This is a genomic window from Sphingobacterium sp. lm-10, from assembly GCF_023554555.1.
Lineage (GTDB): Bacteria > Bacteroidota > Bacteroidia > Sphingobacteriales > Sphingobacteriaceae > Sphingobacterium.
The window spans coordinates 2,364,530-2,422,200 of sequence record NZ_JAMJWC010000001.1 but is presented as its reverse complement, the minus strand read 5'-3'; the positions used below and the strand labels follow the sequence as shown (position 1 = coordinate 2,422,200).

The 57,671-nt window shown below is 43.9% G+C and carries 44 protein-coding genes (1 of these 44 cut by a window edge); 22 read left to right on the top strand and 22 right to left on the bottom strand.

Annotation, left to right across the window (positions count from 1 at the left end; translation table 11 throughout):
- Positions 1-99: 99 nt before the first annotated feature.
- Both M8998_RS09800 and M8998_RS09795 read left to right on the top strand, forming a co-directional pair.
- Positions 100-510 carry a BrxA/BrxB family bacilliredoxin gene (locus M8998_RS09800; protein ID WP_249992403.1) on the top strand — a complete coding sequence of 137 codons (411 nt, stop codon included), beginning with the start codon at positions 100-102 and terminating at the stop codon, positions 508-510.
- Between the two features lie 135 nt (positions 511-645).
- The gene (locus M8998_RS09795; protein WP_249992402.1) at positions 646-2,286 is read left to right on the top strand and encodes an amidohydrolase; all 1,641 of its coding nucleotides are present in this window, start codon (positions 646-648) and stop codon (positions 2,284-2,286) included.
- A gap of 7 nt (positions 2,287-2,293) precedes the next feature.
- Here M8998_RS09795 and M8998_RS09790 read toward each other — a convergent pair whose 3' ends face one another.
- Positions 2,294-3,226: a hypothetical protein gene (locus M8998_RS09790; RefSeq protein ID WP_249992401.1), complete on the bottom strand. Its 933-nt coding sequence runs from the start codon at positions 3,224-3,226 to the stop codon at positions 2,294-2,296.
- A 44-nt stretch (positions 3,227-3,270) separates the two neighbouring features.
- Positions 3,271-4,152: a lipoyl synthase gene (lipA, locus tag M8998_RS09785; protein WP_249992400.1), complete on the bottom strand. Its 882-nt coding sequence runs from the start codon at positions 4,150-4,152 to the stop codon at positions 3,271-3,273.
- Positions 4,153-4,356: 204 nt separating this feature from the next.
- Here lipA and M8998_RS09780 point away from each other — a divergent pair, with 204 nt between their 5' ends.
- Together M8998_RS09780 and carB are read left to right on the top strand one after the other, a co-directional pair.
- Positions 4,357-6,615, top strand: coding sequence for a glycoside hydrolase family 20 protein (locus tag M8998_RS09780; protein ID WP_249992399.1), 2,259 nt, complete (start codon positions 4,357-4,359; stop codon positions 6,613-6,615).
- A 168-nt stretch (positions 6,616-6,783) separates the two neighbouring features.
- The gene (gene carB, locus M8998_RS09775) at positions 6,784-9,603 is read left to right on the top strand and encodes a carbamoyl-phosphate synthase large subunit (RefSeq protein ID WP_249992398.1); all 2,820 of its coding nucleotides are present in this window, start codon (positions 6,784-6,786) and stop codon (positions 9,601-9,603) included.
- Positions 9,604-10,176: 573 nt separating this feature from the next.
- Here carB and hemB read toward each other — a convergent pair.
- The 7 genes from hemB to M8998_RS09740 form a co-directional block, all read right to left on the bottom strand.
- The gene (hemB, locus tag M8998_RS09770; RefSeq protein WP_249992397.1) at positions 10,177-11,154 is read right to left on the bottom strand and encodes a porphobilinogen synthase; all 978 of its coding nucleotides are present in this window, start codon (positions 11,152-11,154) and stop codon (positions 10,177-10,179) included.
- 5 nt (positions 11,155-11,159) lie between these two features.
- Positions 11,160-12,746, bottom strand: a complete 1,587-nt coding sequence (hemC, locus tag M8998_RS09765) for a hydroxymethylbilane synthase (RefSeq protein WP_249992396.1) — start codon at positions 12,744-12,746, stop codon at positions 11,160-11,162.
- A 97-nt stretch (positions 12,747-12,843) separates the two neighbouring features.
- Positions 12,844-14,085, bottom strand: a complete 1,242-nt coding sequence (hemA, locus tag M8998_RS09760) for a glutamyl-tRNA reductase (protein ID WP_249992395.1) — start codon at positions 14,083-14,085, stop codon at positions 12,844-12,846.
- Between the two features lie 194 nt (positions 14,086-14,279).
- Positions 14,280-14,900, bottom strand: coding sequence for a DUF8465 domain-containing protein (locus tag M8998_RS09755; protein WP_249992394.1), 621 nt, complete (start codon positions 14,898-14,900; stop codon positions 14,280-14,282).
- 30 nt (positions 14,901-14,930) lie between these two features.
- Positions 14,931-15,623: a leucyl/phenylalanyl-tRNA--protein transferase gene (gene aat, locus M8998_RS09750; protein ID WP_249992393.1), complete on the bottom strand. Its 693-nt coding sequence runs from the start codon at positions 15,621-15,623 to the stop codon at positions 14,931-14,933.
- Between the two features lie 16 nt (positions 15,624-15,639).
- The gene (rbfA, locus tag M8998_RS09745) at positions 15,640-16,017 is read right to left on the bottom strand and encodes a 30S ribosome-binding factor RbfA (RefSeq protein ID WP_249992391.1); all 378 of its coding nucleotides are present in this window, start codon (positions 16,015-16,017) and stop codon (positions 15,640-15,642) included.
- Between the two features lie 454 nt (positions 16,018-16,471).
- Entirely contained in the window at positions 16,472-19,312 is a 2,841-nt protein-coding gene (locus tag M8998_RS09740) for an alpha/beta hydrolase family protein (RefSeq protein ID WP_249992387.1), read from the bottom strand.
- Positions 19,313-19,528: 216 nt separating this feature from the next.
- Here M8998_RS09740 and argH point away from each other — a divergent pair, with 216 nt between their 5' ends.
- A complete protein-coding gene (argH, locus tag M8998_RS09735; protein ID WP_249992386.1) occupies positions 19,529-20,863 on the top strand; it encodes an argininosuccinate lyase in 1,335 nt (444 codons plus the stop codon).
- A gap of 108 nt (positions 20,864-20,971) precedes the next feature.
- Here the strand turns inward: argH and M8998_RS09730 are convergent, their stop codons facing one another.
- Complete coding sequence (locus tag M8998_RS09730) at positions 20,972-22,486, bottom strand: redoxin family protein (protein ID WP_249992385.1); 1,515 nt, start codon at positions 22,484-22,486, stop codon at positions 20,972-20,974.
- Positions 22,487-22,601: 115 nt separating this feature from the next.
- On the bottom strand, positions 22,602-23,663 hold the full coding sequence (locus M8998_RS09725) for an aldose epimerase family protein (protein ID WP_249992383.1): 1,062 nt from the start codon (positions 23,661-23,663) through the stop codon (positions 22,602-22,604).
- A 146-nt stretch (positions 23,664-23,809) separates the two neighbouring features.
- On the opposite strand from M8998_RS09725, the gene M8998_RS09720 reads away from it, so the two are divergent.
- Complete coding sequence (locus M8998_RS09720) at positions 23,810-25,156, top strand: deoxyguanosinetriphosphate triphosphohydrolase (protein ID WP_249992382.1); 1,347 nt, start codon at positions 23,810-23,812, stop codon at positions 25,154-25,156.
- Between the two features lie 31 nt (positions 25,157-25,187).
- Positions 25,188-27,305: a type IA DNA topoisomerase gene (locus M8998_RS09715; protein WP_249992380.1), complete on the top strand. Its 2,118-nt coding sequence runs from the start codon at positions 25,188-25,190 to the stop codon at positions 27,303-27,305.
- Positions 27,306-27,310: 5 nt separating this feature from the next.
- Here M8998_RS09715 and M8998_RS09710 read toward each other — a convergent pair whose 3' ends face one another.
- A complete protein-coding gene (locus tag M8998_RS09710; RefSeq protein ID WP_249992379.1) occupies positions 27,311-28,435 on the bottom strand; it encodes an acyloxyacyl hydrolase in 1,125 nt (374 codons plus the stop codon).
- Positions 28,436-28,585: 150 nt separating this feature from the next.
- Between M8998_RS09710 and M8998_RS09705 the strand changes: the two genes are divergently transcribed.
- Together M8998_RS09705 and M8998_RS09700 are read left to right on the top strand one after the other, a co-directional pair.
- A complete protein-coding gene (locus tag M8998_RS09705) occupies positions 28,586-29,569 on the top strand; it encodes a hypothetical protein (protein WP_249992378.1) in 984 nt (327 codons plus the stop codon).
- Positions 29,570-29,655: 86 nt separating this feature from the next.
- Complete coding sequence (locus M8998_RS09700; RefSeq protein WP_249992375.1) at positions 29,656-30,114, top strand: energy transducer TonB; 459 nt, start codon at positions 29,656-29,658, stop codon at positions 30,112-30,114.
- On the opposite strand, the gene uvrA is transcribed toward M8998_RS09700, so the two are convergent.
- From uvrA to M8998_RS09670, 6 genes are all read right to left on the bottom strand, one after another.
- Entirely contained in the window at positions 30,111-32,972 is a 2,862-nt protein-coding gene (gene uvrA / locus M8998_RS09695) for an excinuclease ABC subunit UvrA (RefSeq protein WP_249992373.1), read from the bottom strand. The genes M8998_RS09700 and uvrA overlap by 4 nt on opposite strands.
- A 77-nt stretch (positions 32,973-33,049) precedes the next feature.
- Entirely contained in the window at positions 33,050-34,117 is a 1,068-nt protein-coding gene (locus tag M8998_RS09690; protein ID WP_249992372.1) for a DUF4097 family beta strand repeat-containing protein, read from the bottom strand.
- 11 nt (positions 34,118-34,128) lie between these two features.
- Positions 34,129-34,974, bottom strand: a complete 846-nt coding sequence (locus M8998_RS09685) for a hypothetical protein (protein WP_249992371.1) — start codon at positions 34,972-34,974, stop codon at positions 34,129-34,131.
- Positions 34,964-35,518: an RNA polymerase sigma factor gene (locus M8998_RS09680; RefSeq protein WP_249992370.1), complete on the bottom strand. Its 555-nt coding sequence runs from the start codon at positions 35,516-35,518 to the stop codon at positions 34,964-34,966. Before M8998_RS09680 ends, M8998_RS09685 begins: the two co-directional genes overlap by 11 nt.
- 173 nt (positions 35,519-35,691) lie before the next feature.
- Entirely contained in the window at positions 35,692-36,939 is a 1,248-nt protein-coding gene (locus M8998_RS09675; protein ID WP_249992368.1) for a DUF4374 domain-containing protein, read from the bottom strand.
- The gene (locus M8998_RS09670; protein WP_249992367.1) at positions 36,929-39,331 is read right to left on the bottom strand and encodes a TonB-dependent receptor domain-containing protein; all 2,403 of its coding nucleotides are present in this window, start codon (positions 39,329-39,331) and stop codon (positions 36,929-36,931) included. The genes M8998_RS09675 and M8998_RS09670 overlap by 11 nt, the downstream gene beginning before the upstream one ends.
- 201 nt (positions 39,332-39,532) lie before the next feature.
- Here M8998_RS09670 and M8998_RS09665 point away from each other — a divergent pair, with 201 nt between their 5' ends.
- Genes M8998_RS09665 through M8998_RS09630 form a run of 8 tightly spaced genes read left to right on the top strand, consistent with a single transcriptional unit; the run spans position 39,533 to position 46,922 of the window.
- The gene (locus tag M8998_RS09665) at positions 39,533-40,696 is read left to right on the top strand and encodes an alpha/beta hydrolase (protein WP_249992366.1); all 1,164 of its coding nucleotides are present in this window, start codon (positions 39,533-39,535) and stop codon (positions 40,694-40,696) included.
- 27 nt (positions 40,697-40,723) lie between these two features.
- Positions 40,724-41,770, top strand: coding sequence for a YncE family protein (locus M8998_RS09660; RefSeq protein ID WP_249992365.1), 1,047 nt, complete (start codon positions 40,724-40,726; stop codon positions 41,768-41,770).
- Positions 41,771-41,810: 40 nt separating this feature from the next.
- Positions 41,811-42,785 (top strand): ABC transporter permease, encoded by a 975-nt coding sequence (locus tag M8998_RS09655; protein WP_249992364.1) that lies wholly within the window; start codon positions 41,811-41,813, stop codon positions 42,783-42,785.
- The gene (locus M8998_RS09650; protein ID WP_249992363.1) at positions 42,782-43,732 is read left to right on the top strand and encodes an iron chelate uptake ABC transporter family permease subunit; all 951 of its coding nucleotides are present in this window, start codon (positions 42,782-42,784) and stop codon (positions 43,730-43,732) included. Before M8998_RS09655 ends, M8998_RS09650 begins: the two co-directional genes overlap by 4 nt.
- Entirely contained in the window at positions 43,729-44,490 is a 762-nt protein-coding gene (locus M8998_RS09645) for an iron ABC transporter ATP-binding protein (RefSeq protein ID WP_249992361.1), read from the top strand. The genes M8998_RS09650 and M8998_RS09645 overlap by 4 nt, the downstream gene beginning before the upstream one ends.
- 2 nt (positions 44,491-44,492) lie before the next feature.
- Positions 44,493-45,434, top strand: a complete 942-nt coding sequence (locus M8998_RS09640; protein ID WP_249992360.1) for a siderophore ABC transporter substrate-binding protein — start codon at positions 44,493-44,495, stop codon at positions 45,432-45,434.
- 2 nt (positions 45,435-45,436) lie between these two features.
- A complete protein-coding gene (locus M8998_RS09635; protein WP_249992359.1) occupies positions 45,437-46,246 on the top strand; it encodes a siderophore-interacting protein in 810 nt (269 codons plus the stop codon).
- Between the two features lie 16 nt (positions 46,247-46,262).
- Positions 46,263-46,922: a class I SAM-dependent methyltransferase gene (locus M8998_RS09630; RefSeq protein WP_249992355.1), complete on the top strand. Its 660-nt coding sequence runs from the start codon at positions 46,263-46,265 to the stop codon at positions 46,920-46,922.
- A 41-nt stretch (positions 46,923-46,963) separates the two neighbouring features.
- Here the strand turns inward: M8998_RS09630 and M8998_RS09625 are convergent, their stop codons facing one another.
- Positions 46,964-47,962, bottom strand: coding sequence for a helix-turn-helix transcriptional regulator (locus M8998_RS09625; RefSeq protein ID WP_249992354.1), 999 nt, complete (start codon positions 47,960-47,962; stop codon positions 46,964-46,966).
- 135 nt (positions 47,963-48,097) lie between these two features.
- Here M8998_RS09625 and M8998_RS09620 point away from each other — a divergent pair, with 135 nt between their 5' ends.
- The 4 genes from M8998_RS09620 to M8998_RS09605 all read left to right on the top strand — a co-directional run bounded on the left by M8998_RS09620 (position 48,098) and on the right by M8998_RS09605 (position 53,198).
- Positions 48,098-50,503: a TonB-dependent receptor domain-containing protein gene (locus M8998_RS09620; protein WP_249992353.1), complete on the top strand. Its 2,406-nt coding sequence runs from the start codon at positions 48,098-48,100 to the stop codon at positions 50,501-50,503.
- A gap of 26 nt (positions 50,504-50,529) precedes the next feature.
- The gene (locus M8998_RS09615; RefSeq protein ID WP_249992352.1) at positions 50,530-51,783 is read left to right on the top strand and encodes a DUF4374 domain-containing protein; all 1,254 of its coding nucleotides are present in this window, start codon (positions 50,530-50,532) and stop codon (positions 51,781-51,783) included.
- A gap of 16 nt (positions 51,784-51,799) precedes the next feature.
- Entirely contained in the window at positions 51,800-52,732 is a 933-nt protein-coding gene (locus tag M8998_RS09610; RefSeq protein ID WP_249992351.1) for a siderophore ABC transporter substrate-binding protein, read from the top strand.
- Positions 52,733-52,874: 142 nt separating this feature from the next.
- Positions 52,875-53,198, top strand: coding sequence for a transcriptional repressor (locus tag M8998_RS09605; RefSeq protein WP_249992439.1), 324 nt, complete (start codon positions 52,875-52,877; stop codon positions 53,196-53,198).
- A gap of 7 nt (positions 53,199-53,205) precedes the next feature.
- Here the strand turns inward: M8998_RS09605 and M8998_RS09600 are convergent, their stop codons facing one another.
- Entirely contained in the window at positions 53,206-54,078 is an 873-nt protein-coding gene (locus tag M8998_RS09600; protein WP_249992350.1) for a UbiA prenyltransferase family protein, read from the bottom strand.
- Positions 54,079-54,247: 169 nt separating this feature from the next.
- On the opposite strand from M8998_RS09600, the gene acs reads away from it, so the two are divergent.
- Positions 54,248-56,164 (top strand): acetate--CoA ligase, encoded by a 1,917-nt coding sequence (gene acs, locus M8998_RS09595; protein WP_249992349.1) that lies wholly within the window; start codon positions 54,248-54,250, stop codon positions 56,162-56,164.
- A 64-nt stretch (positions 56,165-56,228) separates the two neighbouring features.
- Here the strand turns inward: acs and M8998_RS09590 are convergent, their stop codons facing one another.
- Together M8998_RS09590 and M8998_RS09585 are read right to left on the bottom strand one after the other, a co-directional pair.
- Positions 56,229-57,002 carry a hypothetical protein gene (locus M8998_RS09590; RefSeq protein WP_249992348.1) on the bottom strand — a complete coding sequence of 258 codons (774 nt, stop codon included), beginning with the start codon at positions 57,000-57,002 and terminating at the stop codon, positions 56,229-56,231.
- A 73-nt stretch (positions 57,003-57,075) separates the two neighbouring features.
- Positions 57,076-57,671, bottom strand: the 3' portion of a protein-coding gene (locus M8998_RS09585; RefSeq protein WP_249992347.1) for an NAD(P)-dependent oxidoreductase. Its footprint extends 337 nt past the window's final position; only the last 596 of its 933 coding nucleotides appear in the window; its start codon lies off the right edge, out of view; its stop codon occupies positions 57,076-57,078.

Sequence of the window (57,671 nt, the reverse complement as noted above, 5' to 3'; positions counted from 1 at the left end):
TAATTGGCATAACCTATAAAACTTACATTCTTCTGATTCCTGGCTCTTGTCCTGCTCTCTGTTTCCTATTATCTTTGTAAGAATCAAAATCGAGAAGATATGTATCCAGAATATTTAGTAACCCCTATGCGTCAGGAACTAGTAGACGCGGGATTTGAAGAACTAAAGTCTGCAGAAGCAGTGGAGAGCGCTATTCCAGCAGAAGGCACCGTATTCGTTGTTGTCAATTCAGTATGTGGATGTGCTGCTGCCAATGCGCGCCCTGCGGCCAAGGCAGCGGTTAAAAACGAGAAACACCCAGACAAATTAGTCACTGTTTTCGCTGGTATGGAAAAAGATGCTGTTGATAGAGCACGTCAATACATGTTGCCCTATCCTCCATCATCACCAGCTATGGCTTTGTTCAAAGATGGCCAGTTGGTACACATGATCGAGCGTCATATGATTGAAGGCCGTCCAGCACAAATGATTGCAGACAATTTAGTGGCAGCATTCGACGAATACTGCTAGTATTCTAATTTTGTTTTTTTGAATAAAGAAAGGCTTTTCGTGCATACGAAAAGCTTTTTCATTTTTATCTGTTGCACAATTTCATCTATAATCTCCGTTAATTCTTTCGTAAATTAGCACAAAGCACACTAACACATGAAATCGATACTTGCCATCTTTGGTTTACTCATTTTCTTTGGCTCCTGCACCACCAACCATGAGGTAGATCTGATTGTGTATAATGCGCGGGTGTATACCGTAGATTCCTCTTTTACTATTGCAGAGGCTTTTGCAATAAGGGGTGGTGTATTCATTGAGATCGGAAGTTCTGATCGCTTGCTTCAACGTTATGAAGCTAAGGAAACCATCGATGCGCATGGCGCAGCGATCTATCCTGGATTCTACGATTCTCACACACATTTTTTGGACTTTGCATCCTCTCTGGATATGACCAATCTGTACGGTGCACAGTCTTTCGATGATGTTTTAAAGCGATTACAAGTGCATCAAAAAACCTATCCAGACCGCCCTTGGTTAGTAGGCGCAGGATGGGATCAAGAACGGTGGGGCGATGAGCCTTTCGCAGTAAAGGATTCTTTGGACAAATATTTTCCAGATATTCCGGTTTATCTTTCTCGTGTCGATTACCAAGCAGCTTCCGTGAATTCCAAAGCATTAGCAGTCGCTGGTATAGATTCTGCATTTTACGTGGAGGGGGGATTGATTCTGACAGATTCGGTGGGCAACTTGAGTGGTGTATTAATGGATAATGCCATGGCATTAGTAAAGGAGCATATTCCTGAGGTAGACGATGCACAGGAGTTGCAAGCCTTAACTAAAGGCGAGCAACTGTTGTTTTCTGTAGGGTTAACCAGCATCGTAGATGCCGGTCTAAATGAAAGGGATTTGGAGTTTTTAAGGAATCTTTACACGAGCAAAAAACTGAAAATACGGAATTACGCCATGATTGAAGATAATCTGCGGACTGTGAAGCGCATGATTCGTAGCGGATATTATGATGATGGTCGCCTGAGTATACGTAGTGTAAAGCTGACTGCAGATGGCTTACTAAGAACCCGCAGCGCCAGCTTATTAGCTCCCTACTCAGACGATAGTACATCCTGCGGTTTTTTGTTGCAGACACCGCAAGAATTAGAGCAGGTCATCAAAGAGCTTGCGGCGACAAACTTTCAGCTCAGCACGCGCGCCGTAGGCGATTCCGCCACTCGGTTCATACTTGATCTTTATGGGAAATATATTGGTCAAAATAATGACAGGCGATGGCGTATTGAACATGCTCAGGTAGTCAACGAAGCTGATTTTGAAAAGTTTGATCGCTTCCGAGTTTTTCCATCGCTACAACCGGCACATGCTACATCCGATATGCACTGGGTAAGAAATAGGATCGGTGAAGACCGCTTACGCAATGCTTATGCGTTGAAACGATTGGTAGATAACTACGGAATGGTTGCCATTGGGAGTGGTTTTCCAGGAGAAAACTTCAATCCACTAAACAGCTTCCATGCTGCAGTAGCACGTGTTGATGCAAACGGACTTCCAGCGGGAGGTTTTGAAATGAAAAATGCACTTACGCGTCGTGAAGCACTGATGGGGATGACGATATGGGCCGCACAGGCATGTTTTCAAGAATCTAAACGCGGAAATATTCAACGCGGCAAAGATGCTGATTTCGTAATCTTATCGCAAGACATCATGACGATTCCGAATGAAGAACTTCGGAGCGTGGCAGTATTGCGCACGGTAATTGGTGGAGAAACGGTATATCAGCGCAAATAACGACCAGCTAGATTCGTCCATTGGATTCTCTTACAGGCAGGTCATCGTCTGGAACTCGCACTAAGTAGCGAGCCGTCAACCAGTAGATAGGCAAAATGATAAAAATAAAGCTCAACACCGTGTATACAAAGAAACGGAAAGAAATCCAGTCTCGATCTACAGAATTCCCTTGGTAAATCGCACTGTAGGAGCTCTCAAAATAAGAATGATTGCGTGCCAATTGCGTCAGCACTTGTTTTTCTTCTCCCGGATCGTACAACTCAAAAGACAGAAATCCACCTACGTTGATCTTCTTGAAGTGACCGAGTGATTGTTCGAAATAAGACTGTCCCTTATCTCTGGCGAAGTCTTTCTTAGAAATGGTATTTTCATATTTAAAGGCGAGCCAAGCTTTAGCGGAGCTTCTATAAGCAGTTTTTTGAGAGAATATGGGCAGCAAGAACAAGGATTTTAAGTACACCTTATTGCGATTCCATAGTTTTCCATTTTCATAGGTATGGATGGGCACAACGCGTAGGCGATCCACATGCCATTCACCAAGAGAAAGAAAAGTAGGCTGCTCGTGCGGAGGCATTTCTTCGATGCTTTGCAAATGCAAAACCTTGCCTACGTTATAGCGAACACTGCTGGAGAGAGGTTGGAATAAGCCGACTGAGGAACAAATCAGAATCACAATAATGACGAAACGATGTGCTGCTTGTCGCTCCATGGGCAAAATAAGAAGATGGAAATTTGTTTTTCCGTAAAGGTACGTTACGAATGGACTACTGATCGCAGCACCAATAAAGAGCGGTAATAAAATTCGGGTGATAAAAAGGGGGAGGCTATCATCTTGGGTATGAATGTACCAACCATACAGCAAGCTGCTAATCAATAATATAAAAAGCAATGCCATTAGCATTGCTCCAATAAAATGTCTTCTATGTTTTGGCTGCCTCATGTTCTCTAATCTAACTAAAAACAGCCTTATTATCAAGCGATTGCTTATTGCATATCGAAGAGATGCTTCTCTGCATGGTACGATGATCTTACCAATGGGCCAGATTCAACGTATTTGAACCCCATCTCTAAGCCGATTTCCTGATAGCGTTGGAATTGAGCAGGAGTAATCCATTCAATTACCGGATGGTGTGCTTTGCTCGGTTGCAAGTATTGACCAATGGTCAGAATATCTACCCCCACTTCGTATAAGTCGCGCATAGCTTCTACTACGTCTTCTTCTGTTTCACCGAAGCCCAGCATGATGCCAGATTTAGTACGCAATCCTGCTTCTGCGATACGACGTAAACATTCTAATGAACGGTCGTATTTTGCTTGTATGCGTACTTCACGTGTAAGTCGACGTACGGTTTCCAGATTATGAGATACGACCTCAGGCCGCACTGCTAATACGCGATCCAGATTATCCCATTGTCCTTTAAAGTCAGGTATCAATGTTTCCAATGTCGTTTCCGGACTTTCTCTGCGAATCGCATTTACGGTTTCAGCCCAGATCGTAGATCCACCATCTTTTAGGTCATCACGATCTACCGAAGTGATCACGCAGTGTTTTACCTCCATCAGTTTGACCGATTGCGCCACACGATTTGGTTCATCCATATCTACCGCGAGTGGTCTGCCGGTTGCTACTGCACAGAAGGAACACGAGCGCGTACAGATATTGCCCAGAATCATGAAAGTAGCCGTGCCGGCACCCCAGCATTCGCCCATATTAGGACAGTTACCACTCTCACAGATCGTGTGCAATTTATGCTCATCAACCAGTCCGCGCACATGGCGATATTCCTTGCCTACAGGCAATTTTACACGTAGCCAATCAGGTTTTCGCTGTGTTTGTTGTGCGGGAATAACGGGTAATTCAATCATATAACAAAGTTACACATTATTTCATTTTTTTAGCAAGCCATTTGTCGAGCGAGTTTCATATGTTTACTATTTTATCGATCATATGTAATACTTGTGCGCGTTGGCGTTTGAAGAATAGGCGTATTTCATAAAAGTTTTACAATGTGCTCGTTGGCGGTTCCCACTTTATTTAGGATCTTTGAGAACAAACTTGATCCCTTTCCTATGAAATTTTCGCGACTCACACTACTTGGTTGTTTTCTAGTAATCACTTGGTGCAGCAGCTCGGCACAAGAGCTACATGCGGATCTTATCCCCAAGCCAAACAAAGTTGTGATTAATGAGGGTGCGCTTAGTTTGGATCAATCTTTTCCCGTGTATTACAGTGAGCGTTTCATGGAATTAAGCCAATTGGCGACAGATATTCCGGGCATGCGCATCTCTTCGTTTGAATTGTTCAAACGCGTGAAAAAGCAACAACCCACCAGTATATGGATCTTAGAATCCCAAGCATCGGACAACCTGCGCGCAAGTGAATATACGCTTATAATCAACCCACGAGGAATCGTGATCAAGTCACCAGATGTTGCGGGCGCTATGGCGGGGATGCAGAGTTTGCATCAATTGCGTATGCTGCAGGATTCGAATGCATTACCTTTTGTAGAAATACAGGATAAACCCCGTTTTGGGTATCGGGGTTTGCACTTAGATGTTTCTCGCCACTTTATGCCTTTCGATTTTCTGAAAAAATACATCGATGTGATGGCGCTGTATAAGTTCAACCAGTTTCACTGGCACTTAACTGACGGCGCCGGCTGGCGGCTCGCTATTAATCGTTATCCAGAGCTAACCAGTAAAGCGGCTTGGCGCCCACAGGCCCATTTTCAAGATTGGGAACAATATGGGAAGCGTTATGTAGCGCAGGGCACGCCAAATGCACATGGCGGATTTTACACCCAAGAGCAAGCGCGGGAGCTGGTGGCTTACGCTGCAAGAAAAGGAATTAACATTATTCCAGAAATAGAGATGCCCGGTCATTCCGAAGAAGTATTGGCCGTATATCCAGAGCTTTCTTGTACCGGTTTACCCTACACACAAAATGAGTTTTGTGTGGGTAATGAGCAGACATTCACCTTTCTGAAAAATGTATTGGATGAAGTGTTGGACATTTTTCCTTCGGAATACATCCATATCGGGGGGGACGAGGCCGACAAATCACACTGGAAAACCTGTCCTAAATGCCAAGCATTAAAAGAAAAGCTACAATTGCAGACGGAAGAAGAGTTGCAGAGTTATGCCGTCCAACAAATGGATGAATACTTGCAAGCTAAAGGGCGGAAGATGATCGGCTGGGATGAAATTCTGGAAGGCGGGCTGACGGATGGAGCCACCGTGATGAGCTGGCGCGGCGAAGAAGGAGGAATCGAAGCAGCTAACAAAGGGCACGATGTAATCATGACACCACAGAGCCATCTTTATTTCGACTTCTATCAATTTGATCCGCGAACGCAGCCCAAAGCATTTGGAGGGTATTTGCCTTTGGAACGCGTGTACAGCTACAATCCGGTATCTACTCAAATCGACGCCGACAAAGCCAAACATATTTTGGGTGCACAAGCGAACTTGTGGACAGAATACATGCCTAATCCGCAGCAAGTAGAGTACATGGCTTTCCCACGCGCCTTAGCATTAGCAGAGGTCAACTGGACCGAACAGGAGCAGCGTGATTTCCCTGAATTTAGACGACGATTACAAAAGCATTATGCGCTATTGCAAGATTTGCAGGTAAATTATTACCGTCCAAGTTTCGATGTACAGTACGACGTAGTGTACGATTCTGCGAAAAGATCGAACCGGATTACTTTATCTTCCGAGCAGTTTGATCCCACGATACGGTACACTACAGATGGGACTGATCCAGACAACCAATCCCCGCTCTACATAGCGCCAATAGACCTGGCGGTAAGTGCAACGCTCAAGACGGCTTCATTTTTGGATTCTGCGCGCATGAGTCCCATTACTAATGTAGAGTTGGATATACATAAAGCCATTGGCAAGTCGGTACAGTACAATACCAAATGGAATGAGCGTTATCCTGCGCAGGGCGAGCGTACTTTGGTCGATGGACGTAAAGGGGGCGTTACGTATCAAGATGGCAAATGGCAAGGCTTTACTTCGGATATCGAATTAGTGATTGATTTGGATCGCCGCGAGGAATTACGTCGTGTGGCGGCGCGCTTTATGCAGATGCCAGGGCCAGGTGTATTCTTTCCGGGTTCGATAAAAGTGTGGATTTCTGACAATGGGAAAAGCTATCGTGAAGCCGGTTCGCTTGTGCCACATGTAGATGCAAACCCTGGGGTACTGGATATACAATCCTTTGAGGTTAAATTCGATAAGCCAGTAATGGCTAAATTCATCAAGTTTGAAGCAAAGAATACGAAGAATGCATTTTTATTCATCGATGAGCTGGTTGTAGACTAGTAAATTGCCTATTTTTTTATTATTCGTATAAGTTTGTACCTATTTATAAAAAATTACTGTAATTTTGCACTCCGACAAAGCAGTCGGAATTCCGCACTCTACAATGCACATCCCGTTGCGCTGTCCCACAATTAACAATTTGTATTTTAACATTTTGAACAAAAAGAAATGCCTAGAAACACTTCCATCAACTCGGTTTTAATTATCGGATCGGGGCCTATTGTCATCGGACAGGCCTGCGAATTTGATTATTCGGGCTCACAAGCCGCCTTATCTCTTAAAGAAGAAGGTATCCGAGTTTCGATTATCAATTCTAATCCAGCAACTATTATGACAGATAATATTGTTGCGGATCATGTGTATCTATTGCCACTTACTTGCGAGAGTATTGAGCAAATATTGGAAGAACAGCAAATTGATGCCGTATTGCCTACCATGGGCGGGCAGACCGCATTAAACTTATGTATCGAAGCATCCAACAGAGGCATATGGGATAAATACAACGTCAAAGTAATTGGAGTTGATGTCGCCGCAATCGAAAAAACAGAAAACCGGGAAGAGTTCCGTCAACTGATGATTGATATCGGTATCGGCATTGCAAACTCTAAAATCGCTAATTCGTTTTTGGAAGGTAAAGAAGCAGCGCAATTGATCGGCTTTCCGCTGGTTATTCGCCCGTCGTATACGCTTGCTGGAACCGGCGGTGGCTTTGTGCATAAGAAAGAAGATTTTGATGCCGCACTGAATCGCGGTTTGCATGCTTCTCCTACTCACGAGGTGTTGGTAGAGCAGGCAGTGTTGGGGTGGAAAGAATTTGAGTTGGAACTGCTTCGCGATACAAATGATAATGTCATCATTATCTGTACCATCGAGAATTTCGATCCAATGGGTATTCACACCGGAGATTCCATTACGGTAGCACCAGGTATGACGCTGTCTGATAAATGTTATCAAGACATGCGTAACCAAGCGATCCTAATGATGCGCTCTATCGGTACCTTCGCAGGAGGTTGTAACGTACAATTCTCTGTAAATCCAGAGAATGAAGAGATCATCGCGATCGAGATCAACCCACGGGTATCTCGTTCATCCGCTTTAGCTTCTAAAGCAACAGGATATCCAATTGCGAAGATTGCTGCGAAACTAGCAATCGGTTACAATCTAGATGAGTTGCAAAATCAGATCACTAAAACTACTTCCGCTTACTTTGAGCCAACGTTGGATTATGTGATCGTAAAAGTACCTCGCTTTAACTTTGATAAATTTAAAGGTGCTAATAAAGAATTAGGATTGCAGATGAAAGCCGTAGGGGAAGTGATGGCTATCGGACGTACCTTCATAGAAGCGTTGCAGAAAGCGGCGCAATCGCTGGAGACAGGTCGCGCCGGCTTAGGGGCCGACGGACGCCAGTCGCGCGATCTGGAAGAGATCATGTACTCTCTGGAGCACCCAAGTGCAGATCGTCTTTTCCATGTGAAAGATGCCTTTGAAATGGGAGTTCCTTTAGAGTCTATCCGTAAGGTTACGCATATCGACAAATGGTTTTTGGTACAAATCCAAGAATTGGTACAGTTAGAAACAGAATTACGTCGTTATCAACTCAACAATATACCGCGTGATTTCTTCCTTACCTTGAAACAAAAAGGATATTCTGACGTACAAATTTCTTGGTTGTTGGGTAATGTAACAGAAGACCAAGTCTACGACCGTCGTACAGAACTAGGCATCCGCCGCGTGTACAAAATGGTAGATACCTGTGCGGCTGAATTTCCGGCACAAACGCCCTACTATTACTCCACATTTGAGGAGGAAAACGAATCAAAAGCATCTGACCGTAAGAAAATCGTGGTATTGGGCTCTGGGCCTAACCGTATCGGTCAAGGTATCGAGTTTGATTACTCCTGTGTACATGGCTTATTAGCGGCTAAGGAATGTGGCTACGAAGCGATCATGATCAATTGTAATCCAGAGACGGTATCCACCGACTTCAACATGGCCGATAAGCTTTATTTCGAGCCCGTATTCTGGGAGCATGTACGTGAGATCATTGAGCTGGAAAAACCAGAAGGTGTGATTGTACAGTTAGGTGGTCAGACCGCGCTGAAGATGGCGAAGCAATTAGAAGATTTAGGGGTGAAGATCATCGGAACATCTTTCGCCAATATGGATTTAGCCGAAGATCGCGGTAGTTTCTCTGATTTACTAAAAGAATTGGAGATTCCTTATCCAAAATACGGCGTAGCCACTTCTGCAGAAGAAGCTATTGTGGTAGCGAATCAAGTCGGTTATCCCGTGTTGGTAAGACCTTCCTACGTGTTGGGTGGACAAGGTATGAGCATCGTGATCAACGACGAAGACCTGGAAAAAGCAGTAGTGAAATTACTACGCACACTTCCAGGAAACCAGATCTTGATCGACCATTTCCTAGATCGTGCGGAAGAAGCGGAGTCAGACTCGATCTGCGACGGCGAAGATGTACACATCATTGGTATGATGGAGCACATTGAGCCTGCTGGTATTCACTCGGGCGATTCGTCGGCCGTGTTGCCACCGTTTAGCTTGTCTGAAGCAGTGCAGGGTAAGATGGAAGAGTATTCCCGTAAATTGGCCAAAGCATTAAATGTCCGTGGATTGCTGAACATACAATTCGCCATCAAAGATGAGCAAGTATATGTGATCGAAGCCAACCCACGCGCATCCCGTACCGTACCATTCATTGCTAAAGCATACGATGTACCCTATATTAATATAGCCACTAAAGTAATGTTGGGAGAGAAGAAGTTAAGTGATTTCACGATCGTACGTAAGCTGAAAGGATACGCCATTAAAGAGCCTGTGTTCTCTTTCTCTAAATTCCCGGAGGTAGATAAGCAGTTGGGGCCTGAGATGAAGTCTACAGGTGAAGCCATTCGCTTTATCAAAGACTTGAATGACCCTCACTTCCGTGAGTTATACAGCCAAAAATCGATGTTCCTGAATGCACAGTAGGTTTTTTTAGATGTGGGTATTTAGATGTGAGTACTTAAATTTGAGTATTGAGATCTGAGTATTGCGATAAGAGAACGGTGGTTATCCAAAAGGGTAGCCACCGTTTTTTTTTGCTAGCAGGTGTATCGTCCTTGCGAAGCCGAAGTATGACGCTGTGGCAACCTTCTAACTATAGATATTTGTTTTTAGATCGCTTCGTGCCCTCGCGATGACGACAGAACAGATGAGGTTGAGTGTTTAAAAAAATTCGTCATTACGAAGTCAAGGTACGCGGGTGACCGCCAAGGCAGCTCCGAAGGAAACTAATCTAAAACGGAAAGAATCCCATTCGGTCAACCGAATGGGATTCTTTAAATCACGTCCTTGCGAAGCCGAAGTATGACGCTGTGGCAATCTTTGAATTACAAATGTTTTTGTTGTTGAGATCGCTTCGTGCCCTCGCGATGACGCTGCTTTTGGTGACTTATCAAGAAGAGGATCGCCGTAGGAAATCAATCTGAAGATAGTTTATATCAGTCTATTAACCTTCTGAACCCTATTAACTTTATCAACTCTTCTATTAACCCTTTTAACTTATCTCGTCAACCAGCCATTGGCCAACACTTCTTTGGCATGATAAGTTAGGATAGCGGAGGCGCCTGCGCGGCGGAAACTTAATAAAGTTTCCATGGTAGCACGCTCTGCATCTAGCCAGCCGTTTTGTGCAGCCGCTTTCAACATTGCATACTCACCGCTTACATTATACACCGCGATCGGTAAGTCAAAATTATCGTGCAATAGCTTCACCACATCGAGGTAGGGAAGCCCTGGCTTCACCATTAGAAAATCTGCTCCTTCCTCGGTATCTAATTGTGCTTCTATGAGCGCTTCGCGCACATTAGCAGGATTCATTTGATATGTCTTTTTATCACCTAACTTCGGTGCAGAGTTTAAGGCATCACGGAAAGGGCCGTAGAATGCAGATGCATACTTCGCCGTGTACGACATCAACGATACGTTTGTAAATCCGTTCTTATCCAATATTTGTCGAATGTAGCCAATGCGGCCATCCATCATGTCGGAAGGCGCAATTATGTCGGCACCAGATTCTGCGTGTGCCAAAGCCATCTTACCCAAAACCTCCAAAGTTTCGTCGTTCAGAATTTCGCCATTTTCCACAATACCATCATGCCCGTCTGAGCTGTAGGGATCCATCGCGACATCCGTCACCACACAGGCTTCTGGGAAGTTCTTTTTGACGGCTTCGATAGCGCGAAGATACAAGCTGCCCTTCCGATAGCTAACTGTTGCGTGTTTGTCTTTGAGTGAATCCTCAATATTTGGAAATAAATCAAAGGATTTTAGTCCAAGATTCATACAGCTTTCTACTTCACGAAGTAGATTATCTATACTGTACCGGAAGATGCCCGGCATCGACTTTACTTCAGTCTTTTGATTTTCTCCGTCGACAATAAATAAGGGGAAAATCAAGTTGCTCGCCTGCAATTGCGTCTCCTGAACCATATCACGAATTACGGCCGATTTTCTATTTCTACGTGGTCGAATCATCATCTTATTTATAGTTCTAGTCCAAATACTGCTTCTGCCAATCCTACCTCATCTGCCGAAAATGGTATCACGTACGGAATACCCATTTCGTCAAACTTCTTGCCGGTCGACGTACCAATAGAGATTACTTTTTGTCCTGGATCCAATAAGTGCTCTCGGAAGTAAGCCTCTACATTGCTCGGAGAGGTAAAGATCAATACCTCTGCATTGCTTTTGTCTACGTCTTCCAGCTGTACCGTCTCATAGATCGGAATACTAATTACTTCGGTATCGGCGCTCAACGCGTTGCGTACCGTATTCATACTTTCTTTAGCACATGGAATGACGACTTTCGTGCCATTCGCTATCTTCGCAAATTCTACTGCAAATTCCTCTACGGTCACCCCAATCTGGTCGCCCGAAAAGTCGGCCACACGATCGTATTTACGTAAAGCTTGTTCTGATCCTTGACCCAATACAGCGATCTTTGTCTTTTTCATGAGGAAAGGCTCCAATCTGAAGAAATGGTCTATGGCGTTTTTACTGCCGAAAAACAGCCAATCCACATGTTTCAGGATAAAAGAATCCAAGTGTTTTATGATCGGGAATATTTTGATCAACGATCTGCCTTCCACCTCGATCTCATGTTTCTTCAGAAAACGAGAGAGGTAAGCGTCATTATCTAGGTCACGAGTAATAAAAACAGATTTCGTTAGCTCACGTTCCTTCTTGAATTTATCAAATATGCTTTGTGCTAATCCTTCGGTGCTTTCCGCACGTACAAACAGGCGGTCTGGAAATTCTTCATTATCCTCTGCAACAGAAGTCCATACCTCATATTGTCCGGCATGCTTGCGACAATAGCAGCCTAAGGGTGCATGACAGCCAGCATCAAATAGATTGAGCACTTTGCGTTCTACAGCGATAGTCTCCTGAACGGCTGTATCATTGATTGGCTGCAAAATTTGAAACAGCTCCTGGTCGCTATCGCGAATCTGAATAGCCAATACGCCTTGCGCTGGGGCAGGAATAATTTTTATTGGCGGAATAGCTTCTACATGAAATTCAGATAGATCCATCTCTACGCGCTCAATACCCGCCTTGGCTAGCATGATGGCGTCATATTTTTCGTCACGAAGCTTCTGCACCCGCGTCTGTATATTTCCGCGCAGGTCGTCAAAATTCAGATCTGCTCGGAAAGAAAGTAATTGCGCTTTTCTCCGGTTGGAGGAGGTGCCTACTTTTGCTTTACTTTTTAGGGATATCCGTTGGGAAATGTCGACTGCTTCCTTGCGGATGATTAATAGCTCAGCAGGATCTTCTCGTTCTGAAACTGCTGCTATAGTTAATCCTGGAGGATTAACAGTCGGTAAATCTTTGTGAGAATGTACGGCCAAATCAATTTGTCCGGAAAGTAATTCTTCCTCTAATTCTTTTGTAAAAAATCCTTTTCCTTCTAACTTATCCAGCCGGAGATGCTGCACGATGTCTCCCTGAGTTTTAATGATCTTTAGCTCAGATGCTACACCAATAGCCTGTAATCTGTCTTTGATATAGTTAGCCTGCCATAATGCCAAAGCACTTCCTCTCGTGCCGATTGTAAGTTTTCTATTCACAGCGAAATAATAATGGTTAAAGATGTGGGGCTATAATTACCCGAAATGATGCTAATATGCAGGAGAAAAAAACGAGAAAAGGAGTGAAAGAGTTCAATTAATTTTGAGCGGCGTCGGAAGACTGTACTAAAATCTCTTTGGCCATCACCATAGGAACTTTGATGTATTTCTTTTCCATATAATTGATGACTTTCTCGAGGACCTCCAATGCTTGTGGATCCAGCCCATTAAGCTCACGTGCAAATACCTCATTCATAGCGGTAGCGCGTATTTCCTTAATCTTATCCGGAACCTGACGCATAGCAACCTCCACACGTCTTTGTTTGATCATCGGAAGAAATTCTTCGATGTTTTGATGTATGATTTTCTCCGCATGATGTAGCTCATCATAGCGTTCTTTAATATTTTTCTGTGCGATGGCCTGTAAGCTGCTCACCTCAATGTAATGGATTGGGTTTTGCGCAATTACAGCAGCGTCAATATCATTCGGGATCGCCAAATCCACGACTACTTTTTTGTCTACTTCACCATTACATAGTGAGGTGTACAACGCTTGATCCACGATCGGTTCGGATGAGCCTGTACAGGTAATCATCACATCAAAACCGTGTTTGTAGTTCGCCAATTCAGTCAAAGGGAATGCGGCAGCATGAAGCTCTGCTGCTAAAGCGTATGCCTTTTCTACCGTTCTATTGAAGATGACAAAGTTTTTGTATTTATGCTTTTTAAGGTACTTCGCTAAGTTTTGGTTCGTTTCACCAGCTCCAATAATCAGGATGCGTGGGTTTTCGACCAATTTTACTTCTCTCAGCTTACGATAGGCTAAAGAAACAACCGAAATCGGATTGCGAGAGATATTAGTATGTGTGTAAACTTCTTTAGCTGTTTTTACCAGACGATCCATCATCATGCGCATGAAATCACCGGTGAATCCGGCATCGCGACAACGCTCATAAGCGCGGCGAACCTGCGCTAGAATTTCTTTCTCGCCAACAACCAAGCTCTCAATAGAGCAAGACATACGAAGCAAATGATTAAGGGCTTCCATGCCTGAGTATTTGTTCACTTGGCCTAGATAGCATTGCAGGCGCTCAGAAGGAACACAAAAATTCATGCTGTGCATGAACTTCGCGATAAACTCATCAGTAAGCTCATGCGCACCATAAAATACAAACTCTACGCGATTACAAGTGCCAATGTAAAAGATTTCAGGGATATCCAAGCTGTTCTTGAGATTGATCAATCTGTGGTTCAACTCTTCGTTGCAGATTACCAAATTTCCCAAGTCTTTCAACTCGACATGTTTGTGTGTAAACGCTATTACTTTTAAATTTTCCAAAGTCTGCTGCTCGCGCTATGATTCGTCCTGCAAATGTAGACCAAAAGCGATTTGTTTATGTCAAGAATCTGTCAAAGCAACAAATTTAGAACGATTTTAAATAGTGCTTCTTTTTATTTAATCGTCTGTTTTTCAGATAATTAATAATTATCTTTATTCATCTTGACGACAGCTGTTCGTAATTTTAGATAGGCCTATTTGCCAAAATCTTTTAAACGCTGAATTCCAATGTCTTTTTTCTCTATATCCAATTGAATTACCCATGCTTTTTCCGCCAACAGATCGAGTCTTGTTTTCGGGTCGCTCAAGGAAATTGGCTTTATGCGTACCTCTTCTTCCAGTATGGGTTGGCTGGTATGCAGGGTGTTAGCATGTCTGATAATACGAATAGAAAAGGTCGGCCATTTACCTACAGCAGAAAAATTAGCCTTGTGGAATTCTACTGTTTTACTTGGACTAAGGAGAGCCGCAAAATGCCCCTTTTGCTTGCCGCTCTGCGTTTCTCCAATGGATATCAATAATTGAAAGGAAGTTTCGTTTACCAACCAGAATTTCGCTAACCCATCTTTCGGTTCTCCGGTGACAGCCAGATAAATTCCTTTTTCAACAAATTCGCCCACCACCGGTGCTGGAGAGTCTTCATCGTCTTGACGCTTCATATCCCCATGTACAGCTGTTATTTTGTTAACCGATACTGGGATCTCAAATCCAGATTCGTCCGTGACGCCGATAATGTCGTCGTTTAGAAAAGAAGTGATATGGCCTTCAATAGCCTCATCCACAAATCGTACAAAGTCACCTATTTTGAAGTTCATAATATATCACCTAATTATTATTGTCTAAATCTATTTATTGTTCTGAGGACCGGGGATCAATAGATCCAATCCGTTTTTAGTATATTCTTGCTGATCCAGAAGCTGCATGTAGCTGTCCTGAGAAATCATATTGGCACCAAGGCTTTCCAAGTGTTCTGAATGTACTTGGCAGTCAATTAGCTTCAAGTTAGCGTGCTTTGCCAATTGAATTAACGCATACTTAGAGCTGTTACTCACCAAAGAAAACATGCTTTCACCACTAAAGACCTGGCCAATAAGCACCCCGTAAAGCCCACCGACCAATTCATTTTCCGTATTCCATACTTCGATAGAGTGTGCGAAGCCCAATTCATGCAATTGAATATAAGCATTTCGCATATCTGTCCCGATCCACGTACCATCCTGATCTTTACGAGTTGCCTTTGCACAGCAATCAATCACAGCAGAAAATGCCTGATTGTACGTCCATCGGAAGCGATCGGATCGAAGTGTCTGGCGCATGCTTTTGCTAATGCGGATATTTTTTGGATCTAACACGAAACGCTCATGTGGCGCATACCACAATATGGGTGTATCATCACCATACCAAGGAAAAATTCCGTTTTGGTAGGCGTGCAACAGTCGGGAAGGAGATAGGTCGCCACCTACAGCTAGCAAACCATCAGCCTCGGCCAAAGCCGGATCAGGGATTTGAGCCGGATCTGCGTTTAGTTGAAAGATCATGAGCTAGATTAGCAGATCAATCTTCGTCTGGTTGACGAGGCTCTTTGCTGATCTGGTCAAATATTTTGTCCATGTGTTCCACGTACTCGTTCGTGTCGTCTAAGAAAAATTCTAGATGTGGTACAATACGTGCATTATTCTTAATGCGTGTACCCAATTTGTACCGGATTTCACTGGATTTCGATTTGATCTTCTCCAAATCCTTTTTAGCGGTATTCGTATTGATGAAGCTAAGGTAAACCCGTGCTATTGCTAGATCGGGTGTGACCCGCACTCTAGTAACGGTTATAAATGCATTCGGCGCCCACTGATGTGCTTCCCGTTGAAATATCTCTGCTAAATCTTGCTGGATTACTCCAGCAAATCTTTGTTGTCTTTTGCTCTCAGTTGCCATGATAATATGAGGTTATAAGTTAACGCTATATTAAGCTACAAATATAAACAAAATAGATCATATGGATTTTGAAGTCAGAAGTCAGAAGTCAGAAGTCAGAAGGAAGAAGGAAAGGACGCGAATAAAATACTGATAAAAGGAAAAAGCTTGTCTTAGGATTAGACAAGCTTTTCATCAAAAACTAGTTTATAATTGGATAGCATGAATTTCGTGTAAGTTTTAAGACTTTTTAGGTCTATCAAGTTTAAAGTTTACTCTGGTAGTGGAATGAGTAAGGGTAAGCTTACTCAGATTTTTTTTTCATCTCCCTTTACATCACAAACATAGGGTTTTGAATTAGACCTCACAAACTAAAACTCAAAAAAAAGTAAGTGGTTACTTTTGCTTATATCTATGCTTTATACTAAATCTTAGCTAAATCGAATAAAGCGCCTTAAACCGCTTACTTTCCTATTTAATTAAAGCTACGTTCTTCCAAGTGCTTATCCATGTCTAAATAGTCAATACCTTTTTCCCACCAGTCGGGAGAAGTCGCCCCTTTAAGATAGTAGTCAAAAAATTCCATCATGCGTACCGCATAGTCTTTTCTGTTAACCTCTTTTACTAAGCCGTGGTTTTCCCCATTGTATGTCAGCATCGCTACCGGCTTCTGTAATCGACGTAACCCATTGAAATACTCAATCCCCTGCGTGTAGTCGACTGCACCATCTTTGTCATTATGAAGAATGACCAGCGGCGTATTTACATTCTTGATATGGTATATCGGAGAATTGCGCGTGTAGGCATCCCAATTGTCCCAATAACCAGTTGTTAATCTTCCTTGAGAAGATTCAAAGATACTTTGGTTGGTCGTTCCTGAGTTCCAATAAATCAAGCTATACATACTAATCATATTGGTCAGTGGTGCTCCTGCCACAGCGGCTTTGAAGATATCGGTCTGCGTGATGAGAAATGAAGTCTGGTATCCTCCCCAGGAGTGTCCGTGAATGCCAACGCGCTCTGCATCTACGATGCCTGTCGCTACAGCTGCTTTCACAGCGGGTACCACACATGCAACAGCAGACATTCCTGGATCATTTAGTTTATACGCGATATCCGGCATCAACACGGCATATCCGTTGCTCGTGTACACTGCCCGATTAAATCCTCCGCCCGGAAACGCAGGATTTGAATAACTATTCGTGCCATCCGTCAATCGTTCGTAGATGTACGTAATCGTTGGGTACGATTTTCCTTCTACATAATCTGCAGGTAGGAAAAGGGTGGCTTGCAAGGTGTCGCCAAAGTCGTTTACATAGCTGATTAATTTTGACCCGCTGGATAATGCGTAATCATTTTTATTCGGCGTATTCTCCGTTAGCTTTCTTGTATTTTTAAATGTTGCGTTCTCGGTGACATACAATTCGGGCGATGTAGTATTGTTCTCTTTTACAAAAAACAGCTCATTCGCCTGTTTTGGTTTGCTGATATACGAATACAGATCGTCAGAATGCTGGCGTATTTCGAGCTTGTTGCTTCCGGCCTTCCATACGGCAATTCCTGACTGCTTGTCGCCATCATTAAATACGGTAAAGTATTGGTCCTTCTTTAAATCCGTAAAATCATCGTCTGGGTATAGGTTAGATAAAAGACGAGATACTGCCCATTGTTGATCTTTCCAACGGTCTGTTATTGCGATTGCCGACTTGCCATCCACAGAAACTTTCCACAGGTCAAAGTTATCTCTTAAAAGCACATGCTTGCTATCAGCAGTCCAGCCAAAGTTTGGCGTGCCGGGCTTTTCTACGTTGTTATCTACTTTTTCTGCTATAAAGCTTGCAGAGATCTTCTCCGTCAGATTGGTAGAGGCCAAGCTACTCGTATTCAAGTTGTGGTAATGGCCATCTTGGTAGTACAAAAGGTATTTCCCATCTGGAGAGAAAGATATATTTCTCAATGCGTTGAGGTATAGTTTTTCAATCGCTTTACGACTGTGTCCGGTCGCGATATTCACAAGATACAGGTCGGCAAACTGCTGCCCATCCAGGCTGGAAGCCATCTCATACGGTGTGTAATCGAGCGCGTAACCCAAATCCTGATTGGAGGCTAGTAAAATGCTTTTGCGCGTGCTATCAGCCAGCGATACGAATTGTTTGGTTTTTATATGGTAAGCAGATTGCACCGTGTAGTTTTTATCTCGGTTAGATTGCGTGCGCTGGGCGGACTGTAAGCGTTTATCTTGCCAGTTCCAGATAATCATATCTGGTTTCTCCGCATCTTTATCGGCTTTAACGGTAGGTTTTTTCTCGGCAATTTTTGTAGAATCCTGAACCGTGCTGTCTGCTACGGCCTTTTCTGTTTTTTCCAGTTTGGCGATGCCAAAGAATAACGTGTTAAGATCCTTAGACCAAAAAGGACTACTATTTTCACTGATGCCGAATCCGGCGCTAATTTCTTGCTCATCCAACCCCGTATAGCTGATGATGTTGGAAGCATCGCCACGGATATCTTTTACGCCGATCATCGTATATACTGGCGTTTTGTACTTCTTGTCCGTCTTAGCTTTTAACAGCGCCAGCGCGTTACCTTCTTTGTTCCAAGTGATTTTGCTATACGCTGCTTTTTCATTGTCGAGCGCGTATGTAGTGCCTGTCTGCATGTCGCGTAGAAATACGCCATTTCCATTTTTGCCATTCGCATCAATCGTGTAAGCCAAGTATTGCCCCGATTTGTTAAACTGAAATTCGTTGACATTACCGATGTTGAAGCTGTGTTTGTTTTGTAAGTTGTATAGCAACAGGTCGCTTCCTTTGGGAGCGTCGGCACCTTTAGGGCCTTCGCCCGGTGATTCAAAACGTACTGCCAGCCAGTTTCCGCCTTCGTTTGAAAATTCAAATGATTTTGCTCGCTCAAATAGGACGCTGCTAGTGTCCTTCACAGTCACCAAACGCAAGCTCTTAAAATTGGGCTTCTTCGCTTTTTCGTTTGCCTTGATGGTTTTGTATGGAGCAGCTTCAAAGAACGCAACATGGCTAGCCGACTCATTGAAGCGTATGGCTCCCGCTTCTCCGCCAATTTTGTACGTATAGTTTGTCGTGTCGAAAGCACTTTTTAATAGTAGGTTAAGATCCCCTTGTGTGGGGCCTTCTGCGTAAGCATACCATTTTGCATTGTTGGAGATCGCCAGAACGTTCATGCGTACATATTGCCATTTCGGAATGTCTTTCCATGTGATGGGTGGTTTACTTTCCTGCGCTTGTCCCAATAAAGCGGCCGATAAAAGTGTACTGATTAGTATAAGGTGTTTCAAATTCATAGTAAGTTATTCGTTGCTCGTTAATTTGGATTTTCGAATATATTGAATTTTAATTCTTTTTTCGGTAGGTATCAGCAAGGTTACCGTCTCGAAACAATTGATTTAACGGTATGCAATTGGTACTTTTGGAGGATTTAAATTCGATCCTTCGGAATGGAAGTAGGCGATGGCCACAAATTCTCCTCACCCGAGGGCGAAAGCATGATTTTATAGGATATGAAGATTTGGCAAAAAAATATAGACGTTGATACTTTCGTAGAAAACTTTACGGTTGGTAATGACCGAGCAATGGACCTCCAGCTAGCCGGAGCAGATGTATTGGGATCGCTGGCACATACGAGGATGTTGCATAGCATCGGACTGATGACGGCAGATGATCTCGCTGCAGTACAAGCCGAGCTTAAGCAAATTTATCAGGATATACTTGCCGGAAATTTCGAAATCGAAGACGTGGTAGAAGACGTGCATTCGCAGATCGAAATGTTGCTGACACAACGTGTCGGCGAAGCCGGGAAGAAAATACACTCCGGCCGTTCGCGCAACGATCAGGTGTTGGTAGATCTAAAGTTGTATTTCCGTACAGAGATCGAAAGTATGGTAAAACACACCGAAGGTTTATTTAGCCAATTGATTGAGCTAAGCAATACGCACCGCGATGTGCTGATGCCAGGTTATACCCATTTGCAAATTGCTATGCCTTCCTCTTTCGGGTTATGGTTCGGTGCTTATGCGGAAAGCTTGGTGGATGACCTGCACTTGATGAAAGCAGCTTGGCAGGTGTGTAACAAAAACCCATTGGGCTCGGCTGCCGGTTACGGTTCCTCATTTCCGTTAGATCGCACGATGACCACCCGATTGTTGGGTTTTGAAGATCTAAACTATAATGTGGTATATGCTCAAATGGGCCGTGGTAAAACAGAACGTATTTTAGCACAAGCCATGAGTTCGATTGCGGCTACATTGGCCAAATTTGCGATGGATGTTTGTTTATTTATCAATCAAAATTTTGGATTTATCTCCTTTCCAGCGCATCTGACAACCGGTTCCAGCATTATGCCTCATAAGAAAAATCCGGATGTATTTGAGTTGATTCGCTCGCGCTGTAATAAGATACAGGCGCTGCCGAATGAAATTGCCTTGATGACTACCAATCTGCCTGTAGGGTACCACCGCGATTTGCAGCTGTTGAAGGAAAATTTGTTTCCTGCGTTTCAGTCGTTAAAAGATTGCTTGGAAATTGCCACCTTCATGCTGCAGCATATCGATATCAAGAATGATATTTTGGAAGACCCAAAATACGATTACCTGTTTAGTGTGGAGGTAGTCAATAACGAGGTCTTGCAAGGAATCCCATTCCGCGAGGCGTATAAGAATATTGGCCTGTCTATTGAAGAGGGAACTTTTAGTCCGGAAAAATCAGTGAATCATACGCACGAAGGCAGTATTGGTAACTTATGTAATGATCAGGTCGTTCGCTTGTTCGAAGAAGCGAAATCTTCTTTTGGCTTTGAGCAAGTAGAAAAATCCTTGGCAGCGCTTCTGGCAGATTAAACAAATCTATCAATCCGTAAAAAAACAGGTCTGGAATAGCTATTCCAGACCTGTTTTTTTATGAAAACCTAGTTTGCAGATTATAAGAATCTAGTTGAGCAAACTAAACTATCCGCGTTTAGCCAAAGTAATCTTGGTGTCTAATTCTTTGACCAACTTATCCACATTGCTTTCCGATCCAGAGTTTTGGAAACGAATAAAGCCTTCTTTGTCGATAATGACTTTGGCTGGAATACCTTGAATGCCATAAGCGGTTACGGTCGCTTTCGAACGATCTTTCATTTCGTCGAATAATACGTGGAAGCTGTAGTTGTTTTTAGCGATAAATTCATCTACTAGCTCTTTGTAGTTTTCTTCCCGTTGCCACGTGTCGATAAATAAAAATTCCACTTCGTCGTCGTTAGCATATTTGGTCACTGCAGCTTGCATCCCTGGAAACGAAACGATACACGGGCCACACCAGGTTGCCCAGAAGTCTAATACCACGACTTTACCTTTGAAATCAGATAGAGAAACTTCCTTACCGTCACGATTCACTAGTGTAAATGCAGGCGCTTCCTCTTTCTTCATTTCCTTTTCATATTTCGCAAAGTATGCCTCTGTCATTTGCTTATCTAAGTCCGCTAGGTGTGCTTGAAAGTCAGCCTTGTCACCATGTACATCTTTGTACAATACCTGAGCCTGCGCCACGATAGTAGAATCTTTACCATTAGCTGCGATAAACTTTTCGTAGGTTTCCAATGCTTTTTCTTTCTCACCTTTTTGAGCATACGCATTGCCTAATACTTTTGCATTCTTCAAGGCGTAATAACCACCAAAGTGTGATTCTTCCAACGAAGACTGTGTGATCTCGATGGCTTCATCATAGTTTTTTTCTTCCGTTAGCGCCGCTGCATATATCGGAGCTACCGCAGCATAATAATTAGCATTGTTGCTCTGCTTTTGTTTTGGGTCTTCAGACTCGGAAGCAGCCTTTCCCACCGTGTAAGCATCCTTCAAAAGGGGAGCAAATGCAGCATAATCCTTGTCTGCGTCAGTCAGCTTATCGAAAGTAGTAGCTACCGCAGGAACATAAAAATCAGTACCTTTTAGTTGGCTTAATATTTCTCTGGTTTTGGGCATATTCGACTCTTTCACATAGCGATTTACTAAGTTAAAAAGTGCGGAATGATAAATGCTATGGTCTTTTTCAGCGTAATTAGCGGCAGGATATTGCTTTGTCCAAGCAACATATCGCTGCTCGAAATCTGCTGCAGAGATATCTTCTCCAGCTTCTTTTAGCATTTCAGAATACGATTTGTTGCGTACGGTTTTACCTTGAGGATATTGTGATTCAATAGCTGCACGAATTGCCGTCGCTTTCTCGGTATCATCCAACGCTCGCTCATATATAGAGGCCGCTAAAGTCAACTGGTCTTCATCTTTTTTTAGAGCGAGTGCCTCTGCCTCTTGCTTCAAAAGGGCTTTGTCTTCCTCTGTGCCACTTGACGCTAATTTATTGATCTGCGCTACAATTTCTTCGTAGCTCGCGCTGTCTTTAGCGGAAACAACCTCCTGCGCATTGGCCTGTTGGAAGTATAATACAGCGCTGCAGGCTAGCGCGATCCATTTTATATTTTTCATATTGTTATAACTTACTTTTTAACGCCTTGTAAATACTCCAGAACATTCGTATCCTTCGAAAAGGAGCATTTAATCTGTTTTTTAGTGAATGATATGAGTGTTAAATTTAGTGTTTTTATTTATGCAAAGAAAATTTATATATTGTCTTAGACTTATACTCCTGCCCTTTGTCAAGTACTACGGATGGAAAATCTGGTAGGTTCGGTGAATTTGGAAAATGCTGTGTTTCAAAACAGAGGCCTGTATACGGATTATATGTACGGCCCGCTTTTCCTTTATCATTGCCAAGCAAATGATTTCCGGTGTAAAAATGAACAGATGGCTCGCTGCTAAATACGTCGAGCTGAATACCGGAGGAAGCCGAGCGAGCAGTAGCAACATGTTGCGAATCGCTTGGCGAAACCACATAACTATGGTCAAAGCCCTTCGCCACTGCGAGCTGTGGATGATTCAAATCTAAGTTTTCGGAAATCTGTGTTTCTACTCGAAAATCAAAAGGAGTATTGGCTACCGATTCACCCGTGTTTAGCGGAATTTGATCTTCATTAGTCGGAATAAACTGGCTGGATGGAATGTGCACATAATGGTCTAGGATCTCTCCCTGGCCTTCGCCGTGCAGATTGAAATAAGCATGATTTGTCAAATTAAGAACCGTTTTCTGGTCGGTAACCGCCCGATACGCAATTTTCAATTCATTATCATCCGTTAACTCGTACGACACATGTACATTTAAGTTGCCTGGAAAGCCGCCTTCGCCGTCATTTGCCGTATAATAGAAGTCCACCTTATGCTCCAAACTGGTTTGCCTATCCCACACTTGATCGTGGAAACCATCGCTGCCTCCATGCAGGCAGTTGTTGCCGTTGTTTTTCTCCAGCTGATACTCCTGTCCGTCCAACTCAAAGCGCGCATTGGCGATACGGTTGGCATATCGACCAACTGTGGTTCCTAAAAATTTGGCTTCGGCGTTCAGATAATCCGCTATATTATCAAAGCCCAACGCGACATCGGTAGGTTCGCCTTGTTGATTGGGTACGATAATGCTCACGATGCGCGCGCCATAATCGGTCAAAGCCACCTGCATGCCAGCCTGATTTTGCAATACAATAAGATGCGTATTCTTGTTGCGGTATTTAGCCTTGAACTGTGCAGGATCAGGAAGTCGGTATGTGGTCATGTAAGTTAGTTCTGTTTATTCGGTGACTAAAGATAACGAATATTTTCAATCCCGACAAATGGCGAATAAGGCCTCAAAAGTGAGGAGTTGAGCGTTCCCCTTCTCCCGATTAAACCGTATATTTGGCCTTCAAAACACCATATTACATGCAGTGGAAACAACTATTATCGGCAAAGCGATGGGGATACGAAGCCCGGGAACTGAATGATCAGATCGACGCGCGCTCTGAGTTTCAGCGCGATTATGACCGCTTGATTTTTTCCTCGCCATTTCGCAGATTGCAGAATAAAACACAGGTGTTTCCATTGCCCGGATCCGTGTTTGTACACAATCGGCTTACCCACAGCTTAGAGGTGGCCAGCGTCGGAAGGTCGCTTGGCCGATTGTTTTATATGATGACCAAAAAGAAGAATCCAAACGTCGATATAGATATCCCTTTTCTGCAGGAGGTTGGCAACATTGTTTCTGCGGCATGCCTGTCGCATGACTTGGGTAATCCTGCGTTCGGACATTCTGGAGAGGCTGCCATTTCATCTTACTTTATACATGGAGATGGCAATCGATATGAAAGTTTGGTGACGAAAGAACAATGGCAAGATTTGATTCATTTCGAAGGAAATGCTAACGCACTGCGCATCTTAACACATCCTTTTAATGGGAAAGATGATAAAGGTTTTGCATTAACATATACTAGTTTGGCGGCTATTGTAAAATATCCTTGCCGAGCTATCGACGGACATGTAAAAGGGAATCATCACAGAAAAAAATATGGTTTTTTTGAAGGGGAAAAACCGGTGTTTGATAAGATCGCGATAGAACTCGGCTTGCAGGTGGATCCGGCAAATCCGGAAGGATACCTCAGGCACCCATTGGTTTACCTGGTGGAAGCAGCGGATGATATTTGTTATAACATCATTGATTTAGAAGATGCACATCACCTACGTATTCTGTCCTATCAGGAAGTAGAAGATTTGCTGATGCCATTGTGTATGGATGATAATTTGCGCGACCGTCTGGATGGCTTGAAAGATACCGGAAGTAAGGTCTCTTTGTTACGTGCGAAAGCCATCAATACCCTTATTCATGGTTGTGCAACAGTATTTACGGGCAAGCAGGATGAATTATTGGCAGGTACTTTCCAATCTTCCCTGATTGATGCGTTGGATCCGGCTTTGGTGGATCATATGAAACGTATTGAAAAGTTATCGATTGAAAGGATTTATAATGCGCCCAATGTGGTGCAGATCGAGATCGCAGGTTTCAAGGTGCTCAATGCACTGTTAAGTGAATTTCTTCCTGCCTACCTCAAAACAAACAAGACCATTTTTGACAAAAAGATAGTGGCGATGATTCCTGAACAGTTTCATACCTCGTCTGACGATGTGTATAGTAAAATTCGTTCGGTACTAGACTTTGTGTCTGGAATGACCGATGTATACGCGGTAGATTTGTACCGCAAGATACAGGGAATAACTATTCCTTCACTGGACTAAACACGATCCTAACGTTTCGATAAAATAAAGCATGAAAGTAGTAATTGCGGAGAAGCCATCTGTCGCTCGAGATTTGGCACGGGTGATGGGGGCTAAAAATATCAGAGATGGCTATATTGAAGGCAATGGTTATGCCTTTACGTATGCCTTTGGGCATTTGGTGCAACTGTGTACACCGCAGGCGTATGGATATCATAGTTGGTCGGCCACTAATCTTCCGATCATTCCAGCCTCATTTGCACTAGAAGTGAAGAAAGTACGTAAAGATGGCCGTCAGGTGGATGATGGTGGCGCTGCCAAACAGCTGAACACCATCAAATCGTTACTAGATCAAGCCGAGGAAATCATTGTGGCAACGGATGCTGGGCGTGAAGGCGAGCTGATTTTTCGAAACATTTATTATTACCTAAAGTCTGAAGTGCCATTCCGGCGTTTATGGATTTCTTCTCAAACGGATAAAGCCATTAAAGCGGGATTTGCCGCTTTGAAAGCCGGTACGGAATACGACAGCTTGTACATGTCGGCGAGATCCCGTTCGGAATCGGACTGGCTAATCGGTATCAATGCCACGCAGGCAATTACCTTAGCTGCTGGAAACAAAGGTTTATTATCATTAGGTCGTGTGCAGACGCCAACCTTGGCCATGATCTGCGGACGCTATCTCGAAAATCTCGACTTTAAGCCTCAGGCATTTTTTAAAATTCAGGCGGGCTTTGAAAAAGATGGTATCTCATTTACCGCAACATCCAACAAATTCGACAAAAAAAAAGATGCTGATGCTCAATTCACACAAATAAAAGTGGGAGATAGTGCAGAGGTAATTCAGGTCGAGGCTAAAGAAACGAAGGAACAGCCGCCCTTGCTGTACGATTTGACCACACTACAGCAGGATGCTAATAAGAAATATGGCTACTCTGCCGATCAAACGCTGAGCATTGCGCAAACGCTCTATGAGAAAAAAGTGATTACCTATCCCCGTACCGGATCTCGCTACATAGGGGAAGATGTTTTTGAAACCATCGATAGCTTATTCCAACACCTAGCAGCAAACGCGCCAGAAAGTATCGCTGCCATTAGTCGTAATCTGGTCGGAGCAAAGCTCAATAAGCGCTCGGTAGACGATAAGAAAGTGACTGATCACCATGCGCTGCTCGTGACCGACGAAAAGCCAGGGCCAATGCCGAAAGATCAGCAGCATGTTTATGAGATGATCGCGAAGCGAATGGTCGAAAGTTTCTCTGAAATTTGTATTAAAGACATTACTACCGTCGTGCTGAAAGCTGCAGATACGGAGCTTATTGCGAAAGGAACGGTAATTCGCCAATACGGGTGGCGCCTTTCGGCGGAGCAAGTGGAGCCGCCAGCAGAGGAGGAAAAAGGCAATGACGATCAGGATAATGAGAATGCACAACTACCTAAGTTAACTTCTGGGGAGTGGCATGTGATGCGTTCTCTTGCTTTATCCGAGCGCTTTACCAAAGCGAAGCCGGTGCATACGGAAGCGTCCTTATTAAAGGCTATGGAAACTTCTGGCAAGGAAATCGAGGATGAGGAGATGCGCCAAGCCATGAAAGATTGTGGGTTGGGAACCCCTGCCACGCGTGCGGCTACCATAGAAACCCTGTTTCAGCGAGATTATATCCGTCGTGAAAAGAAAAAGTTGGTACCTACAGACAAAGGTTTAACGATCTATCATTTGGTGAAAGATCGTTCCATTGCTAAAGTAACATTGACGGGTAAGTGGGAGCAAAAGCTAGAAGAGATGCGTGCCAACAAGGTATCTTACGATGTCTTTATGAAACATATTAAGGATTACACGGCAAAGATTACCGGGGAGCTCTTACAGCTGAAAATTGCCATCGCGCAAGAAGAAGCCAAGCCACAGCAAAAAGGCAAGATCAAATGCCCGAAATGCCAGCCAGGAAGCATACAACTGTATGAGAAGGTTGCGCAGTGTGATCGCTACGCACAAGGCTGCGATTTTAAGATCTGGCGTACGCTAAATGGTGTATTTCTGGAAGAAAAAGAAATGAAAAACCTGCTGGAAAACGGAAAAACCTCGGTGCTAAAGGGCGTGAAGAATAAGCAAGGCCAGTTGGTGGAGGCTGCCTTGACTTTCGAAAACCTCCGTGTTAGCCCCATAGAATAACCGCCTTAACGGTTAAAAGTATAACCAACCGTCCATTCTATGAAATCTGCCTTGCCCATATGTGCTTTGATAGAAGCGCCGACATTGATATTTTGATATACATAATATCGGGCGCCCGCGCGGAGAAAGAATTTGTTGATCTCGCCATTGAATACCTGGTTATGTATGTAATATCCCACATTCCCATTTAGTACCAAGCGCTGGTTGAGTACATGTGCCAGATAAAAGGATGGACCTCCAGAAAGTTTGGATCCCAAATCTCCCGATTTATCACCCGCAATCTCATTATGATTTCCGGAGGAAGAATAGAAAAGATCTAAGCCGCCGCCAATGCGCCATTTGTGGCTTACATGCCGGCTGGCGTAGGCACTTAAAGTGGACTTGAAATAACGATGGTCATTATCCTGACTTAGTTGTTTTGCACCCACACCATAGTTAATATGAAAAAGTGTTCGTCTGCTATAGGGCGGAATATCTGCCTTGCGCGAAGTGACAGGCATAGGGTTAGGTTGATAGTTTACCGAGATCGTCAATGGTACGAGATTCACCCCAGAGTTGGGCAATACCAATGCTCCATTGGAAAAGTGATGAAAAGCTAAGCCCACACCAGCGCGCCATTTTGGATGAAAAGCATATTGCGCACGGATACCAAAATCGATAAATACATTATTTTTAGAGCCGATCACCAAGTTGAGTGGATTTTCTTCTTCATCAAAGGGGTAGAAATTACCCGATAAGCCAAGGCCAATCCGATAATCATAGGACCAGCGGCTGTGCTCTCGTGGTGCAATAGGCGTTTGTACAAATCCATACAAGGCATACGGATTACCGATAATGTCATTGTTGAATGTGCTGGAATAAAATCCAATTCCATAGATTGGATTGTTGTACAAATCAAAATAAGGATCTTTTTTATTCCTTTGCTGCCAGCCAACCTTAAAGTTGATGCCTTCATAATAAGCATCTTGATACGCTACTCTTGCATTCTTCTGCTGTAAAATCCCTCCATTCTCCACTTCCACCTCAAAGATGATAGGAGATTTTCGCCTTAGGGTAGAATCGACCTGTCCAAAAAGACAGTTTATGGTAGTAATCGTTAAGAAAAAAAATAGCGTATATAAACGTAGCACAAATAAATTTTATTGAATGAGGCGCAAAAATACATACATTTTTACAACTTCGTATTTCGTTATAGTCATTTTTGTCGAACCGCCATTTTTTCGTCATTAGCATCACAGCATATCGAATAATTTCCCCAAAGCCCTACCTTTGTCCGAGATATGGCAACAAGACTCTATAACCCTTTTCAAGACTTTACGTTTGATAACCAGACTTGCTTTCTCACCGGCAAGACACTGCATTCCGCAGATGAGCAGATTCAGGTGTTCCCCGTCTGGATGATGCGCGCTTTCAACTTGGAAGAGCAACCATTTAAGATGTTGGATGAAAGCTTTTCTACGTACAAGAAGTTGCAATTGCCTTGCTCTGCAGATGCTGCATTGCCATTGGAATCTATAGAATCTGCCGTAGAGCGTGCGATGGATGCCGGCTATGCTGCGGTGAAAGAGTTGCCATCAACCGTCCTATTTCAATGGGTGGCTAAGATATTGTATGGTGTGGTGTTCAATGAAATACAGGCCGGCATACGACAGGCTACCATGACTGGCGAAGAGATGAATTTCTCACAGGCTTTAGTTCATAAGTTTCGCAATTTGCATACGATGCTCCAATCGGCTATCCATCCGATGGAATTCGAAAACAGAAATCCCTTCTCGGTGTTGGTACTTCCCGTAGAAAATGCTCCAGAGACGTTCATCTACCGGGATGAGATCAATACGTTAATATTCTCGTTGCGGATGAATGACTTTGCTATCATTGCCACGCTGCAGGATAATGGGACACATGCGATCTACCATGAGGATGTGCTCGCATTGGTACAAAACAAGGTATTACATCCCATTCAATTCGAAGAAATCTGCGCACGCTTCTTTTATTCTGCATACCTGTTCAATAAGTTGCCAGATTATACCTACATGGATACCCCAAAAATGATCTATGTAGAACCGATGCCCATGCAGGATTGGACTATGAAGCCTATCTTCGACCATTGGCAAGTAAAAACATATGGTCAGGTGCTGGAGAACTTTTGGAAACCCTGGGGGTATACGCTTTTTGAGATTATCAAAAATCCAGAACAACCCATGAGTTTTATCTGCGATGATGCGGGCAACTTTCAAGAACAGGTAGATTTGCCGCTTTCCTAAAAAGGGGCATTAACTAAGCTACACTGCGCTAACTGTTTCGTGGAGTGATTTTTGTTCTTTATTTAGAGAAGGGTGAGATTTAAGGTATGAAAACAATAAAACACATTTTCTCTTTGGCGATGTTGCTGTCGATGGCATTTTGTGCAGCGGCGAACTCGACTAAAGCAAAGTCAGTGCATTCAGCAGCTTTGGATACGATTTACACAGAGGTAGATGTGATTCCTCGGTTTTCTGGTGGAGCAAGAGGATGGAGCAATTTCCTGAACAAAAACCTGAATGTACGCAGTATACAAGAAAGTATCGATGAGGATAGCTATATCAGCTTCGGTCTCGTGCAACAAGCCAATCTCGAGTTTACCGTTTGTGAAGACGGTAAGGTTTGCGATATTGAAGTGCTGAATGGAGATAAAATCAGCCCGGAATTCAAAGACGAGGTGATGCGTGTGATGAAACGCTCACCACGCTGGAAGCCCGCTTTACGCGATGGACAGCCGGTGAAAACCCGTTTCCGGCAACCGGTTGTCGTGAACCTGAAAGATCGTTAAGTCTTTGCTGCTGCCAGCGGCTTCATTTCTTCTTTTAGGAATCTACCTGTTTCGCTTTTCTTTACCTTGATCAGATCTTCAGGTACGCCGGCAAACATCATTTTTCCGCCTGCGGCACCCCCTTCAGGCCCCATGTCAATGACCCAATCTGCCGTTTTAATTACATCTAGATTATGCTCGATGATGAGCACGCTGTTTCCACGATCTACCAGACGATTGATCACGCCCATCAACACATTCACATCCTCGAAATGCAAGCCCGTAGTCGGTTCATCCAAAATGTAGAATGTACTTCCTGTGTCTTTCTTCGAAAGCTCAGTCGCTAGTTTTACGCGCTGTGCTTCACCTCCAGATAGCGTGGTAGACGATTGTCCTAAAGTGATATAGCCTAAGCCTACATCTTGCAAGGTTTTGATCTTGCGAAAGATCGAAGGAATATTTTCAAAAAACTCCACCGCCTCATCAATACTCATGTTCAATACATCGGAAATAGACTTTCCGCGGTAGCGTACTTCTAGTGTTTCTCGGTTATAGCGTTTGCCGTGACAGGTTTCGCAAGGAACCTGCACATCGGGCAAGAAGTTCATCTCGATGATTTTCAGTCCGGCACCTTGACAGGTTTCGCAACGCCCGCCTTTTACGTTAAATGAAAAACGCCCTGGTTTGTAGCCGCGTATTTTAGCTTCTGGCAACTGTACAAACAGCGTGCGAATATCAGAAAAAACACCGGTATACGTAGATGGATTCGATCGCGGTGTTCGTCCGATCGGACTTTGATCGATCTCAATGACTTTATCAATATGTTCTAATCCTTCGATGGATTTGTAAGGAAGCGGAGTGGCTTTGGCGCGAAAGAAATGATGGTTGAGGATCGGGTACAAGGTGCCCGTAATCAGGCTGGATTTTCCAGAACCAGATACCCCCGTCACGGCAATCAATTTTCCTAATGGAAATACAGCATCTACTTTCTTTAGGTTGTGGCCTGTTGCACCAGAAAGGATTAACTCCTTGCCATTGCCCGTACGACGTGTTGCAGGAATTGCCACTTCTTTTCTACCATTCAGGTAGGCTGCCGTCAGCGTATCTGCTTTTAGAATATCTTCGGGGGTACCTTCTGCCACCACTTTCCCGCCGTGCAAGCCAGCGAATGGACCCATGTCGATGACATAATCGGCATGCAAGATCATGTCTTTATCGTGCTCTACGACCAATACGGAATTTCCGATGTCGCGTAGGTTTTTCAGTGCGTGGATGAGGCGTTCGTTGTCACGTTGGTGTAAACCAATACTCGGCTCATCCAGAATATACAAGACATTCACCAACTGTGATCCAATCTGTGTGGCTAGTCGGATACGTTGCGCTTCTCCGCCGGAAAGTGTTTTTGAACTACGATTCAGCGTCAGGTAGGTAAGCCCTACATCCAGCAGAAAGCCCAAGCGGGTACGAATTTCTTTTAGAATTTCTGTTGCAATGGTGCGCTGGCGTTCATTGAGCCGATCTTCCAAGCCCTCAAACCAGGCATAAAGATTGGAAATGTCGGTCGAAGCCAATTCGTAAATATTCTTCCCATCCATCTTGAAGTGAAGGGATTCCTGCTTCAGGCGAGCGCCTTTGCAGCTAGGACAAGTAACTTTCGTTCGAAAGTCTTCTACCGGTCTACTATCTTCTTGTTGCTTTGGTGCGTGCTCCTCCAGCATGGTAAAAATACCTTGGAAATTCACTTTATATTCTCTGGCACCATAGCTACCATAAGAGATCGTAAGCGGAATCGGTTCTTCGTCGCCATAAAGCAGCATATCAATTTGTTCTTCCGTCAATTTGCTGACCGGAGCGGTCAATGAAAAGCCAAATTTTTCAGCAATAGCCTTGATGATGGCAGAAGTCCAGGATTCGCGCAGGGGCCCGATCGGTACAATCGCACCTTTCTGAATACTGATAGAGCGGTCGGGGATAACCATCTGCTTATCAATTTCAAATATATAGCCCAGCCCATCACATTTTGGACAAGCGCCATAAGGCGAGTTGAAGGAAAAGGTGTTGGGTTGCGGTTCGTCGTAGGAGATGCCGGATTCTGCATCCATGAGGTACCGGCTGTAGAAACTCTCCTTATCTTCTTTATTAACAATCTTAATGATGCCTTTTGCGGTCTTTAGGGCTTGCAATACTGATGTATATAAGCGCTTACGATCTTCTTCGTTGACATACAATCGGTCGATGACAATCTCGATATCGTGAATCTTGTATCGGTCTACCTGCATTTTGGCGACCACATCCAGGATTTCTCCATCCACGCGCACCTTGGTGTAACCCTGTTTGCGGATTTGCTCAAATAATTCCCTGTAATGGCCTTTTCGTCCCTTGATGACAGGCGCTAGAATATAAATGGGATCACCTGCGTATTCTTGCATAATACGATCGATGATCTGATCGTCAGACATGCGCTCCATCTTGCGACCATTGACATAAGAATAAGCTTCTCCAGCACGAGCGTAAAGCAAACGTAAGAAATCGTAGATTTCGGTGATGGTACCGACCGTAGACCTTGGATTTTTCGATGTCGTTTTTTGTTCGATAGAAATAACTGGACTCAATCCCGAAATCTTGTCTACATCTGGTCGTTCCATCCCGCCCAGAAACTGACGGCTATATGCCGAAAAAGTTTCCATGTAGCGTCGTTGCCCTTCGGCATAAATGGTGTCGAAAGCAAGCGAAGACTTTCCGCTACCGCTAAGGCCAGTAATCACCACCAGCTCATTACGCGGAAAGGATACATCAATGTTTTTAAGATTGTGTACCCTTGCTCCAAAAACCTCTACCTCACGTTGTTCACCCAGATCTATCGTCTTGCTTTTTGCCATTTGAATGCTTTATTATGCAGGGGGCAAAGTTACGCATTTTAACGACGACTTTTGTGCTTCGCATTACGCATACTTATTTAATCCGTTGTGCGTAAATAGATTTTTCCATGGGTGGTACGTAGACTTATATTTTCTCCTCCTCCATTGATAGTGCTTTGGATGCGATTACCACCGATGTCGAAGGTAAACGCATTGATTTCCTTGTTGATTGTGGTATTTATAAGTTGATTAGTTGCGCCGTTCGTTTTCTCTTTTATTTCTGCGGCTTTCGCTAAGGCTTTGGCTCTAACTTCAACCCTAAGGGAGTCGCCACGCACACCGGAGGATGATGCTAAGGCATCTGCAACAGATTTTTGAATCTCGTCGGTATCTACGTAGGTGGCCACCGCGGTAAAGGTGCTTTTGGATGGTTTCGGTGCCTGAATATTCATTTCCAGTTCATCGGCCGCTAGTATGTCTCCATACGTCGTGCGAAGATCAACGTTGGCGGCTATCGATTTCGGGATCGCCAAATCCACAAATCCTTGTACAGTAACCAGTGAAACAGGACCCTTAACCGGCTTTTTCATAATGGCCTCGATATTTCCATGTACTGTTTTTATCGTCATCGGTCCATTTACGTTATCTAACTTAATGTCGCCGATGATATTAGATATTTCTATCTCACCCGATAGATCTGTGAGAAACATGTTGTTATCGCTCATCCAACGACTCTGCGTGCCGTTGACGATCAATCCAACATTTTTTGGTAATTGAATATGTAGACGTTCCAATTTTTGCGCGTTGACAACACGTAATATGCTTTTGCCGTCGCTTTCGCTGAGGTTGAAGCCAATGCCGGTGTTATCTTGCAAACCAGCACTGTTTACCGATTGCAATCCGGCAGCGCGAGCATCTTCTTTATCCGACTCGATTTGCGTCTTGATAACCACTTCGTTTCCGTCGTAACCTTCCACCGTGATGACGTTGACATCTATTTCCAGTTTGCCGCTGGCTTTCTTAAACCGGAACTCTTTTAAGTCCTTTTTCGACGATTTTTCTTGATTTTGAACTACTTTTACAGTTTCAATATTGTTTTGCGCCCATACCCAATTTGCGGTCAAAGCTAGCGCGAATGCGCAGATTATTTGTGTTGTTGTTTTCATATCTTGTGGTGTTACCAATTTTTCATTAATACAGCGTATGCCTGTTCTTTCACCAGATCAATCGCTAATGGATCCTGTGCTATCGTCTCCAGTCTACGCGTGGTTTCATCGTTAAGCTGTAAACTGTCTGTTTTTACCATGGCTTGCATCAACTCCATTTGCATGGCCGGATCGTTTTGCTGTAAGAAGATGTCTTGTATCTCTTGCTCTTTCTGATCCAGCGATGCATACTCCGTAAATAGATCGTAAGCGGCCAGTCGGATATTCTCATTGGAGTCGTTATTCATGAGATGCTGGATTTTAACCATAGCTGCATCCGGAATTTGATCTAAGCTTGCTAGTTGTAATACGCCATCCATCCGGTTCATCGCAGAACTTTCGTCGTCGAGCAAAGCCAGCGATTTCTCAAAAGGATCCATCGTTTCGGCATCTTTTCGGTTAAAATCGTTCTCTTTATTTCCTTTATCGGCTACAAGTGAGGCTGTTTTTTTGTTGCCTTCTCCTGTACCAGCATTAACGCTGAGATCATGATGCAAGATCATTCTAGGCCGATCCACTTTAACAGGTTCTGACACCTTAGCGGCAGGTTCGGTCACCTGTGCCACACGAACAGCTTCTTTATCCAACGGATCGTCGATATTAAGCTGCCTCCATACCAATCCACCTACCGTCAAAAACGCTACGATAGATGCTGCTGCGGCATACCAAATACGTTTTGAGCGCATTTGTTTTACAGCTACTATTGGTTCGGTCTTCGGTAATTCTTGTTTAATCCGATCCCATACGAGCGGAGAAGGTTGTTTGTTGTCAAAAGCCCCTCTATTCTCGCTCACAAATTTCTTCAGTTTATCTTCCATAACACCCTTTCTCCTTTATCATTTGTGCTATTTTACTTTTCGCCCGGTGGTACTGACTGCGTACTGCCGTGTGCGATAGTCCTACTATTTCTCCAATTTCCTCCTGAGACATGTCCTCGAAGAGAAAAAGGTTCACGATGGTTCTTGCCGTATCAGGCAGCTGTTCTATTGCTTTTTCTATATCTTCTACACGACTTTGCTGCCAAGCATTGTCTTCCTCTATCTGAGGAATTTCTCCTCCTTTGATGCTATCAATATCTGTAAAGTACACACGGCGTTTTCGCAGATGTGATATACTTTTGTTGATCGCAATTCGCTTTGTCCAGGCCTCAAAACTATCCAATTCGACCAATCGGTTGACATTGGAGAATACATTGACAAATACCTCTTGCAACAGATCTTCTGCTTCTGCCATATTATTCACGAGTCGATAGATCGAGTTATAGATCGATGTAGCATACCGTTCATACAGCCATGTATATCCGCTGTCTTTACCAGCCAGACATAAGTCTATTAACTCTTTATCAGTCCAACCAGCTTTCACGCTATCGATTTACAAGTGTTGTCTTTCATGTTCGTTACTATCTTATAGTCGCCGCTGATCTCATAATGTTGCAAATTATTATAAAAAACTTGTTTAGATTAAAAAAGCCACCCATTGGGCGGCTTTTTTAATCTAAAATGCAGAAAGGATGATTGCTTTGTAGGGTATACGATCTACTGCACGCTTGCTTTAGTAAAGCCGGCAACATGACCGTCGGACACATGGATAATCTGTGTTGCTTGCGTACCATTTAACTCGTAGTAACCCGTTACGCCTGTTTTGGAAGGTGCGTTCACACGTAGAATTACCTTGCCATCCAATTCAAATGCGGCATAAGCACCCCCAGAGTTAGTGGATAATTCTGTGCCTTCGACAGCGGTGATTGCTTTGGAATTAATGTCTACTACATGGTATTTCCAGATTTCTCCGGTGTTGATGTTATTCGGTGTTAGCGATAATGGCACTGAATTAGCAAAAACAATCAGTTTGCCATTTTTTGCTAACAAACTGGTGAATTTACCTTGGTCTGCCGGATAAAGGTCAGCGTATTTCAACTCCCAATTGGAGTCGATGACTGATTCTGCCGCTTTAATACGCGCTATTTTCGAGCGACCACCTAATGCGCCGGGACCACCTTGGCATAGGATGTATAAATCACCGTTGGTGTCGAAAGAATACATTTCGTTGTCATTGATGAAGGCAATGGATTGCGTATTCGGGATGGTGATGGTTTTCTCATATTTCTGCGTTGCCAAATCAATTACTGCGATAGAAATATCATTAAATACATCATTGAACATGCCTCGCGCCATACCTGCACCGCTGCTATACACCACGTCGGCATATAATTTGCCTCCTTTGATGGCTAAAAAGTGTTGTCCGATTCCTTGAAAGGTGATGCGACTATCTTCTCTTCGCAATCTGGCTTCAAAATCTTCCTCGATTTTGCCTGTTCGTTGTACAGATGCTGGGTTGAATGTCTGAATTGCCCAGGGCTCGTTGCCATCCCAATAATAGCCTTTATTGTCGTTTTCGATCACAAAATTTCCAGAACCGTTGATGGTGTTGCCGGTGAGGATCGATGCGCCATAGGAGATTACGCCTTGTGAGGTAATATTCAATTTATGAATACCGCGTTCGAAACTAGCATTAAACATTTTATACACTTGGCCATTGTACGTGCGCCATCCTTCATTGGCTTGCCCTTGGCGCGCGGTAGGCTGCGTGCTGTTGACAATGGTTCCCGAAGGGAAATCGAAATAGCTACTCATAAAGCCTGGTTTTAACTGTGTAACCTCACTCATGGTCTGGATAAGGTATACGCTTTCCCCTTCGTTACTAGGATTGGGTGCATCGTCCGAACAAGCAGAAAATCCAAATAAGGAGAGTGCAAGTGCCTGAAATATAAATCTAGTTTTCATATGCATTGAATAGTTGATAGGTGAATTTCAAGTGAAAGCTACGTCCGGCACGCTGTACCCGGAAATAGTCGTAAAGTCGCGCATCAAGCATGTTTTTGACCTCCATACTGATGCGGTATTTATCTTGTTTTAGGCGGTAGCTCAGGCCACCGCTCAATAGATTTTGATTCGGAATAATGAGATCTGATGCGACGCTTGCAGTACCGGATAAGCCTAAGAAGCCTCCAGGTTCGGCTTGGCGAGGAATGGTTTCCAGATAAAACTCCCGGACAAAATTGTAATTCAAATAGAGATCTAGTCTGTTATCCGCCTTGCCTACGCCGTTAATATGTGCATTCAACCCGAGGTTGGCAAAGAAATATGGCGTGTTTTGCAGGCGTGTGCCGTTGCGCCATTGGTCGCTAGGTAAATCAAAACCCATCAGCCGAAGGCTTTGCCAAGTAGCATTTCCTCTAACATCCAGAAAGGAATTTATCGGGTGTGCTAAGTCCAATTCTACACCGTAACCTTCTACATTGTTGATGTTTTTAAACTGAGCGTAGGGTGCTAATACCGGCACCAACAGAATTAATCCGCGGGTACGTCGATAAAAAGTGTTGACCTCATAATGGAGGTTACGGAATCTATTGCGGGTACCCAGATTAAAGTTTAGGCTGCGTTCTGGATTGAGGTCGAAGTTCGGAACTGTCCAAACAGCATCGCCAAACACCTCGTCAATCTCCGGAATACGATAGGCATACTCCGTCGAGAAACGTATATTTCTATCGGTATCCCATGCATATTTTAACGATCCACCTGCGCCGAAGTAACTGTTAGAAACGGCAATTTCTTCATTCTCCGAAATCGGACGATTTGCCCAAGCTTCTGTGCCCAGGGAGTGATAACGGTACCATTTACCCATGATGGAATACGACCAACGATCGCCAGCCTTTCCAGACCAGTCTAATCCCAGAACTTGCTTGCCAAAGCGGGTGCGTGCCGAAAGCACATCGATGTCTGAGTCGGCAAAGCGAGGGCCTAATGGATCTTCGCCTGTACGTTTGCTGCCAGTTACCGTATAATTTGCGGACACAGTGTTGTTGGCATTCCACCGCCAACTCAACGTCGTACGTGAGGTGATCTGCTGTATGCGAATGTCGGACAAAGACGGACGGCCGCTCTCTCCTATACTGCCGGGTGTAGGGGTGAAGTTGCCAAACCAATCGTAGCGCCCTTGCAGGGTGTCAATAGTATTAAATTGTAAGGTGTTGGCAACCGCAAATTGTTCAACAGTTAACCGATCATCAAAGAAACTGCCCGTATAACGGAGTGTTGGAACGATCGAAGATTGCTTAGCCAAGACAGCGCCGTAGGGCGAAGTCATCAACACAGGATGTTGTTGTTGTCTTTCCACATCAAAATAGGCTAAGCTGAATCGTAAATCTTTGGCCCAAGGCTTATCCTTTACACCTACGAAAGCTTCTCCATATACGCCTCGATAGGCATTGTGAAATAGCTCCACCGATTGCTCCCTAGGATTGCCGGTGTTGGGATCAGGCACCATCACAGAGGCATGGTAATTATTGTCGGAATAATTATAAAAAGCCTCTAAACCGGTGTAAAAACCATTCTTTTTTCGGGTAGACGCATTGACGGCAAAGCGATGTGTATTAAATGACGCTATTTCATAACTCGCATCGACTTGATCGCCTACTGGCAAACCTTTGGTCACCAGATTAACGGCGCCACCCAAAGCATCTGCACCAAGAGAAATCGGCAACACGCCTTTATATACTTCCACGCGTTCCAGCGAATTCACCGGGATATTATGAATGCCATATCCGCCTGCCAGATAATTTAGGGGCACGCCATCTTTGAAATAGCGAACCGCTCGGCCTTGAAAACCATTTACGGATACATCAACGGCATTACCTAGTCCGCCGCTCTGGCGTATACGTACGCCCGGCGAACGATTAATAAGCTCGGCCAACGTAACTGGTTGCTCTGCAATGGCACGCGTATCAACGACCACCGCTCGAATCGCCTGGCGACGCGCGCGCTCGGTATCCGATTGCCCGACTACCTGTACTTCTGCGATCTGGGTATTGTCTTGAGAAAGGATGATATCTAAAACGAGCGAGACATTTACCTCTTTATGTACCGTGTCCTGATAGGTTTGGTAGCCAATGCCAGACAGACGAAGCGCTTTTGCACCGGATGTAATGTGTTGAAATCGGAAACGGCCTAAGGAATCTGTACTTATTCGCTGCTGTTCTAACGTAACAGAAATACCCGATAAAGCGATACCTTCTCCATTCCTTACCAGACCATATACATCCGAATTCTGCTGCGCATAAGAAGAGGAAATACAGCAAAATAGGATAGATAGGAAGAAGGTAAATTTTGTGCTCATGTAGCGGCAGAAATAATATTTGTCGCTAAATTAGATTAAATCTTAATAAAATCAAAGGTTTTAGCCTGTTGTAAACACTATATCCTGGTGATAATTGGTATTTGTTTAGAATTTGTCTAAATTAGCGGCGGTTTCAAAGGAGACGCTACTAATAATACTATGAAAACGAGGTCTTGGCTAGTATGCTTAACAATAATCTTAATGGCAAAATGGGCGATGGCGCAAGAGGTTTATGATGTATGCATAACGATACATAATCGTGATCAATCGGCGCATATTGGCGAAGATTTCTTTATCACTGGTTCCTTTAATAGCTGGAAACCAGCGGACATCTTAATCGGTGCTATTCCCAAATACGGCGACTCCATTGAGATTACCATTCCTTCGGTTCCCAAAGGACTTTTGGAATATAAATTTACACGGGGCAATTGGGAAACATTGGCTTCGACCGCAAAAGGTAATCTGGAAGGACCAATTAAAGTGATTGTGCAAGGCGACACAGCGGTAAATGCACAAATCGATGGTTGGCGAGACGATTTTCCGATCTCTACGGCTAGCCCACAAGTTTGTGTTTTGGATAGCGCATTTTACTTTCCAACATTAGATGTACACCGTCGGGTGTGGATTTATTTGCCCGAAGGATATAATGACTCACTACAAAGCTATCCCGTTATTTATATGCACGATGGGCAAGACCTTTTTGATGAAGCCACATCGAAAGGGCGGATAGGTCCGTTGGAGTGGCGTGTGGATGAAGCGATTGATGAGGCCGAGCACAAGGCCATTGTGGTGGCTGTTGCGCATGCCGAAGATATCCAGCAACGGCAAAATGAATATTTCGTTCGCCCAACAACTTCATTCCCGAAACCATTGGGCGAGGCCTACTTGTCTGATATGGTAAAAGTACTAAAGCCATTTGTCGATCAGCACTATCGTACAAAGGCAGATCGTGAACACACCGCTATGGCCGGAAGTTCCGTTGGTGGCCTGCTTACCTTTTATGCAGGTCTACTGCACCCGGAGGTGTTTGGTGTGGTAAGCGTGATGTCTCCATCCATTTGGCTGGATGAAGGAAATGTTGATCAGGCAATAAAGCAAATTCCTGTACGAAAAGATGCTGCAAAACCGGACTTCTACATCTACGGTGGGGGAAATGAGAATCGGATTAAGCCAGATGGCAGTCGGGTACGCATGCATGACGATATCGAAAGAATAACCAAGATGATGTATGACAGTGGCCGGAATAAAGTACAGGTGGTGATCGAACCTGATGGAAGACACGGCGCCTGGTACTGGCAGAAAGCCTTTCCGCACTTTTATAGCTGGTGGATGTCCCGAATATCGGACAAAGAAGCTGCATCTTAATAAAGCATTTTATCAATTTTTCGAAACATGAATATACATATCAACAAGCAGCAAAAAAATGCTGCACGCCTAGTGATCGCGCTAGGGTTATTCGGTGCTGCGCAAGGTGTATTGGCACAACAGGTAGATAAGTCTGCTCCAGCCGGGACGGGTATTTACGAAGCAGTCATCAACCAAGCTGATGGACATATTTACGTATCCAGCGCTGGCTCAAGATCGAATCCCGGTGGCGCCCTTTACAAAATCGATCCAGAATCGCTAGCTATCGTGGATAGCATTTCCATGAAAGATAATCCGCCGTTTGGTTTGGGCATCAACAACAAAACTCAAGTCGTATACACCACGAATACGAGAACAAATTCGGTAAGCGCGGTCGATTTGAAATCTAAAAAAGTATTGGCGACCTTCAATGCCGGAGGCGATAAATCGCACACCCGTGAGGTACTGGTCGACGAAGATAACAATAGGATTTACGTCACTAACGTAGGAGATCCAAGTGATATCTGGGTAATAGATGGAAAGACCAATCAAGTGGTACGCACCATTGCTAATACAGGGAAAACTACGACGGCCTTAGCTTTTAATAAGAAAAAGGACAAGCTTTTTGCGACCAATATGGGTACCAATGAAGTAGCGGTAATCGATATTAAAAGTGGAAAGGTAGAGAAAAGCTATCCTTCTGGCGGCGAATCACCGGTCAACCTAGTTGCTGCTGACGATCGCCTGTTTATCGCCAATCAAAAATCAGGTACTGTTACCGTGTTAGATGCTAAAACTGGAAATCTCTTGAAAAGCATTCCTACCGGAGCAGGTGCTATTGGTATTACCTACGATAAGAAAACCAATCGTGTGTATTCTGCCAACAGACAGACAGGTACTACTACGGTGATCGATGGGAAATCTTATGAAGTATTGGCAGATCTACCAACAGGGTCACATCCCAATCACGTGCGTGTAAATCCTAAAACCGGTGTGGCATTTGTCGTCAACAAAACGAAAGGTGCTCGTCCGGTCGAAGGCCAGCCAACACCTCCGGCAGATACCAATGGCGATACGCTGACGAAAATTAAATAAAAAACACTATTTGTACCATAGCATCACGTAGCACGCAGTATTGGATACAACAAGAAAACTCCCTATTCCTATCGTGTATGCAGGCGCCATCATAGCCCTGCTCGCACTGGTTTGGATCTCCCTATTTACGGGTGTAAAAGACATCGCCATGCGCGATGTCTTTGCCATGACACCGGATCAGCTCCTGGTATTTACTATCGCGCGCATACCTAGAGCAATTGCTTTAGTACTCACGGGGGCAGGTTTGAGTGTGGCCGGCTTTATTATGCAGCAGCTCTCTCAAAACAAGTTTGTTTCACCGACTACCGCAGGATCTTTGGAAGCAGCGAAGATGGGGATTCTGTTCAGTATTTTGCTGATTCCACAGGCTTCTATGGGCGCGAAGACGATAGCAGCGTTGGTTTTTACCTTGGCCGCCAGCCTCTTGTTTATGGTGATGGTGCGTCGGGTGCGTTTTCGCAGCTCGGTTTTTATCCCGCTCGTGGGAATCATGTTTGGCAACATTTTGGCCGCGATATCGACTTTCTTTGCCTTTAAGCATGGCATTGTACAAAATGTGCAGGAATGGATGATTGGGGATTTTTCTTCCGTGTTGCAGGGACAGTATGAATCTATTTATTTGATCTTGCCGGCAGTGGTGTTGGCATATACCTATGCCGACCGCTTCACCATCGTGGGGATGGGAGCAAGTTTTGCCAAGAATTTAGGGATTTCCTACGGCGCGGTAGTTAATTTAGGCTTATTCGCTGTATCGCTCACAGTGAGCGTAAGTGTGGTCACTGCTGGAGCAATTCCATTTCTAGGTCTTATCGTTCCAAATATGGTTAGCATGATCATGGGCGACAACCTGCGTCGTACGCTGCCCATGACCGCCCTCGCAGGTGCGGTTTTTCTGCTATTCTGCGATATTTTGGGGCGTACTATTATCTACCCGTATGAAATACCGATTGGCTTAATGGTAGGCGTGATCGGCGGAGTCATCTTTTTATTTTTAATTCTAAGAAGAAATCGATGAAACAGCGCAACAAAATAATCACCATAGTATTGCTGTTAGGGGCTATAATGGCGCTCTTCATGCTCTACAACACGGGGCCGAATCTAGATTACGTCATCCCTCGTCGCGCGATACGCCTGGCTACCATCTTACTAGTAGGAGTCAGTGTGGCCTATTCTTCTTTAATCTTTCAGACGATTACGAATAATAAGATTCTCACCCCAGCGATTATGGGCTACGAATCGGTATTCATCTTATTCCAAACGGTTATTGTCTTTATATATGGCGATAAGACTTTTCAGGTGATTACGCATCAGGATAATTTTTTCTATGCCGTGTTGCTGATGATGGCTTTTTCATTTCTGATGTACGTATTGATCTTTGGGAAAGGCAAGCAAAATATCTATCATTTGTTGTTGTTGGGTCTTGTGCTAGGTGCCTTGTTTCAGACATTCGGACAATTTTTGCAGATCGTAATAGATCCCAATGAGTTCTCGGTGATCCAGGGATTTATGTTTGTCTCTTTTAATAAGATCAACACCGACCTGCTACTCATCGCTGGCGCAACATTACTTGGAGCACTGCTCTTTGGCCAGCGCTACCTGAAATATTTGGATGTGCTGGCGCTAGGGCGTGAGCACGCGGTGAATCTCGGCCTGAACTATCATAAATTGGTAAAGATTTATATGTTGCTGATCTCCCTTTTGGTATCAGTATCTACCGCGCTGGTCGGCCCGGTTACCTTTCTGGGGATTTTAGTGACTAATCTCACCTACGAATTATTCCAAACCAGAAGACACCGCTATATGGTGTGGCTTTGTAGTGGCATAGCTTGTGTAGCATTACTACTGGGGCAGTTTCTGGTAGAGCACATCTTCAACTTCTCTACGACGGTCAGTATTGTGGTCAATTTTGTAGGGGGACTCTATTTTATGTATTTGATGCTTAAGACAAGGAAAGCACTATGATCCGTTTCGAACAAATCACAAAAGCATATGGTAACCGCCTGGTGCTGGATACGATTTCCTGTAGCTTGCCTAAAGGAAAGATTACCTCGTTAATCGGTCCTAATGGAGCCGGTAAAAGTACCTTGCTTTCTATTATTAGCCGTCTGCTGGATGCCGATCAGGGTACGGTGTATCTCGACGAAAAACCTATCAACACCTATAAAAGCGAAGATTTAGCAAAGCATTTGTCCATCCTACGGCAGTCAAACCACATTGACCTCCGGCTTACCGTAAGAGATTTGGTGGCTTTCGGCCGATTTCCCTATTCCAAAGGGCGTTTAACGGAGGAAGATCAGGCTCAGATTGATAAAGCGATTCACTTTGCGCAACTGGAAGATATGGTCGATAGTTATATCGACGAACTGAGTGGCGGGCAGCGACAGCGCGCTTTTATCGCCATGATTATCGCCCAGGATACTGACTACATCTTGCTGGATGAACCGCTCAACAACTTGGATATGAAACATGCTGTACTCATTATGAAAACCTTGCGACGATTGGTGGATGAATTAGGGAAAACGGTCGTGATTGTGACCCATGAAATTAATTTTGCATCGCAATATTCCGATTATATCATCGCCATGAAAGACGGAAAAATCGCATACCACGATGAGACACATCAGGTCGTGCAAGCCGAAACATTAAAGGAAGTCTTCGACATAGATTTCGATATTATTACTAAAAACGGAAAGAACATTTGTAATTATTTCAACCTATAAACATGAAAAATTTTTTAAAATTGACCACCATAGCTTGTTTCGTATTGACGATCGTGAGCTGCAATAATACGGGTTCATCAGGCGAAAATACGTCTTCAGATTCTACCGTAATCAGCCATAAACTAGGCAATACCACGATCTACGGACAACCAACAAAGATTGTTGTATTTGATTTCGGGTCCCTAGAAACGTTGAATGAGCTGGGCGTAAAGCCTGTCGCTATCCCCAAAAACTACACGCCAGATCATTTGGCGGCACTAAAGGAGGATGCGCAAATTGAGGACGCCGGCGGCTTGATGGAGCCTAATTTTGAAAAGATCAACAGCCTAGCGCCTGATCTGATCATCATTTCTCCAAGACAGGAGCGTTTTTATGACGAATTTATCAAGATCGCGCCGACCGTGTTTGTCGATATTGATAACAATAACTATATGAAATCTTTCGAGGACAATTCGGTGCTATTGGGTAAGCTGATAGGAAAAGAAGAAGCCGTGAAAGAAAAGGTTGCCGCTACGAAAGAGAAATTGAAACAGGCACAGGAACAGCTGAAAGATAATGCCCAAAATGCTTTGATCGCTATGCACAACAATGGTCGGTTCAGCGTATATGGTGCCGGTTCACGATTTGGTTTTATCCACGCGGAGTTAGGCGTAAAGCCAGCAGTAAATCAATTGGAAGAAGCCACACATGGGCAGAAGGTATCGAATGAATTTATCGTAGAAACCGATCCCGATTACCTATTTATTGTAGACCGCAACGAGGCTGTAAAAGGAAAAGGAGCAGATAAAAGTGAGATTGAAAACAAGTTAATTCAGCAAACGAAGGCCTATAAAAAGGGTCATATCATTTATTTGAATCCACAAGTTTGGTATTTGTCAGGCGGTGGGATTACTTCCACTAATATGATGATTGATGAAGCGCTGAACGTACTGAAAAAAGGATAAATATGGAGCGACCAGTAATTGCTAAACACGTATTTCGGGTTTGGGCAAAAGAATATGTGACACCGCACTACATTCGAGTTACGTTGGAAGGCGAAGGAGCGCAAGCATTTGCGCCTTGTAGTTTAGGTGCAAACAATAAAATAATGATCCCGCCATCCGGTCAAAAGGCTGTGAAATTAGCCGTGTGGGATGATGCCAATAGCGAGTGGATTCTGCCCGCGGAACATGAAAGACCAATCATTCGGACGTATACGCATCGCGCGATCGATACCGAAAACAATCGGATTATATTGGAGTTTGTGGATCATGGTGATGCTGGGCCTGCTTCCTCCTGGGCGCGACGTGCAGAAAAAGGTGATGAGCTGGGTGTAGCGATGAAGATCAAAGAAACCCAACTGTATCCAACAGCCGATTGGTATCTTTTAGTCGGCGATGCCACTGCCATTCCGGTGCTCCATGTCATTTTGGAAAGTTTACCTCCAGAAGCGAAAGGACACTGCATTGTAGAGGTACACAGTGCGGATGATGTGCAAGCCGATTTTAGTCATCCGGGGTTTAGTATCGACTGGGTATTCAATGCGCATCCAGAAAAAGGAAGCACACTGTATCAAAAGGTACTGGAAGCCGACATACCCGAAGGAAAAGAAAGTTTTGGATATGTAGCTTGCGAATACCAAAGTGTGAAGCAAATTCGCGCGCATTTTAAGCATACGTTGGGCTGGGACAATAAGTCGTTTTACGCATTTTCGTATTGGAAAGCGGGTACGGCCGAAGACAAGTCTGCTCAGGATCGTCGGGAGGAAAATACATAAGATAGCAAGAAGTAACATGGCAACAGAAGAAGAATTACAGGGCATTGCAGCACAATTGCGATGCCCAGATGGTCGGCATGGTGTGCAGATTGGCGACAACATGAACGAGACCAATAGGAATATGACCCTGCAAACGCTAGAAGCGTTACATCTGGCAGATGGTGATCAGGTGCTGGAGTTGGGGTATGGTAATGGTGGTCATCTCGAGAATCTTCTTCAGGCTGCCTCTGGCTTAAGCTACGTAGGCGTAGATATCTCCCAAACGATGCAAGCCGAAGCCAAAAGAATCAATGCCGAACTGATCAAGCAACATCCCGTTTGTTTCGACTGTTATGATGGGCAGGCACTTCCTTATGCAGATCAATCGTTTCATAAGATTTTCACGGTGAATACGCTTTATTTCTGGGCCGATCCAACGGCAATGCTCTTGGAATTGGCTCGTGTGGCACAACAGGAAGCCGTATTGGCCATTACCTTTGCCAGCAAGACTTTTATGAAGACCTTGCCTTTCACCCAGTATGGTTTTACATTGTACGAACCGTCGGATCTGGAAGCGGTGCTGAGCCATACGCCTTGGCGCTTGGTAGAAATGCAAACGCGAGCAGAGCAGGTACGCAGCAAGGTAGGGGATCTGGTAGATCGGGTGTATTATATTGCCCTGCTACAACATCGGTAAACGAAACAGCGCATCTGCGACTTTATGGGTCGCAGATTTTATTAATATCCTCTTTTTTCTAGCATCAATTTTTTAGGCGTATACCCAAAATATCGCTTGAACGTGGCTGTAAAGTTGGTCGCATCTTTATACCCCAGTAAGAAAGCGGTTTCATTTACATTACATCCTTCCCGTAACAGTAATTGCTTGGCGTGTTCCATACGATGGGAGGTAATGTAATGGAATACACTCGTACCAAACAATTCTTTAAAGCCTTTTTTTAAATAATATTCATTGGTGCCTACCATCTTTGAAAGTGCTATAAGACCCATGGGATTATGGAGGTTTTTGTCGACAATATCTTTAGCATGTACGATTTTATCTCGTAGTTTTTTAGTGATAAATGAGGCATATTGATGACCAACCAATTGATTGTACTGTTGGAACTGCAACAGCAGAAGCTCAAACACTTGTGTTTCGATATGCAGTCGCCTCATTAATGGGTCTGAGCGCTGTTGAATTAAGCTGTATACGATATCCAGCATCTGCTGCGTAATGGGTAATGCTTTTGGGCAAAGACTTGATGGCAAATGCAGCTCAATCGCCTGCATAAATTGAGCAAAGATTTTTTCTTCTGGAAAATACTTCCTGATGTAGTTCGCACTTAAGTTTATCGAGAACAGTTCATGTCCAACCCCCTTTAACCAGCGATTGTAATAGGTTGTTTTCGGGAAATAGAATACATTATGTGTCTGAACATGATATTGCACAGGTCGTTCAATCCCCGACCATTGCAGTAGCGATGCAGCCGATAAAAAAAAATTCATCGTAATGGTCGGCGAATCGACGCCAATTTCAAAATCGATATCCCTATCCGAATCTATGTGTACGTAAGTGATACAAATATCGGATAATGAGGTTATCCGATTCAGATCACGTACGCCTTCTGCCATATTCACTCTTTCCAGGTCTTCCACATCTAAAAAGCTTGCGGAAATGTTTGCCGATTTATTGACGACATCTATACCTGTCGGGGACACACTTTGCACGGCTATTTCCATCTATTCCTTCTTTTTCATCTAAAATATTCCTGATTACATCGTTGCTTATGACTTGTAAGAGGATAAATTTGCGCCACAAATCTATTTAGAATAAATCTTAATAAAAAGTAGATTAGCACGAAATCGCTTAAAAAAATGTATCAACGACTTACCAGACCTCTTAAATTTATTATCTATGTACTATTTGTCTGCACGACATTTGCAGAATTATCTGCCCAAACCAACCGACATATTCACGGTGTGGTGCTGGATACTCAGGGTCAACCTATACCATCCGCAACAGTAACGATAGAGGGAAGCCGCCAGAAGCTTTACACCGATGAACGTGGCTTATTTACCAGCGGACCGTTACCGGCGGGTCGGTACAAGGTGAGCGTGTCTGCGATGGGTTTTGAGGATTATAATCAGACAATACCTATTCCTGCAAAACATGGCCGTCTAACGATGACGCTTAGCGATAAGCTTTCCGACATCGAACATGTACATGTAACAGGCAAGTCTGCTATTCAAGAAGTGCGGGAAAGTCCATTCAACGTGACTGCGTTGGATGCAAAGCGCTTTCACAACAGCTCTTTGGAATTGTCGGATCTTTTGAATCGCGCTTCTGGCGTAAAGGTTAGGCAGAGTGGAGGCTTAGGTTCCAATACGGCAATTAATCTCAATGGATTTACCGGTAGGCATATCAAAATATTTATGGATGGTATACCAATGGAAGGCATGGGAACAGCTTTTCAACTCAACAATATCCCCATCAATCTCGCAGAGCGTATCGAAATCTATAAGGGAGTAGTGCCGATAGAACTCGGAGCCGATGCCTTGGGAGGTGCCATAAATATCATTACCAATACGAGAAATAAAACCTTTCTGGATGCATCGTATTCTTATGGATCCTTTAATACGCATCGTACCAATGTGAATTTTGGATATACCAATAAACACGGATTTACCATGCAATTGAATGCATTCCAGAATTATTCGGATAATAATTACCGAGTCTACACGCGCGTGATGGATATTCAAAACAATAATTTTTCGGCAGATAGCGTATGGGTAAGACGGTTCAACGATACTTACCACAACGAAACGATTATCGGTAAAATTGGCTTTATGAATGTGTCTTGGGCCGATCAGTTTTTGTTATCTGCTACTGTAGGACAAGAATATGCAGAAATCCAAAACGCCTACCTCATGCAAATCGCCTACGGCGAAAGGCATCGAAGAGGGAATACCGTAATGCCAGCGCTTACTTATGCCAAGCGTGATTTCTTGTTGGATGACCTGGATATACGCCTTACCGCCAACTATAATAAAAACTACAATCAGAATGTGGATACCTCGCGCTACCAATACAATTGGTACGGCGAACGGCAACTATTAAATGGAGGCCGGATAGGAGAAGGAAACGCTACACTGGCAGAATTTTACAATAGAAATGCGAATTCGAGTCTTAATCTAGCCTATGACCTTTCGGACAGACATAGCGTTGCGTTAAATAATGTCGTTAGTACCTACAGCAGAAGTAATGCAGACCCGAATCGGGTGATCGACGAAACAACCAATGAAGACACACGATCTAGCAATCTGAAAAATACACTGGGCGTCTCCTATAAATATAACTGGAATAACAAACTTGTAGCTACTGCATTCGGGAAGCATTACTTGCAGCGCGTAACTGGCTCTATGAATGTGTCGGAAGTACCGGGCAGTACGGTATATGAGCGACGCACCTCGCAAGCGAACAATACCGGTTATGGAGTAGCAGCAACTTATTTTTTGAACCACTGGCAAGTGAAGGCATCCGCCGAAAGGGCATTGCGGATGCCTACCGATGTGGAGTTGTTTGGTGATGAGGTCTTGGAAACCGGCAACGCCGGATTACGTCCAGAAAAAAGTATGAATTTGAATCTTGGATTTATCTACCAACAAGACTTCAATGAAGACCACGCTGTTTATCTTGATGTAAGCGGTATGTATCGCAAGGTAGATGACTTCATACGACGCGAAATAAACGCTAGGTATGGTACGATCATGAACATGAATCATGGATTGGTACAAAATTTCGGATTGAACTTCGAAGGTCGTTACTACTACCGGCAGATACTGCACATAGGCGGTGCTTTCACTGTGCAAGATATTCGTGACCGCGAACCATTTGTGTCGGCTTCCTCCACGCAGCCAAATCCACATCGAGGCGATCGCGTGCCGAACCAGCCTTACCTTTTTGGAAATGGAGAGATAGAATACTTCATACACAATCCATTCAAAAAGCGGGATGTGCTAACATTAGGCTATATCCTCAATTATGTACACCCCTTCTATTTACGCTGGGAAAGTTTGGGAGCATCCGGTGAAAAAGATGTCGTTGCCAAACAGCTGTCTCACGACTTTACCGCTACCTATTCTATGCAGGGAGGAAAGTATAATATCGCCTTTGAAGCGAGAAACATCACCGATCAGCGGCTGTATGACAACTTTAGTATGCAGAAACCGGGACGCCAATTCCATGTGAAAGTCCGATACTTCTTTGCACAAAATAATTAATCCATTAACATATAATATCGATAGAAATGAACCTTAAATTTACAAAATCAAGTATGCTGGCCTGGACGGCCATCGGTATTCTTGCCGCATCATGTTCTGATAATAACAATCTTTCAGACAGAGATTCCAACGACGTCGAGTTTTTCGTAGCCGCCAATAGTGGAAATGGTAGTTATCTTTTAGCAGTACCCGATGTAACTGCAGGAGAAGCTTCTGTGGTGGGACAAGGTTTGGAAACAGAGCCTTACACCGCTTGGGTATTTCCGAACCCAAGTACCGGAATTGGTTTACGCTACCAACAAGGAGATCCGGGATTAGGTATCGGCGTCACGCTAGGGCCAACAGGAAACATCATCCGTAAAGGATCGGATTTTCAGATTATATCTCGATTCACCACGTACGGTCCCTTCCAAAATCAAGTGTTGACGATAGTTGGATCTGTGCAATCGCAAGATAATCCCAATGCCTTATTTTCTACGTTTAACTTTATCAACCCAGAGAATAACAACTCGGTAAGAACGGTTACTAAATCCACCACCAATCTGACGGGAAATGGAGAGTACGGTACATTATCTGGCGTAGTGCCATTTGGAAGCCAAGAGTTTTTAACGGCGATAGTTCCTGCTAGATTAGCTAGAAATGCGAGTGGACAGCTAAGTACTTCAGCAACGGCCTACCCAGATTCGGTTTGGATAGCGGCATTGGATGCGGATCTAAATGTAAAGCGCATTTACCGCGATAATCGCTTGGGATATGCATCAGGTAGATTCCGCTCTCAGTATTATTCATCTATCGCCGAGGATGGTAAGGGCAATGTTTATGTATTCTCTCCGGCCAACGATGCTAATTCTACTAAGCCTGCCGGTGTGATCCGTATCCGATCAGGGCAGTCTACTTTCGATCCAGACTATTTCTATAACCTACGCGACCAAGCCGCAAATCTCATTTTCCAACGTGTTTACCATGTCCACGATGACTGGTTTGCCTTGGCTTACGTAAGACCGGGTAGTACAGCACAAACAGGCCCGGCACAACCCAATGCCTTGGCTTTGGTAAATGTCGTGACGAAGTCTTTTCAATGGGTTGGAGGATTACCTGATTTCAATGGAAATCCACGATTTGGCTTACCCATATCTGAAGGAGGGAAACTATATATCCCTGTTTCAGAAACGAATGAAAAGCCCGCTATTTATATCGTAGATGCGGCAACAGGGCAAGCAAGTAAAGGATTAGTAGTGAATGCAGATGAGATCACGGCTATTGGTAAACTGGCAAAATAAATAATACCCTACATCTATGAAAAACACGATAAATACCTTAATTCTAATTGCTGGTTTGCTGTGCTTGCTTCAACCCGGGATGGCTCAACAAAAGCCTAAAAATGTTACGATTAGCCACAGCAAGGGCAATACGGAAGTTCCGGTCGGAGCCGCTAAAGTGGTTATTTTTGACTTGGGAACGTTGGAGACGTTTCATGAGCTTGGCATACCTGTCGCTGGTGTGCCCAACAGCGTGCCGGATTACCTCTCCGAATTTAAACAGGATAAATATGCGAAAGTCGGTGGCATTAAAGGCCCGAATATCCAAGCGATCGCGGCACTTTCACCGGATTTAATCATCATTTCTGGCAGGCAGTCTGATTCTTACGACTCTTTATCAATGATTGCTCCAACACTTTTTCTTGGCGTAGATAGTAAGGATTATTGGGCTACTTTTGAAGGAAATGTACAGAAGATAGCGGCTATCTATGGCAGGGAAGATCTGGCGGAAAAAAAGCTGACGACATTACGCAATAAGCGTGATGCTGTTCGGGAGAAATCGGCTACCGATGAAAAAACAGGTATTATTGTCCTCCATGTGCGTGGTGGCCATACGGCATATGGTACGCAATCCCGGTTTGGCTTTATCCATGATGTATTGGGAATCCGACAAGCCATGCCACTGAATGACGCAACGCATACCGGCCATCGATTCAAAGAAGATGATCAGTTGATCACCAAAGCTGCTGCTGATTATTTGTTTTTAATTGACAGAGATTCTGCAGTAGGAGGTGAAAAGAAGGATAAAGACGAATTACTGAGCCAAGAGATTAAAAATAGCAAGGCTTACCAAGCGAATAAAATCATTGAACTCAGTGGAAATGTCTGGTACACCTCTGGTGGCGGACTAACATCTGTAGATAAAATGATATCGGAAGTGGGAACACAGCTTTATCAAATTAGCTTTTAAACTAGCAGGCATCTAAAGCAGAGATTAGGTTTCTATTTTTGAGGCCTGATCTTCTGTTTATTTAAAATCGGGCTATACTGTTTGCGCCATTCATTCGTTATCTTTAATACAGTAAAGGAGCCCATAAAATAGGAGGAGCTTGATGAAAATAATCGAGACAGATCTACAGCAAGAAAATGTCAGGGAATCATCCCAGGAAACGTTGACCACACAAGTGTATCAAACCCTGGTTAATGATCATTTCATCGTCAACAAGCAGCGAAAGATCGTTATCGAGGAACTGCTTTCTCATTCCGAGCGTACGACCGCAGAGCAACTATGGTTAAAAATTTCGAAAACCAAGAAGATCAGCATCTCAACGGTATACAATACCTTGAATATCTTATGCCGAAATGGTGTTGCATACAAGTTTTATGACGAGATTAATCAAGCATTTTATAGTATTGATCAGACTTTCTTTTTGTAAGTCCCAACTATTGGAAATAGATCGCCAATGCGACACATACAAATTGTACAATTAGTGCCAGGTCCAGTAAATATACCGCGTGATAATGCTCTTGCTGTGTCACAAAAATAAACCGCCGCAATAAATAAAAGATAAACAAGTTGGTCATCCACAGGCCAAATTTGATTGGCAAAGCGTAGGGAGCTACCGCAATGAGTGCGGTATGGCATACGATCAATACATAATTCAGTTGAATCGACCTCTGTTTACCGATCATAGTCGGCACAGTTTTCAAGTTGTAGTAGGAATCTTGTTTGATATCCCGAACGTCAAAAGGAAGCGTGCATACCATCAGAAATAGTACTTTTATGATGCCGAGGAAGTTTGCTGCTGTCCAATCGATAGGCATACCTTCTGCCCAGGCCTCCACAACCGGCAATCCGACGGTACTTAAAGACCATACGAGGGCAATGTGAAATAGCTTTAGTCCCGGGATCTGCCGCAATCCACCCGTATGCTTTCCGAGCCGGAGAAATGGGATATTATATAATAGGCTAAGTACACCTATAAAACCCAGGTAGAAAACAGTGTACCAATGGATGTGAAATAGGCTGTATGCGAGTAATAAGCATGCAAAAGCAGTAATGATGCCCATTGCTTGCTGATGCCCAAAGAACCATCTGGTACGTGCAAAACGAGAAGCTGCTGGATTTGCGGGTTTGGCATAAAACAGACTCATATTATACAAGGCTATGGTCGAACATCCCTCAATAATTAGTATAAGCGGGTTAATTCGGAGATCTAGAATCAAGTATGTCAAGGTGCTTTGCGTTATACTGGCTAACGCAATGAGGCCATTAGAGAATACCAGTATCCGAAATAGGTGAATAATAAGCTTCATTAATGCAGGATGTAAAAAACTTGTTTAAACATTCTTGTAAAAGTTGGGTTTTGATGATATAAAAGCTAAATTAGTTAAAGTTGCGTGTGTTTAAGCTAATCAAATAACGAATTGGCTGGAAAAAATAAATGCAACGTAGTCTATAAACCTAATACAATACTTGAGAGAGATGAGTTTCCAAATTAATACCTTTGAAGCCTATCAAACGGCTTACGAAAAAAGTGTTTCCGATCCAGAGGCATTCTGGGGAGAGGTTGCAGAACATTTCTTTTGGAAAAGAAAATGGTCTAATGTGCTCAGCTGGAACTTTAAGGAGCCAGATATCCGATGGTTCGAAGGAGCTAAATTAAATATCACCGAAAATTGCCTGGACAGGCACATCTATAATAATGGCGACAAGCCGGCTATTATTTGGGAGCCGAACGATCCACAAGAGGCACATCGTGTGCTCACCTATAAGCAGCTGTTAGCGAAAGTAGAGCAATTTGCGCACGTCCTCAAAAATAACAACATCAAAAAAGGAGACCGGGTATGTATTTACCTACCTATGGTGCCTGAGTTGGCCATAGCCACTTTAGCCTGTGCGCGTATTGGAGCGATACATTCAGTCGTGTTTGGTGGATTTTCGGCGACATCTATAGCCGATCGGATCAACGATGCAGCGTGTAAACTGGTCATTACTTCCGATGGTGGATTTAGAGGTAATAAGGTATTAGAGTTGAAAAACATTGTGGATGATGCCTTGGTGCAATGTAAATCGGTAGAACGCGTGATTGTACTCACCAGATCGCGGACTCCGGTATCCATGATTAAAGGACGCGACGTATGGTGGGAAGACGAAATCTCTAAAGTAGAGACCCAAGGAAATCTAGCCTTCCCGGCAGAGGAAATGGATTCGGAAGACCCCTTGTTTATCCTGTACACCTCCGGTTCTACCGGCACTCCAAAGGGAGTGGTACATACGACAGCGGGTTATATGGTATATACAGGGTACACGTTCTCCAACGTGTTTCAATATCAGCCGGATGAAGTTTATTTCTGTACTGCCGATATCGGCTGGATCACCGGGCACTCCTATATCGTGTACGGGCCACTATCACAAGGGGCTACTTCATTGATGTTTGAAGGAATACCGACCTATCCGGATGCCGGACGTTTTTGGGATATTGTAGAAAAGCATAAGGTAAATATCCTATACACAGCACCTACGGCCATTCGCTCATTGATGGCGCTTGGAGATGAGTATGTGGATGATAAAGATCTGAGCAGTATCCGAAAATTAGGATCTGTGGGTGAACCCATCAATGAAGAAGCCTGGAATTGGTTTAGCGAAAAAATTGGTGGAGGTAAAGCTCCAATTGCAGATACCTGGTGGCAAACCGAGAACGGGGGCATTCTGATCGCGCCGATCGCTGGGGTATCACCTACCATCCCAGGCTATGCTATGTTGCCACTCCCGGGTGTACAGCCTTGCTTGATGGATGAAAATGGGAAAGAAATTCAAGAGAACGATGTGACCGGAAATCTGTGTATTAAATTTCCATGGCCAGGCATGCTTCGTACTACATGGGGAGATCATGAGCGATGTAAAAAGACCTATTTCTCCACCTATGAAGACATGTATTTCACAGGTGATGGATGTTATCGCAATAAAGATGGGTATTACCGCATCACAGGACGTGTGGATGATGTGCTAAATGTGTCAGGCCATCGTATTGGCACGGCAGAAGTTGAAAACGCGATCAATATGCACTCCGATGTAGTGGAATCTGCCATTGTTGGGTATCCACATCCGGTAAAAGGGCAGGGGATCTATGCGTACGTGATCGCGAACCGTCGTGGTGACGAAGAGGGTACGAAAAAGAATATCTTGCAGACCGTGACACGCCTGATCGGAGCGATAGCTAAGCCAGATGTGATTCAGTTTGTCGACGATTTGCCAAAGACCCGTTCAGGCAAGATCATGCGTAGAATTTTGCGTAAGATTGCCGAGGGGGATACCTCCAGTTTTGGTGACACCTCGACCTTGCTAGACCCTTCCGTGGTAGACAAAATTGTGGAGGGAGCCGAAGCGCTGAAAAAGTAACGTCATATACATAAGAAAGCCGCTGTCTATTTAGACAGCGGCTTTCTTATGTATTAGGTAAAGTCTACAAATTTTTGGAAACTAACGCTGGATTAATCACCACAGCGGCTTCTTCCCGTTCTTTTCCACGCACATGCGTAATAGAGATAGGGCCTTTGATGTCTACCGTAAAATCACTGATCTGGTCGGAATCCAAGTGTTTTGCCTTCGCTTTGAATGCTAATTCGATAAAGCCCTGATTGTAGATTAATCCTTTATCACCAGGTTTGTTGCTTGTATCAAACTTTGGTAGATCCAGACGTTTGATTTTAACTTTAAAATCCGAGCTGGTTTCAGGCGTCAGGGCATGGCGCGTCGCGTGTGTACCAAAGTTGTACGCGGCATTTCCTACGTAAGCTTTCTTTAGATCTAGCGTGCCGTCAGCAGCAACAGGGACTTCTATATATAGCTTGATACCTTCTTTGACAGACTTTAGTTTGTAATCCTCAGATTGATCTGTTTGCACCTCATCATAACCGGTATTTTTTGCCGTAATTTGGAAACGACGTACTTTCACGGCATTTCCTTTAGGATCAGTACTTTCGTAAACTACTGGCGTAATGTCGTTGCTTTGTCCTTCGATTTCAGAACCTTCTGCGGCATAAAGTACTCGAACGAATTTAGTGCTATGCGTTTTTCCTTCCGCGGTAAAGGTGCCTACGTCTTTCGCTTTTTTATCCGCGATACCTGTTGTTTCATTTGTTGGAGACTTGTCGTGATCTTCACCATGTGCGAATGCCGTCGCTGCGGTAAGCGTAAGTCCGCAAGCCAAAAGAACAATTTGTTTGCTGAATTTCATTGTAGCTGTTTTTATAAGTTTCTTCCTACAAACATACTATTTAAAATCATTCTAAACAATAGAGATTCTAATTTTATCCCAGGTGATGTAAAATTTTATCTGCCAAAATAGCAGACAATTTATAGTAGCTTTCTACCGTCCAACCGGCCACATGTGGACTTAGCAGCACATTGTCCCTGCTAGTTAGATCGGCAAACCAAGATTGCTCGCCAAGTGCTGGAAATTTTTCTACCGGCAATACATCGAAAGCAGCTCCGCAAATTCTTCCATCATTCAATCCATTTAATACTGCAGGTACATTTACAATTGCACCACGTGCTCCCATCAGAAAAAAGATGGGTTTACGAAAATGACGGAGGTATTCGTCATCGACCATGCCTTTCGTTTCCCGCGTCAACGGAATGTGGAAGCTCAGGACATCAGCGCGCTTTACCACTTCTTCCATAGCTACCTCCCGAGCATATTGGTCGGAGAAGCCCGTTTTGTACTTATCATATGCAATCACGTCCACCTCAAAGCCTGCGAGTTTTTTGGCCATGGCCTGTCCATTGTGTCCATACCCAATCAACGCTACGGTAGATCCTTTGAGTTCGATGCCACGATTTTCCTCGCGTAGCCACTGGTGGTTGGTAATCTGTTGGTGGGCACGACGGAGGTTATTCATCAAGC

Excerpts from the sequence above, each read along its gene's own strand:
- M8998_RS09800 (WP_249992403.1), top strand. The coding sequence starts at position 100 with ATGTATCCAGAATATTTAGTAACCCCTATGCGTCAGGAACTAGTAGAC.
- M8998_RS09795 (WP_249992402.1), top strand. The coding sequence starts at position 646 with ATGAAATCGATACTTGCCATCTTTGGTTTACTCATTTTCTTTGGCTCC.
- M8998_RS09790 (WP_249992401.1), bottom strand. The coding sequence starts at position 3,226 with ATGAGGCAGCCAAAACATAGAAGACATTTTATTGGAGCAATGCTAATG.
- lipA (WP_249992400.1), bottom strand. The coding sequence starts at position 4,152 with ATGATTGAATTACCCGTTATTCCCGCACAACAAACACAGCGAAAACCT.
- M8998_RS09780 (WP_249992399.1), top strand. The coding sequence starts at position 4,357 with ATGAAATTTTCGCGACTCACACTACTTGGTTGTTTTCTAGTAATCACT.
- carB (WP_249992398.1), top strand. The coding sequence starts at position 6,784 with ATGCCTAGAAACACTTCCATCAACTCGGTTTTAATTATCGGATCGGGG.
- hemB (WP_249992397.1), bottom strand. The coding sequence starts at position 11,154 with ATGATGATTCGACCACGTAGAAATAGAAAATCGGCCGTAATTCGTGAT.
- M8998_RS09755 (WP_249992394.1), bottom strand. The coding sequence starts at position 14,900 with ATGAACTTCAAAATAGGTGACTTTGTACGATTTGTGGATGAGGCTATT.
- aat (WP_249992393.1), bottom strand. The coding sequence starts at position 15,623 with ATGATCTTTCAACTAAACGCAGATCCGGCTCAAATCCCTGATCCGGCT.
- rbfA (WP_249992391.1), bottom strand. The coding sequence starts at position 16,017 with ATGGCAACTGAGAGCAAAAGACAACAAAGATTTGCTGGAGTAATCCAG.
- M8998_RS09740 (WP_249992387.1), bottom strand. The coding sequence starts at position 19,312 with ATGAATTTGAAACACCTTATACTAATCAGTACACTTTTATCGGCCGCT.
- argH (WP_249992386.1), top strand. The coding sequence starts at position 19,529 with ATGAAGATTTGGCAAAAAAATATAGACGTTGATACTTTCGTAGAAAAC.
- M8998_RS09730 (WP_249992385.1), bottom strand. The coding sequence starts at position 22,486 with ATGAAAAATATAAAATGGATCGCGCTAGCCTGCAGCGCTGTATTATAC.
- M8998_RS09725 (WP_249992383.1), bottom strand. The coding sequence starts at position 23,663 with ATGACCACATACCGACTTCCTGATCCTGCACAGTTCAAGGCTAAATAC.
- M8998_RS09720 (WP_249992382.1), top strand. The coding sequence starts at position 23,810 with ATGCAGTGGAAACAACTATTATCGGCAAAGCGATGGGGATACGAAGCC.
- M8998_RS09715 (WP_249992380.1), top strand. The coding sequence starts at position 25,188 with ATGAAAGTAGTAATTGCGGAGAAGCCATCTGTCGCTCGAGATTTGGCA.
- M8998_RS09705 (WP_249992378.1), top strand. The coding sequence starts at position 28,586 with ATGGCAACAAGACTCTATAACCCTTTTCAAGACTTTACGTTTGATAAC.
- M8998_RS09700 (WP_249992375.1), top strand. The coding sequence starts at position 29,656 with ATGAAAACAATAAAACACATTTTCTCTTTGGCGATGTTGCTGTCGATG.
- uvrA (WP_249992373.1), bottom strand. The coding sequence starts at position 32,972 with ATGGCAAAAAGCAAGACGATAGATCTGGGTGAACAACGTGAGGTAGAG.
- M8998_RS09690 (WP_249992372.1), bottom strand. The coding sequence starts at position 34,117 with ATGAAAACAACAACACAAATAATCTGCGCATTCGCGCTAGCTTTGACC.
- M8998_RS09685 (WP_249992371.1), bottom strand. The coding sequence starts at position 34,974 with ATGGAAGATAAACTGAAGAAATTTGTGAGCGAGAATAGAGGGGCTTTT.
- M8998_RS09675 (WP_249992368.1), bottom strand. The coding sequence starts at position 36,939 with ATGAAAACTAGATTTATATTTCAGGCACTTGCACTCTCCTTATTTGGA.
- M8998_RS09670 (WP_249992367.1), bottom strand. The coding sequence starts at position 39,331 with ATGAGCACAAAATTTACCTTCTTCCTATCTATCCTATTTTGCTGTATT.
- M8998_RS09665 (WP_249992366.1), top strand. The coding sequence starts at position 39,533 with ATGGCAAAATGGGCGATGGCGCAAGAGGTTTATGATGTATGCATAACG.
- M8998_RS09660 (WP_249992365.1), top strand. The coding sequence starts at position 40,724 with ATGAATATACATATCAACAAGCAGCAAAAAAATGCTGCACGCCTAGTG.
- M8998_RS09650 (WP_249992363.1), top strand. The coding sequence starts at position 42,782 with ATGAAACAGCGCAACAAAATAATCACCATAGTATTGCTGTTAGGGGCT.
- M8998_RS09645 (WP_249992361.1), top strand. The coding sequence starts at position 43,729 with ATGATCCGTTTCGAACAAATCACAAAAGCATATGGTAACCGCCTGGTG.
- M8998_RS09640 (WP_249992360.1), top strand. The coding sequence starts at position 44,493 with ATGAAAAATTTTTTAAAATTGACCACCATAGCTTGTTTCGTATTGACG.
- M8998_RS09635 (WP_249992359.1), top strand. The coding sequence starts at position 45,437 with ATGGAGCGACCAGTAATTGCTAAACACGTATTTCGGGTTTGGGCAAAA.
- M8998_RS09630 (WP_249992355.1), top strand. The coding sequence starts at position 46,263 with ATGGCAACAGAAGAAGAATTACAGGGCATTGCAGCACAATTGCGATGC.
- M8998_RS09625 (WP_249992354.1), bottom strand. The coding sequence starts at position 47,962 with ATGGAAATAGCCGTGCAAAGTGTGTCCCCGACAGGTATAGATGTCGTC.
- M8998_RS09620 (WP_249992353.1), top strand. The coding sequence starts at position 48,098 with ATGTATCAACGACTTACCAGACCTCTTAAATTTATTATCTATGTACTA.
- M8998_RS09615 (WP_249992352.1), top strand. The coding sequence starts at position 50,530 with ATGAACCTTAAATTTACAAAATCAAGTATGCTGGCCTGGACGGCCATC.
- M8998_RS09610 (WP_249992351.1), top strand. The coding sequence starts at position 51,800 with ATGAAAAACACGATAAATACCTTAATTCTAATTGCTGGTTTGCTGTGC.
- M8998_RS09605 (WP_249992439.1), top strand. The coding sequence starts at position 52,875 with ATGAAAATAATCGAGACAGATCTACAGCAAGAAAATGTCAGGGAATCA.
- M8998_RS09600 (WP_249992350.1), bottom strand. The coding sequence starts at position 54,078 with ATGAAGCTTATTATTCACCTATTTCGGATACTGGTATTCTCTAATGGC.
- acs (WP_249992349.1), top strand. The coding sequence starts at position 54,248 with ATGAGTTTCCAAATTAATACCTTTGAAGCCTATCAAACGGCTTACGAA.
- M8998_RS09590 (WP_249992348.1), bottom strand. The coding sequence starts at position 57,002 with ATGAAATTCAGCAAACAAATTGTTCTTTTGGCTTGCGGACTTACGCTT.